General features: G+C 45.0%; 34 protein-coding genes. 24 read left to right on the top strand and 10 right to left on the bottom strand.

Features of this window, described 5'->3' with window-relative positions; translation table 11 throughout:
- The coding region (locus QUA27_RS19370; protein ID WP_333069805.1) for a cadherin-like domain-containing protein at positions 1 to 3,379 on the bottom strand (3,379 nt) is incomplete at its 3' end.
- Positions 3,380 to 4,793: 1,414 nt separating this feature from the next.
- Here QUA27_RS19370 and QUA27_RS19365 point away from each other — a divergent pair.
- The 5 genes from QUA27_RS19365 (at position 4,794) to QUA27_RS19345 (ending at position 9,343) form a co-directional block, all read left to right on the top strand.
- The gene (locus QUA27_RS19365; protein WP_333069804.1) at positions 4,794 to 5,048 is read left to right on the top strand and encodes a hypothetical protein; all 255 of its coding nucleotides are present in this window, start codon (positions 4,794 to 4,796) and stop codon (positions 5,046 to 5,048) included.
- 4 nt (positions 5,049 to 5,052) lie between these two features.
- Complete coding sequence (locus QUA27_RS19360) at positions 5,053 to 6,753, top strand: CHAT domain-containing protein (protein ID WP_333069803.1); 1,701 nt, start codon at positions 5,053 to 5,055, stop codon at positions 6,751 to 6,753.
- 37 nt (positions 6,754 to 6,790) lie between these two features.
- The gene (locus QUA27_RS19355) at positions 6,791 to 7,000 is read left to right on the top strand and encodes a hypothetical protein (protein WP_333069802.1); all 210 of its coding nucleotides are present in this window, start codon (positions 6,791 to 6,793) and stop codon (positions 6,998 to 7,000) included.
- Positions 7,001 to 8,374: 1,374 nt separating this feature from the next.
- Positions 8,375 to 8,785 carry an AbrB/MazE/SpoVT family DNA-binding domain-containing protein gene (locus QUA27_RS19350; protein ID WP_172184952.1) on the top strand — a complete coding sequence of 137 codons (411 nt, stop codon included), beginning with the start codon at positions 8,375 to 8,377 and terminating at the stop codon, positions 8,783 to 8,785.
- 90 nt (positions 8,786 to 8,875) lie between these two features.
- Entirely contained in the window at positions 8,876 to 9,343 is a 468-nt protein-coding gene (locus QUA27_RS19345; protein WP_006634375.1) for a regulatory protein RecX, read from the top strand.
- A 101-nt stretch (positions 9,344 to 9,444) separates the two neighbouring features.
- On the opposite strand, the gene QUA27_RS19340 is transcribed toward QUA27_RS19345, so the two are convergent.
- Positions 9,445 to 9,960: a DUF4385 domain-containing protein gene (locus QUA27_RS19340; protein ID WP_333069801.1), complete on the bottom strand. Its 516-nt coding sequence runs from the start codon at positions 9,958 to 9,960 to the stop codon at positions 9,445 to 9,447.
- Entirely contained in the window at positions 9,957 to 10,382 is a 426-nt protein-coding gene (locus tag QUA27_RS19335; protein WP_333069800.1) for a DoxX family protein, read from the bottom strand. The genes QUA27_RS19340 and QUA27_RS19335 overlap by 4 nt, the downstream gene beginning before the upstream one ends.
- A gap of 331 nt (positions 10,383 to 10,713) precedes the next feature.
- Between QUA27_RS19335 and QUA27_RS19330 the strand changes: the two genes are divergently transcribed.
- The 7 genes from QUA27_RS19330 to QUA27_RS19300 all read left to right on the top strand — a co-directional run bounded on the left by QUA27_RS19330 (position 10,714) and on the right by QUA27_RS19300 (position 15,094).
- Positions 10,714 to 10,989 (top strand): hypothetical protein, encoded by a 276-nt coding sequence (locus QUA27_RS19330; RefSeq protein WP_333069798.1) that lies wholly within the window; start codon positions 10,714 to 10,716, stop codon positions 10,987 to 10,989.
- A 282-nt stretch (positions 10,990 to 11,271) separates the two neighbouring features.
- Positions 11,272 to 11,763 (top strand): DUF4168 domain-containing protein, encoded by a 492-nt coding sequence (locus QUA27_RS19325; protein WP_333069797.1) that lies wholly within the window; start codon positions 11,272 to 11,274, stop codon positions 11,761 to 11,763.
- 444 nt (positions 11,764 to 12,207) lie between these two features.
- Complete coding sequence (gene ureE / locus QUA27_RS19320) at positions 12,208 to 12,645, top strand: urease accessory protein UreE (RefSeq protein WP_333069795.1); 438 nt, start codon at positions 12,208 to 12,210, stop codon at positions 12,643 to 12,645.
- 102 nt (positions 12,646 to 12,747) lie between these two features.
- The gene (locus QUA27_RS19315; protein ID WP_333069794.1) at positions 12,748 to 13,461 is read left to right on the top strand and encodes an urease accessory protein UreF; all 714 of its coding nucleotides are present in this window, start codon (positions 12,748 to 12,750) and stop codon (positions 13,459 to 13,461) included.
- A gap of 37 nt (positions 13,462 to 13,498) precedes the next feature.
- Positions 13,499 to 14,095, top strand: a complete 597-nt coding sequence (gene ureG / locus QUA27_RS19310) for an urease accessory protein UreG (RefSeq protein ID WP_333069793.1) — start codon at positions 13,499 to 13,501, stop codon at positions 14,093 to 14,095.
- Positions 14,096 to 14,244: 149 nt separating this feature from the next.
- Positions 14,245 to 14,697 (top strand): Panacea domain-containing protein, encoded by a 453-nt coding sequence (locus QUA27_RS19305; protein WP_333069792.1) that lies wholly within the window; start codon positions 14,245 to 14,247, stop codon positions 14,695 to 14,697.
- Entirely contained in the window at positions 14,681 to 15,094 is a 414-nt protein-coding gene (locus QUA27_RS19300; RefSeq protein WP_333069791.1) for a hypothetical protein, read from the top strand. The genes QUA27_RS19305 and QUA27_RS19300 overlap by 17 nt, the downstream gene beginning before the upstream one ends.
- 38 nt (positions 15,095 to 15,132) lie before the next feature.
- Here the strand turns inward: QUA27_RS19300 and murG are convergent, their stop codons facing one another.
- On the bottom strand, positions 15,133 to 16,197 hold the full coding sequence (gene murG, locus QUA27_RS19295; RefSeq protein ID WP_333069790.1) for an undecaprenyldiphospho-muramoylpentapeptide beta-N-acetylglucosaminyltransferase: 1,065 nt from the start codon (positions 16,195 to 16,197) through the stop codon (positions 15,133 to 15,135).
- 221 nt (positions 16,198 to 16,418) lie between these two features.
- On the opposite strand from murG, the gene QUA27_RS19290 reads away from it, so the two are divergent.
- The 8 genes from QUA27_RS19290 to QUA27_RS19255 all read left to right on the top strand — a co-directional run bounded on the left by QUA27_RS19290 (position 16,419) and on the right by QUA27_RS19255 (position 30,100).
- Positions 16,419 to 17,324 carry a nuclear transport factor 2 family protein gene (locus tag QUA27_RS19290; protein WP_333069789.1) on the top strand — a complete coding sequence of 302 codons (906 nt, stop codon included), beginning with the start codon at positions 16,419 to 16,421 and terminating at the stop codon, positions 17,322 to 17,324.
- A gap of 181 nt (positions 17,325 to 17,505) precedes the next feature.
- Positions 17,506 to 18,294 (top strand): SDR family oxidoreductase, encoded by a 789-nt coding sequence (locus tag QUA27_RS19285; RefSeq protein ID WP_333069788.1) that lies wholly within the window; start codon positions 17,506 to 17,508, stop codon positions 18,292 to 18,294.
- A gap of 581 nt (positions 18,295 to 18,875) precedes the next feature.
- Positions 18,876 to 20,003 (top strand): calcium-binding protein, encoded by a 1,128-nt coding sequence (locus tag QUA27_RS19280; RefSeq protein WP_333069787.1) that lies wholly within the window; start codon positions 18,876 to 18,878, stop codon positions 20,001 to 20,003.
- Between the two features lie 139 nt (positions 20,004 to 20,142).
- On the top strand, positions 20,143 to 25,545 hold the full coding sequence (locus QUA27_RS19275) for a tetratricopeptide repeat protein (protein WP_333069786.1): 5,403 nt from the start codon (positions 20,143 to 20,145) through the stop codon (positions 25,543 to 25,545).
- An 85-nt stretch (positions 25,546 to 25,630) separates the two neighbouring features.
- Positions 25,631 to 27,529 (top strand): tetratricopeptide repeat protein, encoded by a 1,899-nt coding sequence (locus QUA27_RS19270; RefSeq protein WP_333069785.1) that lies wholly within the window; start codon positions 25,631 to 25,633, stop codon positions 27,527 to 27,529.
- Between the two features lie 30 nt (positions 27,530 to 27,559).
- The gene (locus tag QUA27_RS19265) at positions 27,560 to 28,246 is read left to right on the top strand and encodes an FkbM family methyltransferase (protein WP_333069783.1); all 687 of its coding nucleotides are present in this window, start codon (positions 27,560 to 27,562) and stop codon (positions 28,244 to 28,246) included.
- Positions 28,247 to 28,369: 123 nt separating this feature from the next.
- Entirely contained in the window at positions 28,370 to 28,975 is a 606-nt protein-coding gene (locus tag QUA27_RS19260; protein ID WP_333069781.1) for a sulfotransferase family 2 domain-containing protein, read from the top strand.
- A gap of 282 nt (positions 28,976 to 29,257) precedes the next feature.
- A complete protein-coding gene (locus QUA27_RS19255) occupies positions 29,258 to 30,100 on the top strand; it encodes a WcbI family polysaccharide biosynthesis putative acetyltransferase (RefSeq protein WP_333069779.1) in 843 nt (280 codons plus the stop codon).
- A gap of 434 nt (positions 30,101 to 30,534) precedes the next feature.
- Here the strand turns inward: QUA27_RS19255 and QUA27_RS19250 are convergent, their stop codons facing one another.
- Positions 30,535 to 33,528: a glycosyltransferase gene (locus tag QUA27_RS19250; protein ID WP_333069778.1), complete on the bottom strand. Its 2,994-nt coding sequence runs from the start codon at positions 33,526 to 33,528 to the stop codon at positions 30,535 to 30,537.
- 282 nt (positions 33,529 to 33,810) lie between these two features.
- Here QUA27_RS19250 and cysC point away from each other — a divergent pair, with 282 nt between their 5' ends.
- Together cysC and QUA27_RS19240 are read left to right on the top strand one after the other, a co-directional pair.
- Entirely contained in the window at positions 33,811 to 34,419 is a 609-nt protein-coding gene (cysC, locus tag QUA27_RS19245; protein ID WP_333069857.1) for an adenylyl-sulfate kinase, read from the top strand.
- 138 nt (positions 34,420 to 34,557) lie between these two features.
- Positions 34,558 to 34,875, top strand: coding sequence for a hypothetical protein (locus QUA27_RS19240; protein WP_333069777.1), 318 nt, complete (start codon positions 34,558 to 34,560; stop codon positions 34,873 to 34,875).
- A gap of 275 nt (positions 34,876 to 35,150) precedes the next feature.
- Here the strand turns inward: QUA27_RS19240 and QUA27_RS19235 are convergent, their stop codons facing one another.
- From QUA27_RS19235 to QUA27_RS19225, 3 genes are all read right to left on the bottom strand, one after another.
- The gene (locus tag QUA27_RS19235) at positions 35,151 to 35,513 is read right to left on the bottom strand and encodes a hypothetical protein (protein ID WP_333069775.1); all 363 of its coding nucleotides are present in this window, start codon (positions 35,511 to 35,513) and stop codon (positions 35,151 to 35,153) included.
- A 789-nt stretch (positions 35,514 to 36,302) separates the two neighbouring features.
- Complete coding sequence (locus QUA27_RS19230) at positions 36,303 to 36,524, bottom strand: hypothetical protein (protein ID WP_006634386.1); 222 nt, start codon at positions 36,522 to 36,524, stop codon at positions 36,303 to 36,305.
- The gene (locus QUA27_RS19225; protein ID WP_333069774.1) at positions 36,521 to 38,290 is read right to left on the bottom strand and encodes a S8 family peptidase; all 1,770 of its coding nucleotides are present in this window, start codon (positions 38,288 to 38,290) and stop codon (positions 36,521 to 36,523) included. Before QUA27_RS19225 ends, QUA27_RS19230 begins: the two co-directional genes overlap by 4 nt.
- Before the next feature lie 255 nt (positions 38,291 to 38,545).
- Between QUA27_RS19225 and QUA27_RS19220 the strand changes: the two genes are divergently transcribed.
- Together QUA27_RS19220 and QUA27_RS19215 are read left to right on the top strand one after the other, a co-directional pair.
- The gene (locus tag QUA27_RS19220; protein ID WP_333069856.1) at positions 38,546 to 38,962 is read left to right on the top strand and encodes a hypothetical protein; all 417 of its coding nucleotides are present in this window, start codon (positions 38,546 to 38,548) and stop codon (positions 38,960 to 38,962) included.
- 427 nt (positions 38,963 to 39,389) lie between these two features.
- Positions 39,390 to 41,099 (top strand): pentapeptide repeat-containing protein, encoded by a 1,710-nt coding sequence (locus tag QUA27_RS19215; protein WP_333069772.1) that lies wholly within the window; start codon positions 39,390 to 39,392, stop codon positions 41,097 to 41,099.
- Positions 41,100 to 41,377: 278 nt separating this feature from the next.
- Here QUA27_RS19215 and QUA27_RS19210 read toward each other — a convergent pair whose 3' ends face one another.
- Both QUA27_RS19210 and QUA27_RS19205 read right to left on the bottom strand, forming a co-directional pair.
- Entirely contained in the window at positions 41,378 to 42,448 is a 1,071-nt protein-coding gene (locus QUA27_RS19210) for a patatin-like phospholipase family protein (RefSeq protein ID WP_333069770.1), read from the bottom strand.
- 233 nt (positions 42,449 to 42,681) lie between these two features.
- Entirely contained in the window at positions 42,682 to 43,212 is a 531-nt protein-coding gene (locus QUA27_RS19205; RefSeq protein WP_333069768.1) for a peptidoglycan-binding domain-containing protein, read from the bottom strand.
- Positions 43,213 to 43,624 lie beyond the last annotated feature (412 nt).

Here is a 43,624-nt window from a genome sequence, read left to right as displayed (position 1 = left end):
ACACTGTTTCGTTCGACGCATTCGTAAAGGCGAAGAAACCAGCAGTTGTAGAATTGCCTACGGCTTTAGCTTGTGCAGCTTCCAAAGAGGCATAACTGCCGCCTGTGAAAATCACTAACTCTTTGCCAGTAATATCAGGAGAAACCCCGCTAACACCGTCAAAGTTAGTCGTAGTCAAATTGCCGAAAGCGCTCGCGCTAAACTCGAATTTGTCTACCCCAACAGTAAAGTCGGAAATTTTATCGCCGCCTTCTTTAGTTGTCCTGTAAACAAACAGATCCGCACCACTGCCACCGCTTATGACATCCAAACCAAGGCCGCCGGTGATGGTATCGTTGCCGTCGCCGCCGAGGATGGTATCGTTAAAATTGCTGCCGACAATCTTGTCATCGCCTGCTAAACCATCGAACTTAACAGCAGCCGGATAAGTGCCGAAATCGAAATTGTCAGGGCCGGCAGTACCGACAGGAACATTTAGTGGCTCGCCGATGAAGACAAAGTTACTGATTTGTAGGCGAATGTTGACTGAGAAACTGGTCACAATTTCAAAGCGCGCCCCAACAGCAAATACCAGTACAGCACGGCCAGTCTCGGCATCTATAAACTGACAGAAAGTAGGCGCGTCGTTGCCACCCAAAGCTTTAAACCGCGCTTGCAAAGTCGCGATGCTGTTAACAGTGATATCCGCGGAGAAGTCGAGCAAATTAGCGCTGCCGATCGACCCAACAGCAGTAGTAGCAGTAATATCCAGTCGGGTCAAGCTAGAAACGCTGAGATTACCAAATGCTGCCGTAGAAAGCTGTAAAACATCGTCATCGACATTAAAGTCAGTAATAAAGTCAGCTTCTACAACTGTTTGAATCTCTTGGCGGGAAGTGAGGTAAATAAAGGTATCTTTCCCATTACCCCCACTCAGATTATTGGTTCCTAGACCGCCTTCGATCGAGTCATCGCCATCATTTCCGGTTAATGTGTCATTGCCACTACCGCCGATGATTTTGTCTATGCCGAGGCCACCGTCGATCGAGTCATCGTCATCGCCGCCATCGATATCATCATCATCATCGCCGCCTTTAACTTTGTCCTTGCCCAAGCCTCCTTTTAGTGTGTTTTTGCCTTTACCACCGTCGATATCGTCATCGTCATCGCCGCCGTCGATATCGTCATCATCATCGCCGGCTTTAACTTTGTCGTTGCCTTTGCCTGCTTTGATTTTGTTTTTGCCTTTACCGACTTCGATATCGTCATCGTCATCGCCGCTGTCGATATCGTTATCCCCATCGCCGGCTTTAATTTTGTCCTTGCCTTTGCCACCGATGATTTTGTCTTTGCCTTTGCCGGCTGTAATGTCATCGTCACCATCGCTGCCTTCGATGTCGTTATCGAGCGTCCCAGAACCGACAATAACTTGACCTTCTGTAGTGCCAGCAAACTTAAAGACATTTCGCTCGACGTTCAAGCTAAAACGCTGGCCGGTGAGAGATCTTTTGCCGTTGCTAACTTCAAAACCAAAACTAAGCGCACCGATAAAACCTACTGCCGCTTTGAAACTTAACGAGCCTGCGTTAATGTCTGCTTGAGTGAAGGTAAAACCGACTTGTGTTACGGCGACTCCCTTAAAGAATAGTTGGCCGGTTGTAGCATCGGGCAGCTCGGTTAGCTTGAAGACTGTGTTGCTAGGACCTTGCTCGTCATCGACAAACCGCAACAACTCAGAAGTAATAGTTTGCTCGCCGCCGCTGGAACCAGCAGTCAAGGGCTGATTAGCTTCCACTCGCGGAGGGTTAGAAATCGGGTTCGGAGTTGGAGTTGGAGTTGGAGTTTGAGTTTGAGTTTGAGGATTAACTCCCAAAAAGTCGCCAGCAGTGATGAGCGTTGCGTTGACATTCAACAATAGCGCCAGCGCGAAGTTATTGACCCGAATTTCGGTATTGCCACCGACTTGTATAAAGGTCAAGCTGCTAAAGTTCAAGTCGCCAAACAGCAGAAACTTGTCTATGCCATCTTCGTAGTCAGTGATGACTGCACTTGCCCCAGAGGTACTGTTACTCACGACATAAACGTCATTTCCAGCACCGCCGACACAGGTATGGTTGCCAGTACCGCCCATCAGCGTATCGTTGCCGTTGCCGCCCATCAGCGTATCGTTGCCGTTGCCGCCGCCGCTAACGCTGTCGTCGCCCTCGCCACCGTCTGCCATGTCATTGCCGTCGCCAGTCACGAGGGTATCGTCGCCGGCACCCCCCATAACGCTGTCGTCGCCAGCACCACCGCTAACGCTGTCGTCGCCGTCGTCGCCTGCACAGTTGTCGCTACCGTCGCCGCCGAGCACGGTATCGTCGCCGATGCCGCCGCTAACGCTGTCGTCGCCGTCGTCGCCTGCACAGTTGTCGCTGCCGGCACCGCCGAGCACGGTATCGTCGCCGATGCCGCCGCTAACGCTATCGTCGCCGTCGTCGCCTGCACAGTTGTCGCTGCCGGCACCGCCGAGCACGGTATCGTCGCCGATGCCACCGCTAACGCTGTCGTCGCCGTCGTCGCCTGCACAGTTGTCGCTGCCTACACCGCCGAGTACGGTATCGTTGTCTTTGCCGCCGTTAACGGTATCGTTGCCGTCGCCCCCGCTAACGTTGTCCTTGCCTGTGTCGCCCCTGACGGCATCGTTGCCTTCGCCGCCACCGCAATCGTCGTTGCCTTTGCCACCATAGACGGTATCGTTGCCGGCGCCGCCGTCAACCTTATCATCTCCTTCGTTGCCGTGGACCCAGTCATCGCCGTCATCGCCTTCGCAGGTGTCGTTGCCGGTACCGCCCATCACGGTATCGTTATCTTTACCGCCGTTAAGCTTGTCGTTGCCTTTGCCGCCCTTAACGTTGTCTTTATCCCGATCGCCTCTTATTTCATCGTCGTCATCGCCACCTTCGCAATCGTCGTCACCTTTACCACTGTAGATTTTATTTTTTTTGCCATTGTTTCCTTTGATTTTGTCCTTGCCTTTTTTGCCGTATATCTCCTCGTTAGCGCCCGTGGCGACAATTAGGTCATCGTCATCGGTACCGATGACGGTTCGGCGGCGATCGATGCCGCTGCCATCGTCTAAGTCATCTATGTCGCCCATACCTTCTTCTAGTACGCCGGTAGATTCCGCCATTTGGCTGTCATCAGCAGCACCTTCTTCCTGTACGCCGTTAGACAGATCTGGAAATTTGTCCTTAAGGCCGTCGGTGTCTTCGGTTATCGCTATCTGAATTAACTCGGCTAAATCCTGCTCGGAAATTGTAGAGCTATCGTCGCCTAAGTCCCCTACAGGATTTTGTGTTTCATTTTGAGCGGGAGAAAGTTTTTCCGGTGTTTCTTCTAACAATTGTTCGTCTGCCATCGTTGATATTTCCCAAAAAATGATAAGCTTCTTAGAATCAATTTATCACGAAACAGGAGGCAGCAGAAGATTTTTTTAAACTTCATGCTTTCGCCTGCTAGAGGAGCTGGTTTCCTCATCTTTACTATTATAGATGCCACTTAAACCGCAAGGTTTTTTTCGCTCTATTGCGAGTTTTATATTCTGCAATTACCTACCAAAATTAATTGATCCGCAACCTACACTGTAATTACTGCGCCGAAGCGCCGAGCATTTGAGTTGTTCTCCGTAATTTCTACAGTAAGCTGCGCCGAAGGGCCCCTTATTGTAGATTCTCTACGTAATTTCTACAGTGAATTAGCTGAATTTAAACTCGCAACTGACAACTCCTAAATAACTACCCAAAACCTGTATCCCCCAAATTTTTCCCTTGCATTTTTTCCGAGCTTGGCTGGGTGTATTGAAGTTTTGTAACACTCCCAGCTTTGACAAATCCTTCCCTGACTTAGGATTTGAATCTCTTGACTAAACGACTGCACGCTTCTAATTTTAGTTCCCGATGATTAATTAGAAATTTAGATAATTCGCCCGGGCAAATATTTGTTCTAATTTTTAGTTGCACAATTTTCTCTCGATTCTAGGAAACCTTCCAAACTGAGAATTTTTTTTTTCGGAGCAATACTAAGAGTTCTGCCAAAATATATCAATCTCAAGACAGATTGTAAAAAATGCCAAAAAGTAGTATAAGGGCAGAATTCGGTTTTGGTGACAGTTGCAAGCTCGATCGGCATTTTGAGCGGGAATGACCCACGGCGAGGCTGCGAAACCCTGTTGTTTTGTAGAGGGTTCGCTACCAAATCCAATAATTATAGGAGAAACCGGCCTGATGAGGCGTAATCCTCTAGATGCCAAAAATGATGGTTGCTTGAGAGTACCGGAATAATTTGATTGCCGTTGTATTGTTGAGAGTTCTTGGCTGCTTACGTTTATTTTTGCTGCTTAACTTTAACTAGATTAAGAGAGTTAAATAAAAACTTTTCTATATCATAAAAGCGGCAAATTAGCAATAAGTTATTAGCAATTATCGATGGTCAACTATCGATTACCGATCGCCACTGAGGTCTTAAGGATGAGGGCGGAGCGCTTACGGATGAGAACCCAGGGCTGACCAATTAATTAATTGACACAAAATCAAGATTACACATGGGGGTTCGTGGTAGAGGATAAGCGGTAAAGACCGATCGACCGATCGCCAAAAAAAATAAAATACTCAACTTTCCCTGCGATATTGCCCTGAAACCGGTTGGCGAGACCCGAAGTAATTTTAATAAGAACTAGAGATCCGCCTGGTAAAGTGCCTCCAATTTTACTTTACTCAGCAATGAGAAACTCAAGTTCACGACGAATCTAAAGGGGTCTGCGGTAGAGGTGCAAAATGTTAAAGATAGCAAGATTGGAGAAAATTCGGCTTTCACCGAGCCACAGGGCAATCAAAACTAATAAACTGTTATTAAAGTACAACTTTTATATCCTCAAAGTGTTTGAACAAATATATATCACCCCAGCGATCGCCCGATCGGGGGAAGCGCATTCAGAAACTTTGATTGGAAGAGTAAAAATTATTTTGCCGGTCGCTATTGCTAGCCACACAAACACAGGCAAATTCAGAATTAAGGCGGGAGGGCGCTAAATCGGTGAGCCAGGAATTTCAACTCTCAGTCACCCCTGTTGGGGACGACGAATATCTAGTGCGGACAGAAAGGGTTGCACCCGGTGTACCCTTAGCCGAACAACAAGTCCGCTGGCCGATCGACGAATGGCTTGCACTGTCTGCTCAACTGATGAACGACCCGCTGGTGGGCTTGCTCCAGGGAAAAGCAGTACAGGGAAGCAATTTTGCTGGTCGCGGCCTCTCCCGTTCGGGAAACAACTCAGCGCCGAATTTAGTAGCCCTGGGGCAACAATTATACAGCGGGCTGTTTCAAGGAAACTTGCGCGATAGCTGGACTTGCGCTCAAGGCATCGCCCAGCACCGCCGAGAAGTGCTGCAACTGCGACTCGGACTCAAAGGCCGGCGCTTGCCACGACTGCCGTGGGAAGTTCTGCACGCCGGCGATCGCCCTTTGGCAACCGGCACCGATGTCGTGTTTTCTCGCTACCAACCAGGTACAAGTTTGTTCAAACAAACCCGGATACTGCCTAGTAGCGGACCACTAAAAATTTTAATGGCGATCGCCTCTCCGAGCGATCGAGACAGCTTGCAGCTCAAGCGAGAAGTGCTACACCTGCAACAAGAACTCCAAAACCGCAGCGCTAATCCTCTCAAAAACAGCCCCCATTCCCCGGAAATTCAACTGACTATTCTCGAACAGCCCGATCGAGAACAACTTACCCAAGCCCTAGAACAAGGACACTACCAAGTCCTGCACTACGCAGGCCACAGCAACTTAGGTTCCAGAGGTGGCGAACTCTACCTAGTCAGCAGCCGCACCGGCTTAACCGAAACCCTCAGTGGCGACGACTTAGCTGGATTACTCGTTAACAACGGTATTCAGATGGCCGTGTTCAACTCCTGCCGCGGCGCCTACGGCGACCCTTCAGACCTCGCGGACGACAGCCCGGAACGGAACTTAACCGAAGCTCTAGTGAAGCGGGGCATTCCGGCAGTGCTAGCAATGGCAGAAAGCATCCCCGACGATGTAGCCCTAACTCTGACGCGGCTGTTTTACCGCAACCTCAATCAAGGCTATCCAGTCGATCTCAGCCTGAGCCGGGCCAGAGCTGGGTTAATTTCTGCCTACGGTTCTCACCAGCTATACTGGGCTTTACCGATTCTCTACCAGCACCCGGACTTTGACGGCTATTTGACCGGCGCCCCAGCCCACAGCGCGACATCCGGTTCTATGGTGCAAATAATCGCGTCGGGAACGCAACCGGCGCTCGTGGGTACAGAATGGAAGGCCCCGTCTTCGGTTTCGGCGATCGCCCAATATCCCCCAATCCCAGCCAATCGATCGCATGAGTCAGACAGTTCAAACAACGAAGTCTGGGAATATTTCCCTGACAAATTAAAAGAGCGCAGGGATTGGGTTCACCAGAACGATCGACCCGATGCTACTAATTCACCGAACTCACCGACGGCTTCGCCGTCCTCTATTCCTAATTCTGAGTGTTCGGCGATCCAAGCAACTCGCGCCGCTGCACCGACTCAGAAACCGTTAAAAAAACCGGGGTTGAAAAAATCTGTGGGCCTAATGCTTTGCTTGTTGCCCGTTGCTTTGAGTGCTGGCTTTTTTGGATGGCGCTACTCGCACCAGCGAGGCACGAAACCAGAAGAGTTACTGCCGACGGTACGAACTCCCCTGTCGCAAAATTACCTGCAACAACGCCACTAAAAGCGATCGCCCACTGCGATGCTGAATTTAGACCCTCTTGGCCTGGCTCCAAACTGGGTGGGGTTTTTGCTGGCAATTTGCGATCGGCCGTCGGTGGAAAAGCGATCGAAAGTATGTTGCTCGATCGAATCTCGGACTTACCTTCATCAAGTCGGTTTTTACCGAAAATAAGCAGCAGCGCAACCAAGCATCTAGGAAGAAACCGGGTTTCTCGTCGAGAGAGGAACTCCGGGACTGTTTGATATAGAATTCGTCAGTCGATTGTAGATTTTCGACTTCGGCTTGAGCCCGGAGTCGAAGGATTTGAGATTTTAGATTTACTCCACAGATGAATCTGCAAGCTTGAACAAGAGTCTAAAATTTAGATCTCTCCACGACAGGAGTCGTTGGCTTGTATGCGTTTTTGGGCGGGCTGATTCGGCAGCAGGAGCATTCGTCATTCGGCACAAGACAATAAAAGCCATAGTTGCAACAATTAAGAACGTCCTCACCGTCAGTGCGGTTGGTATATTTCACAATAATTAATTATGGAAGCGGCTGTGAGTTTGACGCGCCCCTCCAGTTGGTGGATAAATTTTGAGAGTCTGGCAGTTTACAGCCCACGAGTGGAAACCAATACATTCCCATCAAAAGTCCATGTCGGGAACCGCTGCTAATTTGTAGTGCATCAAACATTTAAGCAGTTGTGCATTTAACTCGGTTTTTTTCAATTCCCCTGTGGAAATAACCTCAAATTCTCTGGCTTGGGGCCGGAGGAGGAAGATTTTTCCGAGTTCCCCCTACATCTCTACCGATTCGTGGCGAAGTGTTAAGAGTCGCGAAGCAATCTCGCCCGATCAAAACTATTCCCCTCTTAGTGGCTGCCCGATGTTTCTGCCGCCGCGCCCATTGAGTCTGATTTTAGCTTAAACCCGTTCAACGAAGATGTGAAATTTCCTTCAAATTTTACCGGATTGCCTTCCCCAGACTGCGTTCTGTGGAAGTTATATGCCCAACACCTTAATAGAAGATTGCTCGTTGGTATTTGGGGTTTTGAGGGGATTTCCAGCCCAAAAAGTAGGGTTTATACCATTTTAGATTTTAGATTTTAGATTTTAGATTGAAGAATTGGGAATGACTTATTCCATAAGGGTTTGGAGCTTGCCTACAGTTGGATTCTTTTTGTAAACTGGTTTTGCAAGTAGCTGGCAGCGGCATCGAGAACAAGTGCTGCCTCCCCTTGTTGAGGTAAAAGTTAACCCCGGCAGGTAAATGCTTTCGCCAGATTTGCAGCGGACGCGATCTAGGTATTTCGATTCATGCCTGTCTTGTTTTTACCTTGACCACAGACTCGATCGGGGATTGGTGAATGCAGGGAACAGACTTTACTGTAAAAAAGTAAAGCATTTAATTTGCGACAATAATTCCCCGCGCGATCGCTCTGAGGCTTACGCAAGGATTTGCGCCGCAAGCAGCAAATTGATCGCCCTTCGAGCATCCTTACTTGCACCCCCGGTCTTGAGGCTGCAGAAATTTATCCAGAATCTTAAATATTGAGAATTCTTAGTATTGACAGTGAAACAAAGTTAATCTAATGTGTTGTAATTGATATAAGTAAAGTCCAATAAGCGAGGTACGGTCAATGGCAGAAACAGCTACAGCACCCTTAACAGGAAAAGGTCTGCTTCAAAAAATCAAAGGCAGTGATTTGCCACGAAGAGAACTTGCAAAGCTTTGCGGCTACTTCACTGTCAGCAAAAGTGGAGAAACCCGGATTAATCTGGCTGAGTTTTACGATGCAGTGTTAGCTGCTAAGGGCATTGAGCTAGAGAAGTCGAAAGCAGACGGACGCGGGCGAGAAGCGAGTTATCGAGCTAGCGTTCACAAGAATGGTTCGATCGTGATCGGGGCAAATTATACCCAAGAAATGGGATTAAAGCCGGGAGACGAGTTTGAAATTAAGCTCGGATACAAGCATATTCGCTTGATTCAGATCGATGTGGACAGACCGGATGTGGATGTGGATGATGAAGAGGAGGATACAGAAGAATAGAGGCGATCGTGATGCAGTCAGCCGATAGCAAGGCGACTGGATTTGGCATTCGCTACACGAGTATTTGCGCGCCACCCTTCGATTGAACTGATGAGCTGTCTTGACTATTTCTATTTTCTCTTGTCCCGCAAAGACTACAGTGCCTCTGAACTTCGCAAAAAGGGGCAAGAGAAAGGTTTTGGCAATGAGGAAATATTGGAGGCGATCGCGCAAATTCAAGACCGCGGCTATCAGTCCGACACTCGCTTGGTGGCAAACTCGATCGCCTCTGCAGCAGGCAAATACGGGAAGTCGGCCATCAAGCGCAAGTGCCTGCAAAAAGGAATTACCAACGATTTGTTCGAGCAAGTCTGGGAAGAAGAAATTGCCGAAAATCAGGACTCCGAAGCAGAAAAACTGGCCGAATTAAAAGCCAAAGTAATGCGGAAATACAAGATCGATACTTGGGGTAAAGCAGATCCGAAAACCAAGGGCAAAGTCTTGAATTACCTGCAATACAGGGGCTTTAATGCCTTTGAAATTTGGCGACAGTGGCAAACAGAAGAAGATGACGAGTAAATAGTAGGGCCACGCCAAGAGGTGCGGCCCAGATAGGCAAGCACAACTACACTGCTGCCGATGGGGCTAAAGTGTAAGTTCTGAGTTTTTGTAAATGTATGTCAATCCTCAGCGTTGAGTAAATAAGATTCGTACATCTGCCGGTGTCTGGCTAAAAGCTCGATATATTTCTCGTTGCTTTTGGCCAGCATCCATTTTTCTTGAAAAATGGCGGCGGATTCTGCTTTCACCGGATCTGCTTGTAGGGGCAAAATATCTTTTCGAGCTGCAGTTTGCTCTGCAACAGACTTCAAATTCTGAGGGTTTTGCTGGTATTTTCGACCGCTTTTGTGGTTGGCGTAGCGACGAGATCGAGTATACCCCATCTGTAAGAACTTGCGGGCCATGTCTGCTCCCACAAAATCCTCGCGAGCGAGATACTCTAAAAACAAGGAGTAAATTTTGCTGCTGGACTCCCTGGCAATTTCAGGAGTCTTAAATCTCCAGAAAGGCAGAATTTCTCCTTTGTAGGGTTCCACCAACAGCACTCCCTGTTCTCCTTTCCCTACACGATAAAGTTCCGGGTGCAGTCGAAAGTCGATGTTCTTAAAATCCAAAGAGTAGTCGAACTGCTTCATTGGACATTTTCTGTTCTATCTGGAACTATAGAAGCCCGGGGTTTACCTTCGTCTGGTTTGGTATAAACCCAGGCCCAAGCAATGAGGACAGCTTGAAAAGGCAGCCTGAACCAATACAGTAATTGGTTGTGGGGAATCCCTTCTATGGGAATGTTGTTGACGGCTTGATTGATATTAGCTGGAAACACGGCAATAAACAAGGCAATTAATCCCCATGCCGCTGCCCTGCTGACAGGAGGAACTAACAGCCCAATGCCACCCAAAATCTCGAAAAAACCGCTGATATAAACCAAGGCTTCTGGGTAAGGAAGCTGGGGTGGTACGATTCGGATAAAAGGTGCGGGTACTGCAAAGTGCAGCACGCCTACAATACTGATAGCTACTGCGAGAATAACTCGCCAAATTTCTTTTTGACTTTTCATGGGTAATCGGTAATTAATAATTGTTAAATTGCTGCGATAATGCTTGCCAAAATTGGCTATCTGCGATCTAGAGGGCCATAAAACTGAGAGCCAAAAATTCCAGCTTTCCGTATTTGTCTACTCTTGCTGGTGGCTGTAACGATTTTATTGGGTAGAAAAACCAGGTTTCTGGGTAAGTCTCAGACAAATTTTCACAGCCCCAAACTGGAGGAAGCCAGAAGTGGAATCGAAGGTATGCCCGTTGGCTGCCAAAAACAGATAGCGCGCATTTTGATAACAAGATTTTAATGTCTAGTTCCCTGCTGCAGTCTCTATCTTCGGGTAGTAAAACATGATTTTTGTTCCGCCTCTGGCTCCGTCAGCAGCCAAACCAGCCGGGGATTTTCTCGATCGACAAATGCACCACCGCTTAAGATTAAATAAATCTTCGCCCAAATTGATGAGTACGATTGCTGCTAAATTTGACCTAGCCTTCCAGGCGCTTCCCTACGCTACGGGAACCCCTACTGGGAACGGGAACCCCTGCGGGAAGATACCTTTGCTAGCGCGTACCTTGATGAGCCTAATTAAGGCGAGTAATTTGTCAATAACTTTTAGAATTATTTAATATTTGCGCTTTGAGAATTATTGGAAGAGGCAATTCAGGAACGCTCTGTAATTAAACTTACTATCTAAAGTTTGAATTTTGTCAACTTCCGACAGATGTTATAATGAATGAAATTATTGAATTTGCTAAAAAGTCGATCCTCGTAGCAACTCCCCAACCATCCTGGTGGAATTCAAAATAGTCACCAATGGCAGGAACTTTTTAGCAACCACATTATTCAAAAAGATTGAGCCTCCCAGCGCTGTGTCATTTTTATTTACACGCAATCAATCACCGACGACCATGAACACCTCAATAAACACCTCTAAATTTGGCATAAACCGGATGCTGCGACAATCGCTGTTGCTTGGCATCTTTTCTGCAGCAGCTTTAGCTAGCGGATGGGCGCCCGGTTTGTACCCACAATCCCCAAACCTCGTTTTCGGAGCTGCAGCCCAAGCTCAAGAGATTAGCAGCGAGGAAATTACTAGCTACGCTCGCGCTGTGTTGGCAATAGAACCCAGACGGGTGGAAGCTTTTAACGAAATTAAAGGAATGGCTGGGGGCTCGGTTCCCAGAGTAGTGTGCAACGAAACTCAGGAAATTAATAGGTTGTCTGGAAGTGTTCGCGGCATCGCGGTGAATTACTGCCAACAAGCTAAAAAAGTTATCGAAACCAATGGTTTGACAGTTAGTCGCTTCAACCAGCTCACTTTACTCCAGCAAGCGAATCCAGCAGTCAAACAGCGAATTCAAGCCGAGCTCCTGCGACTGCAACAAGCGGGCAATCAATAAGCTTGAGGGTTTTAGTCTTTCTTCCTCTCCCGTTCTATTAGACTTCTCCATAAAAGCTTGTTCAGGGCAGGCATGATGCCTAACCGCTACCTCCCCCCAACAATATAATATTGGAGATTTAAATTGTTCGAGTTCCTAGACGGTAGGCTAAATTTTTTGAAAAAAGAGCGATCGTCTGCGATCGAGTGCTTGACAAAATAACATAAATTTGGTAATAAAGCCAGAACGGGAGCGGGCAGAGAGATGAATATTTTTCAACTTGCTGTAAATTGGAATGAGATATTGCGATCGCCAACACGATTAAGACGTTTTTAATTTCTCAAACATGAGCTGAAGATAGGAACTTCACTCTTCCTTATACCTTCGGCTATAAAAAACATATTCCTCAAAAATTCCTCAAAAACTAGATGTCAAGTGAATTGCTCTGAGGAATAGAATATAAAAATGCTAACATTCACAAAACATTTGCCTGCAAATCCCGATGCTATTGTCAGCTTTACTGTACCAATGACAGCGGACGATCGCACTCGCAGCCGTCACCGATTCGAGACGGAAACGGGGGAAAGGCTGCACCTGAGTTTGCCCAGAGGTACGGTACTGCGCGATCGAGATTTATTGCAGTCGGAAGACGGTAGCTGTTTGGTACTGGTAAGTGCAAAACCCGAACCGGTGCTGACAGCGCGGGCATCAAGTCCGCTGCTACTGATGCGGGCCGCTTATCATTTAGGAAACCGTCACGTAGCTTTAGAAATTGCCGATAATTATTTAAGACTTTCTCCCGACTCTGTGTTGCAGGGAATGCTCGAAAAAATGGGTTTGGAAGTAACAGAGGAAATTGTGCCGTTTCAGCCGGAAATGGGCGCTTACGGGCACAGCCATTAGATTTTAGATTTTAGATTTTAGATTTTAGATTTACTCCCACCTTGGAATCCGAGGGCTTATAACCAAATTAGTTTCGGTCATTCAAGAAGGAAGAAGTCAACAGTGAACAATCAACTTTTATGTTTGTTACAGCTAGCTTTTGCACCTGTGGGAGCTTATAGTTATTCTGAGGGAATCGAAAGTCTGGTAGAAACTGGTGCGATCGACAGCGAGATTACTTTGAGGAATTGGTTAGAAAATTCGCTGCAATTCGGGGCTGTGCGAGTAGAAGCCGCTGTGGTGGTAAGGGCTTTGAGGGCGGCACAGATAGGGGATGTGACGGCTTTGAATTACTGGAATGCTTGGGCGACTGCTACTAAGGAAACAGAAGAGTTGCGCTTGCAAAGTTGGCAAATGGGGCGGACTTTGGTCAGGTTGCTGCTGGATTTGCGTGAAGCGAAGCTATCCAGCAGGGAATGGCCAGTTGCTTCTGGGTTAACAACAATTGTAAAAGAATTCGTGGAATCTGGCAGCAATCAGTGCAATTTTGCGATCGGCTTTGGCATTGCCGCCGCAAGTTGGCAGATTGAAGAGGAAGCGGCCGTGTTAGGATATTTGTACAGTTGGGCTGCCAATTTGGCGAGTGCGGGCGTGAAACTGATTCCCCTCGGTCAAACAGCCGGTCAACAGTTACTGTTAGATTTGCAGTCTCAAATTAGCTGCACGGCCCAAGAAGTTTTAAAATTAGAAGATGATGATATTGCTAGTTGCAGTTGGGGGTTAGCCCTAGCTAGTATGGCGCACGAAACTCAGTACACTCGGTTATTTCGGAGTTGAAAATCAGAAAATCTAACATCTAACATCTAACATCGCTATGGGTGCTTTTCGTGTAGGAATTGCTGGGCCAGTTGGTTCCGGGAAAACAGCTTTACTGGATGCTTTGTGCAAAGCGCTGCGGCAGCAATACCAGATTGCTGTAGTTACTAATGATATCTATACTCAGGAAGATGCCCAGTTTTTGGTTCGCAGTCAAGCTTTGGAGAGCGATCGAATTGTGGGCGTAGAAACAGGAGGCTGTCCCCACACAGCCATCCGCGAAGATGCTTCGATTAACTTAGTAGCGATAGAAGAGTTAGAATACAAATTCACTGATTTAGATTTAGTATTTGTCGAAAGCGGCGGCGATAATTTGGCCGCAACGTTTAGCCCGGAGTTAGTAGATTTAACAATTTACGTAATCGATGTGGCTGCAGGCGATAAAATTCCGCGCAAAGGCGGGCCGGGAATTACTAAGTCGGATTTATTGGTAATTAATAAAACAGACCTCGCCCCTTTTGTGGGTGCAGATTTGGGCGTGATGGAACGGGATGCTAAAAAAATGCGAGGCGATAAACCTTTTGTTTTTACTAACCTGAAGACAAAGGAAGGATTAGAATCGGTAGTTAATTTTGTTAAATTGAATATGGCATAGATTGAGAAAATATAGTATAATGTAAATAAAGTCCCACGGCTTGCAATTCCCCGTGAAAACGTCTCCAGACAAATATAGTCTGCTTGAGTCGCGGGAGTGTCAAAAAAATCTCGTTCTAGTTTTGCCGTTTAATGACTACCAAGTAAGTTATGCTGAGTTGTTATAATGCAGCCGAATACTTTTTGGCTCAGGCAAGTGAAGATGCTGGCGATCTGATATCTAATCTCAAGCTTCAGAAATTGGTTTACTATGCTCAAGGCTTTCATTTAGCTTTGTACGATAAACCGCTATTTCCTGAAGCCATAGAAGCATGGATTCACGGGCCCGTTGTTCCTGAGTTGTACCATCACTACTATAAAAAGTATGATACTGGTGCAATTCCACGTCCTGAATATATAGACTTTTCGATTTACGAAGAAAAAACTAAGAGCCTGCTTGATGAAGTTTACTCTGTGTTTGGGCAGTTTGCTGCATGGAAGTTAAGGAACATGACACAGGAAGAATATCCCTGGAAACTTGCTGCTCAAAATAGCGGAAAAATTACTCATCAATCCCTGAAAAAATACTTCAAGACTCAACTCAATTGTGAAGAAGCATCTTAAGGCAAATCAACGCCAAGAAAAAGGGAAAAGGATTTCACCTAGAGAAATTGTTGATTTACCGCCAGAGCAGGAGTCACCTCTATTTTCTTTGCGGTACATGAATAAAGATTACTCTCTTGCTCAATGTACAAAAGATGAAAAGGCAGCTTTTGCAGATAAGCTGTACAAATTAAGTCAGCTTACCTGGAGTCAGATTAATGCTTCTAGCCGTCACGGATTGGGCTACGAGAAGATAGCCCGAAGTGCCATTAGATCGCCTATTCCCAGCCATCTTAAGGATGATGTAAATTTTATTGCTTTTAGGTTTTGCGGGAAAGCTCCGATGGTTGGTTATCGGGATGCGGCTGTGTTTTATGTTATTTGGTTGGATAGGAATTATACGCTTTACCCTCATTAAAAAGAACTCGTTAAATTAGTGGCGGTGTCCCATTTTCGCTACTGGCTCAACAATTCCCTGACCAAATTAGCCAAACGTTCTGTACTGTCTCTCACTGCTAATTCAGAAGCAGCTTGAGACATTTTTTCCAAATATTCGGAATCTCTTAACAAATACAATACTTTGCTTTGCAATACCTCTGCGGTTAATTCACTTTGACGGAATACCACGGCGGCACCGGATGCGGCAAATACTTCCGCATTAAATCTTTGGTGGTCGTCAGCGGCGTGAGGAAAAGGAATTAAAATAGAAGGTACTCCTGTCACTGCTAATTCTGTCAGAGCACTCGCGCCCGATCGACTAATTGCTAAATTTGCTCGCTGCAACAAACTCGCCACATTGTCGTAAAATGGCATTGACAAATATTGCTCGTGTTTCAAACTTTCAGCATCCGGGTCATTATTTCCGGTGAGGTGAACCACCCAAGCACCGGCATCAAACCAAGCCGGAGCACACTCGCGCACTAACTTATTGACTGCGACAGCACCTTGAGAACCGCCCATGACTAAAATTACAGGTACACTGTCAGGAATTGGCAAATTTAGAGGTTGGCGGGCGAGGAATTGCGATCGCACCGGTGTACCAGCAACCACCGTTTTCGCGCGGGGTAAATGCTGGGCTGCTGCTTCAAATCCGATCGCCACAGCAGTGCACAAAGGACTAAACCACCGCGTCACCTTCCCGGGAATTGCATTAGATTCGTGGAGAATCACCGGCAAACCCAAAGAACGGGCAGCAAGAATTGCCGGTGCTGCGATGTAACCCCCGGTAGTAAACACTCCCTGGAAATTTCCCGCTTTGAGCAACTTCCGCACCTGAAGGATCGAGCCGGCGAGTCCGCCCAAAATTCGCAGTGTACCGAGCCCAAATCCCTGCTGAAAGCCTTCGACGGCGATCGTGTGGAGGGGGTAAAGGGATGAAACTAACTGGGTTTCCATGCGGTCTGGGACTCCCAGCCATTCGATCTGACAGTCGTTCAACTGCCCAGCGGTGGCGATCGCGGGAAATAAATGTCCACCAGTGCCGCTAGCTGCAACCAACAACCGGAGGGGGGCTTTTGTCAAGGTATTTGTTTCTTTTTTTACAAGTACAAGTTCCACAGGTCGATCAATTTTATATTTGAGGTTTTAGATTATTATGCTTATTATTCCGGCAGTTTCAGCCAATTTTGAATCAGCAATCTAAAATTAGATTGTGCCGTGTCCCTGCTTCCGTTGTCAGTTTTCGTTGCAGGCGAACAGTTGCCCAAGCTACGACCCCTGACAAATAACCAAATTATCATCTAATGCGTAATTTTTTGAATTTAGTGCCAAGTGCATCTCAGTATTTTTCCAGCCGTCGGGACAAAAAACCCGATCGCGCGATCGTTTTTGGCTTTAACTGCAGGCAGTCGATCGCTCCAATGTTGTTATGTTTAACAGTGGTAAGTGCTGGCGTGCTGCATCCTAGTGCGGCAAGAGCGATCGGTGCGATCGCGGCGACTCCCCGAACGATCGCCCAAACCCCTGCAAATGCGCCTGCCCCACTCACAAAAGTGCTAACAGAAATTGACGCAGCGGCCAACCGGCGCGATGTCAAAGCAGTCATGGCATTTTACAGCCCGAATTTCACTCATTCTGACGGCTTAAACCGCCAAAGCATGGAAAAAGCCCTCACCCAACTCTGGAATCGATATCCGAGTTTAAATTACCGCACCGAGATAAAATCTTGGAAAACCGAAGGTAGCGCGATTCTTGCAGAAACCATAACTACAATTGCCGGCACTCAAAAAAAGGAGGGCAGAGAATTAACTCTCAAATCTACCATCCGTTCCCAGCAGCGCTTTGAAGGTGAAAAAATAGTTAGTCAAGAGATCTTAGCGGAACAAACTCAGCTTAGTTCGGGGCAAAATCCTCCCACAATTCAAGTGAATTTTCCGGATCAAGTTAAGGTGGGCGAAGAGTACCATTTTGATGCCATTGTGCGAGAGCCGATCGGCGATGATATTTTAATAGGGACTGTTTTGGAGGAACCCATTAGCGAAAAAACCTTTTTTAATCCCTCAGAAGTCGAGCTGGAGTTGCTAAATTCCGGGGGAATTTTTAAAGTAGGTAAAGCTCCGGCTACGCCCGAAAATCGGTGGGTTTCAGCAGTTTTGATGCGACAAGGCGGAATTGCAACAGTTAGCGTGCGATTGCGGGTTGTCAAATAATAAAATAGGTGTTATGGGTTATTTGGGTAATTTCTGTAGTGGCGGTTTAAGTAAAATCTCTAACACCAATGAGAGAACAAGTTAAACCTGCCTCTACAATAATGATGGTTAATTGACCAAACTTAATCTTATACCAACTAAAAAATTTTTCCCTCTTCCCTCTTCCTTCTAATTATTAAAAATGATTTCTATCCAAAACCAAATTGTTTTCATTACAGGTGCGAGTAGCGGTATCGGAGCAGCCTGTGCCAAGATATTCGCCAAAGGAGGAGCCAAAGTAATTTTAGCAGCCCGCCGTCTTGAAAAGCTCGATCGACTGGCAAAGGAACTTGTAGAAACAAAATCTATCGCATCGGCGAACGAGATTTATTTGCTCGAATTGGACGTGCGCGATCGCCTGCAAGTGGAATCGGCGATAACTGCGCTTCCCGATGCCTGGAAAAGCATCGATATTCTGATTAACAGTGCGGGATTGAGCCGTGGTTTAGACAAACTGCACGAAGGCAACTTCCAAGATTGGGAAGAAATGATTGATACCAATGTTAAAGGCTTGCTTTACATGACTCGAGCGATCGTGCCGGGAATGGTAAGCCGAGGCCTCGGCCACGTAGTGAATATCGGCTCCATAGCAGGCCGCCAAGCTTATCCGAAAGGGAATGTTTATTGCGCTTCCAAAGCAGCAGTGAGAGCTATTTCCGAAGGGTTGAAACAAGACCTTTTGGGAACACCGGTGCGGGTGACGGAAATAGAGCCGGGTTTGGTGGAAACAGAATTTAGCAATGTCCGGTTTCACGGCGATTCAGAAAAAGCCAAAAATGTCTATCAAGGATTGACACCGCTGACTGCTGACGATGTAGCCGATGTCGTGTATTTTTGCGTGACACGAGCGCCCCACGTCAATATTAGTGAAGTCTTGCTAGTTCCGACAGACCAAGCTAGTGCAACTCTGGTTCACCGAAAAGAGTTTTGAGCCGTCTGTAGCGAAACCAAATCCGACTTAAATAACCCCTTTATTTGTTAGTCACTCAATGCTTAGACTTAGTTTGTGTAGAAAATGTTCCCAGCGCAGGTGTTATGAGGGATTTCTCAGCATGATTGGGTATTAAAGGTGAATTCAAAAGTTCTGGCTAGTTAAATATTTTCCGATAGACTATTTTTTTTAAATATATAAAAATAAAACAAATAATTTGCATTTTTTGACTAATTTCACATACAACTATTCCGGACATCAGGATTGTAGCTAGTAAATCTCACCAGAGAGATAAACCTCTGGATAGATATCCCCAATTTGAGATGACAGGCTATGTCCCAAGTAACAAATCCCACTCAACCCTTAAGCGTTGAACAGAACGCTGTATTAATAGTTGGGTCAACAGGACGAGCCAACAGACGGACAACAACTTGACCGCTCATTGATCGGCCTGTCAATCAGTTGCGATTTCTAGGTTTATTTGCTTAAAAGCTTCATTGATTGCTTTCTTTAGCTGGTTGGTCATCTCGCTAGGGTGCAGATACTGCACATAAATCACTATCCTCAACAAAGGATTTACCATGTCTCAAATCGTAATTCCTAGTCCACCACCCAGTACAGGCCCAGATGACTGTGATGGTTTGATTATCACAGGCTCCAATGGTCAACCCCGGCCCACCACTAGACCCGGTATCCCGCAACTAACCCTCACTCCTTTGGACGACATTGCCTATGGCAGTAACCAAGATGAAGAATTGGCTGCTCTAGAAGGTAACGATCTAGTTGGTGGAGGCGGTGGCAATGATGTCATCCAAGGCAACCAGGGAGAAGATACGCTCTCTGGGGGCGAAGGCAATGATACGGTCATGGGCGGTAAAGGCAATGACATCGTTGAGGGCAATGCTGGCAATGATGTCCTTTACGGCGATCGCGGCAACGACATCCTATTTGGCGGCGACGGCAACGACTATATCGAAGGGAACCAGGGGGAGGATTACGTTAGAGCTGGCGCTGGCAACGATACCGTGTTCGGCGGTAAATGCGATGACGTTCTTTATGGCGACGAGGGCGATGACATCCTCTTTGGCGATCGTGGCAATGACTTCCTCGACGGCGGTAAAGGCAACGATACCCTTTTTGGAGGCAAGGGCGATGATGTCGTCGTCGGTGGCGAGGGCAACGACTCTCTCTTCGGCGGTAAAGGTAATGACTGGCTATTTGGCGGCGCTGGCAACGACTTCGTAAGTGGCAACTTAGGAAATGATACTGTCAGAGGCGGCGATGGCAACGATATTTTGTACGGCGGAAAAGGCAATGACATCGTTATGGGTGATGCTGGTAACGATATTATTTCTGGCGACAGAGGAAATGACACCCTCACAGGTGGTGCGGGGGCGGATACATTCCGCTTCGAGTTCCTCGGCATAGATAATATGGATACTCTTACCGACTTTAATCCTACAGAAGATAAAATTCAGCTTGACAAAGCTGTGTTTAATGCTTTAATACCGGGCAATCTAACTGGCAACCAATTTATTACCGACCCCACTTTCAATCCCAACGCTCCTGGGGCACCGGGCGCAGCTAATGTCATCTACAACCCGATTGACGGTTCGCTGTACTACCGCAATCAAAACGGTCAAGTGTCGCTCATCGCCCAAGTCGATTCTAACCTGAATATTGGGTCAAACAACTTTGAAATTATCTAAATTTTAACCAGATCTACGGTATATCTACCATTCCTATAATTTAAAGATTACGGGTTGGTTATGAGCCCGCCCCCAAGAAAAATTTACCGCGCGGAACGGGTCAGAAAGACAGTTTCCGATCGAAATTAGTAATTTAACTATGATCAGCACCGAAGCTATCGCACAAAATGCCAATTTAAATGTTAAAAGTCTCTACAATACAGGCAGTATTTTTCAAGAGCAAGGAAAAATAGAAGTAGCGATTGACAGTTACCAGCAAGCGATATCCTGCTGGAAAAAAAGCTCTGAAAAAGCACTTTTGCCCTACGCGCTAAATGCCTATAGCAATTGGGGCTGCATTCTGGTACAGCAGGGCAAAGTTGACGCAGCAATTGTGGTTTTTCAAGCGGGAATAGCTGTGGCGCCCGATGATGCTGCTCTGTACAATAATTTAGCTATTTCTCTGTTGAAACTGGGGAAGCCAGAGGAAGCGATCGCCCTTTACCGCCGCGCGCTCGAGTTGCAGCCCGAGTTAGTTATTGCCCGTTACAATTTGGGGAAAGCATTCCAACAATTGGGGCTGCATACTTTTGCTGGAGAATGTTTTGAGCTGGTAATTAGCAAACAGCCCGATCGGGTTTCGGCATACGGCGATCGGGCCGTTTCCTTGATGGCACAAGGCAAATTAGCTGAGGCAATGCTATGTTTCCAAAATGCTATTGCTCTGCAAAGCGAGTTTGTTGAGGGTTTTTGCCGCCAAGTAGAGATGCGGTTGACTTCCGTACAACAACTGAATGAACTCGATCGTTCTCAAATAGCCTGTGTCCGATTTCTCAGGCAGCTTCAAGGAAACAACGGCTCTGGTTCTGACATTTCTAGCCTTGCTAAAAATCTGCTTCATCCTTCATCATTGCTCCTGAATTTAGCAGAGACTTACTTTCATCTGGGAAATGTCTTGGCTGAGTACGGCGGGTACGAACAGGCGGAACAATATTACCAAAAAGCTTTACAAATTCAACCTAAGAATGCCGAGATTTACTTGCGGCTGGCTTATTGTTTGAGTCAGCAGCAACGATTTTCGGCAGCGATTGTAATTTACCGCTTGGTACTGGTAATTGCGGGCGATCGCTCTGATGTTTCCGAGCCGTTGCAGGCTGTAGTGGAACAACAGCAGAAGTTGATTCATTCTCCCTCAGCCCGCCAGGGGTTGAAACCCCTGTCGGACTCCGACTCTGACTTGAAAAGCATAAAATACCCCTCCATTGTTAAGGGGAATGAACAGCCGAAATCGAAATGTCAGGGTTTAGATTGTCAGCGGTGTCTCAAGCGGATTTTCAGACAGTTTGAACCTCTGCATTTAGGTGATAGCTTATATTCTTGTACTCAGCAGGGAGAGACTGCTGTTGAGTCACCGGAAACCTCTGTGACTTCGCTCCCAAACGGGCGGGCTTGGATTGTACCGCAGAAAAATTCTTGGATGATTTGCAATGCTATTGCTATTATCGATTCTGGCAATCGGCTTTTACCCGAACTTTCCCGCGAATATCCGGGGGAGTTGCCGGGATGCGAAAATCCACACTCTACTCAACACAGGTTTTTGAAGTTACAACCGGAAGAATTGCCGCCTTTAGAAAAGATAGACGGTACGGTGGCAGTATTGACCGGACTTTCGGGAAATGTCTATTTTCACTGGATGGTGGATATCTTGCCCCGGATTGAAGTTCTGCAGCGTTGGGGGGTAAATCTGGAAGAGATAGATTGGTTTTTGGTTAATAGCTGCCAGCAGCCTTTTCAGCGAGAAACCCTGAAAGCATTGGGGATTCCTGAATATAAAATTCTAGAGAGCGATCGCCATCCTTACATTCAAGCCAAAAAATTAATTGTTCCCTCTTTTGCCGGATATTTGGGCTGGCTGTCGCCCCAGGGGCTTGAGTTTTTGAGGCGGGTTTTTTTAATGAAAACATCTCAGAAACTCCCAAAAAGCTTCCCCAGCGCTCGCCAAAATCCTTACCCAGAACGCATCTATATCAGCCGCAGCAAATGCAGCTATCGGCGAGTTATCAATGAAGATCAATTAATGGGGTTTTTAGGCGGATTAGGCTTTGTTCCAGTGCTACTAGAATCTATGAGTTTTCAGGAGCAGATAGCTTTATTTGCTCGTGCAAAAGTAATTGTTGCGCCGCACGGCAGTGGTCTAACAAATATTATCTTCTGTACTCCCGGAACAAAAGTAATTGAGCTGACATCTCCGAATTATCTCAGGCATTACTATTGGGCGATCGGTCAGCAGCTAAATCTAGAACATTATTACGTAACAGGAGAGAGCTTTGAGTGCCACCCAATCCGACAGTTAATGTATCAAAATCCCTTAACTGAGGATATTTTAGTAAATTTGAATTATCTCAAAAAAATGATGGGAAAAATTAATCTCCTTCCCTCAAAAAATGCACTAAATTTAATTTCGACCAAAAACCATAAAAAACCTACCGCCCTTATGAACCCAGAATCAGCAGATTATTTCCAAAAACGGGCAGAATTATATTTAGAACAAAGCAAGTTAGCTGATGCTGTAGCTGCTTGCGAGCAAGCCCTAAAACACAAACCTGATTTTGCACCAGCTTACAAAACTTTGGGCCAAGTCAGTCAAGTGCAAGGCAATTTAGCAAAGGCAAAGCATTGCTACACAAAAGCTCTGGAACTTCAGCCAAATCTGGCCGAAGTTTATACTAACCTTGCGACTCTGTACGCCGAAGAGAAAAATTGGGATATGGCTTTAGTTTGTTACCAAAAATCTACATCTGCGCCCCTGAAAAATACAGTAACTGATCGCAATAACATTCCCGGTGTTTTAGCTTTAAACCCTGAGGATATTGAAGTCTACATCCAAGGTGCAGAATCGTTTTATGCTCAAAGGAAATTTGAGCAGGCGGCGACTGCTTGCCAGCGAGTTATCCAAGTTAAACCCGATGCGAGGGCTTATAAAACTTGGGGTAATGCTAGGCAAGCTCAAGGCAAGGTAGAGGAGGCAAAAAATTGGTACGCTAAGGCTATTGAAATCGATCCTGATTTTGCTGAAGCTTATACTAATTTGGGGACGCTTTATGCTCAGGAACAGCAGTGGCAATCAGCGATCGCATTTTACCAAAAGGCGATCGCCCTTCAGCCGAACTTAGCATCAACTTACCGAAATTTAGCTCGGGTGTGGGCGCAAATGGGGCAGCTATCTGAGGCTGACGAGTGTTGGTTTAAAGCGTATTCTCTGGAACCTGCCAAAGCAACACCTGAAGAACACATCCAATTGGGCGATAATTTTTTGAGGCAGAATCAGGTAACGCAGGCTATACGCTGTTACTGCCACGCGATCGAGTTAAACCCCAATTTCAACCAGGCTTACCAACAGTTAGGAAAGGCTTTGAAAGCTCAAATAAAGTTGCAGGAAGAAGTTGATATTTATCGAAAAAATATTGAAACTCCTGCTAACATTTCTGGGGAATTGTTGAATACAGTAGTTGTGGGTTTGAAGCAAAAATCTGAGTGGCCTCAGAATCCCCAAACATCTACTTTGCCGCCAAATATTGCCGCTAATTCCTTGCAACTCGATTCCACAATCTCCGCTGAAAAACCTCGCGTACAGTTGCAGGAGTCCGCTGCTGTACCGCAACAGTTAAATACGAGCGCCCATCCGGAAAATTTTGCACCCGCTGCTCCAAACTCGGCTGATATTTTGCCACAGGTGACAGTTATTGACAGGAATTTTGTGGCCGATTTTGGCAGGGAGGAAACGGCGGATAACTGCATTCAGCGGGCAGAATCTTATTGCGCTCAAAAACAATTCGATCTGGCTATTGCTGAGTGCAAGCGAGCTATTGGAATTAAACCGGATGCCCTGGCTGCTTACAAACTGTGGGGCAAGATTTTGCAAGTGCAAGGGAATATAGAAGAGGCGATCGAGTGCTATAAAAAAGCCGTCCAAATTAATTCTAATGAGGCAGATATTTACGTAAATCTTGGCACTTTGTATGCTATGGTAAAACAGCTATCGCCGGCAATTGCTTGCTACCAAAGAGCGATTGCTATTCAACCGAATTTAGCACCAGCTTACCGGAATTTGGCTAGGGTGTGGAGGCTGCAGGGCAAACAGGAAGAGGCGAACGAGTGCTGGTACGAAGCTTATTCTTTGGAACCGGAAAAGGTATCGCCCGATCAGCATTTTAAATTGGGCAATCTTTTGTTTAAGCAAGGTCAAATTACTTATGCGATCGCGTGTTACCGCCGCGCGATCGAGTTAAATCCCAACTTAACTGCTGCTTACCAAAATCTGGCGATAGCGTTAAAAAAGCAAGGAAAATTACATGAAGCTGCTGTCTGTTTGGAGAAAGCCGCCGCACTTAACAACAGTGGTTTGGTAGCCGACCATCTAGCAAGTGATACTGTTGCCCCTGCGACGCGGGTAAAGGGCGATCGAAACACTCACAAACCTGCTGCCGCTGTGGAATTTGGGGATGCGATCGCTTCTGCGGCACCAGCAAACAATCTGAACAACGGTCATTCAAAATCTGGCGAAAGTCTAACATTATCTGCACTTGATAGCGGTAGTAGTAACAGTGGCAAACCTGTGGCGATCGTCAATTCTGTCAGTGCAGAAAGATACATCAAAAAAGCAGAATCTTATTATGCTCAGGGGAAATTTGAAGAGGCGATCGCGGAGTGCAAGCTAGCTATTGAAATCAAACCCGAGGTGGCACTTGCCTACAAGATTGTGGGGAATGCTACCCAAGCTATGGGCAAAGCAGAGGCGGCGAGGTATTGGTACGCTCAAGCCCTGGAAATCGAGCCAGATTTTGCTGAAGTTCATGCTAATTTAGGCAGTATTTATGCTCAGCACAAACAGTGGAAAAAGTCAATTGAGTGTTACCAACAAGCAATTAAAATTCAACCAAATTTAGCATCGCCTTACCGGAATTTAGCGAGGGTATTTTTGCAGTCCGGTCAGCCGCAAGCAGGGGCAGAATGTTGGTATGAAGCTCTTACTCTCGATATCAATTGGGCAAAGCCTGATGAACACTTTACTCTGGGCAACACTTTGTTAGAACTGGGTCAGTTGGAGCGAGCTATTTCATGTTACCGGCGGGCGATTCAGTTGCAGCCGAGTTATGCGGATGCTTATCACAATTTAGGGGAGGTTCTCAGCGTTATGGGACAGTGGGAAGAGGCGATCGCGGCTTACCGAAAAGCGATCGATCTGAACCCGAATTTCGATGCACCTCATTACGGCTTGGGGAAAGCTTGGGCAAGTCTCGATCGGCGCGAAGAAGCGATCGCCTGTTATCGGAGGGCGATCGAGTTAAATCCCAATTTGGCTCAAGCTTATCAAAGTTTGGGCGATGTTTTGGACAGTTGGGGTCAGTTGGATGAGGCGATCGGATGTTATGAAAAAACCATTGAATTGAAACCGGATATCTGGGAGGTTCACCAAAAGTTAGGGGATGCTTTGCAAGAAAAAGGCGAGATTGATGGGGCGATCGACGCTTACCACCGCGCAATTGAACTGGTAAAAAATTAGTTATCAACTTTCCGGTTACTGATTGAGCGAACAGAATAATAACTCACAAGGATTTGACTGTCTCAATTTTTAGCAGGTATAGGGTATGAACAGCGAAGCCAATAATATCATAGATTTTCCTCTTAACAACCATCCCGATTCATTGCTCACGCGCAAATCAATTGACAAGTTGTTCAGCTCGCAATCCTTGGCTTTAAAAAGAACCTATTCAGAAGTTAATGAAGAAGATAGGAAGAAAGATCAAGGTTCCTCCAGTCACAGCATAGTTAATGCTAGCTTCAATTATGCTAAACCGCACTACAGCTTAGGGAAAGCATTTGCCAAGAAAGGAGAGTGGGGTAAGGCTATTGCCTCCTATCGCCAAGCCTTAGATTTAGACTCTAATTCAGCAGCAATTTACCAAAGTTTGGGAGACGCTCTTGTTAAAAATGACGAGTTAGATGAAGCAGTAATAATTTATCAAAAAGCTATCGAAATTCAGCCGGATTTGTGGGGAGTCCATCATAATTTGGGGGATCTTTGGCAAGGACAAGGCAGGTTGGATGAGGCGGTTGCTGCGTATCGTCTGGCGATCGAATTTAACCCGGATTTTTCTTGGTCGCACAATAATTTAGGGGATGTGCTGATTAAGCAGGAGAAGTGGGAGGAGGCGGCGGTGGCGTATGGAAGGGCGATCGAGTTAAACCCAGGCTTCCATTGGTCTCACTATAATTTGGCGGATGCTTTGGTGAAGTTGGAGAAGTGGGAAGAGGCGATCGCTTGTTATTGTCGCGCCGCCGAATTGGAGCCTAACTTGCCCCTAGTTCACCTTCATTTAGGAGATGCTTTGCAACAACAAGGATTAGTAGAGGAAGCGATCGCGTGTTACCACCGCGTTCTGGAAATTCAACCGGATATGCTTGGAGTGGAAAACAAGTTAGGGCGTTTGTTAGCGCAAAAGGAAAGCCAAGACAGTTGGCATCAGTTGTGGGAATTAGCTGGAGTTGAGGAAAAAGACATTGCAGCTCAATCTAATCCTTGGGAGATTCCCCACAGATTAGCAGAGTTAGTGCAAGAAAAAGGCAATTTGGAACAAACAATTACTGCCTATCGCCATGCTGTTGCTATTAACCCAGATTGCTTTCAGTCTTATTACAATTTGGGCAATGCTCTTAAGCAAAAAGGCGAGCTTGCAGAAGCGGTTAATGCTTATAGACCAGGAATTAAGTTAATTCCAGACCATGTAGAATCTTACTGCACTCTAGGAGAAACTTTCACGGAAATGGAGACTTTAGAGGAAGCAATTGCCTGTTATCGGCGAGCGATAGCTGTCAACCCTGATTTGCCAGAGGTTTACGCTCATTTGGCCGACTTGCAGCAACAGTTAGGTCATCGTTACTTAAAGGAAGCTGTCAGTTCTTATTGTCAGGTGATCGAGCTTCAGCCCGACAACACCAAGATTTATCACAAAGCCTTGGCAATTAAGCCAGACGATCCGGAAATGTATTTACAGTTAGCGAATACTCTAATTAGACAAAATCAATTAAATCAAGCTCTGGTTTTGTACCAAGCTGCCCTCATGATTCAACCGAAAAACTCTGAAATCTCTTTTCGATTAGCCCAAGCTCTCGAAAAGCAGGCTGCATGGGAAGAAGCGATAGAGTGTTACTATCATGCAGTTAATAATAATCCTACAGAACCCAGGTATTATTATCATTTGGGAATTTTGATGGAAAAACAAGGAAAGCAAGCGGAAGCCAAGTATTACTATGAAGAGGCTATTAAGCTAGAGCCTAATTCAGACTTATATTACAGCGCATTGGGGGATATTTGCAGGAAGCAGGATTATTGGTGGAATGAAGCAATTGAGGCTTACCGTCGAGCTAGAGAACTCAATCCTAACTCTGCAACTATTTGCAAAAAACTAGGCGAAGTTCTGATCAAGCAAGGTAAGACAGAAGAAGCCATTGTTGTTTATGAGCGTGTCGCTCAACTCGGCTTGTAGTTTTTTACGGAATTTATGGAGAATCGACTCATGGCTACAAAGTATTACAATGAATGCAACAACGATCAATGGATAGTAGAGTGTGTATTCCCTGACAAGCAGAATGGTTATTTTTTAGAAGCCGGAGCTGCTAATGGGATCGGGGGTAGTAGTTGTTATGTGCTTGAGAAAGAACTTAACTGGACAGGCATCTGTGTAGAACCAAATGAAAAGTTTTATGAGCAGTTAGTCAAAAATCGACCCAACAGCATATGCGAACAAGTATGTTTGCATTATCAAACAGGTGAAGTGACTTATGTAGAGGGTGGCGATGATTCTATAAGTCCATATTTAGGTGGCATCAAAATTTCACTGGAAAGAATGGCTAGTAACCCTCAAGTTGGTCAGTCTGTAATCGAGAGAACCAAGGAAGTGTTGACTAAAGGGAAGTCAGTCACTCGTAACTCCATGACCCTTGAAGATTTGCTGGACAAGCACAATGCACCTCAAGTTATTGATTATGCAGCTTTCGACATAGAGGGTAGTGAACTGAATGCGTTATCTATCTTTCCTTTTGAAAAATATCGTTTTTTGGCTTTAACCTTGGAAACAAGTATAGCTAATCATCCCATTCTCAAAGAATTATTGACGGTCAATGGATATAGGGAGGTTCAAAATCCTTTTAATCCGAATAGGCCTTGGGAAAAATACTACTTGAATGAATTTTTAGTTGCTTAGGAGTTAGACTGCTTTGCCTAAAGCTTGATCAGGCAACTGCCTGATCAACATATAATTGTGCGGGATATTGTATTGATTGAAGTGAAGTAGATTGTACCTAGAGATTTTTGGAGACAAATTGCCATGCGAATTTCACACCACCATAAATTTATTTACATATCTAAGCCTAAGTCTGCTAGTGAGAGTATCCGCCAAGCCCTAGACGCTCACAGTGATATCTTCAGTGACGAAGATTTTTACTCCCCTTACTATCATCATACAACCTTGAGACAATTAAAAAAACATTTCAATGATATGGGGTGGGATTTTAACAGCTATTTCAAATTTACCAGCTTGAGAAATCCTTGGGACATGGCGGTTTCACTGTATTTTTATAATAAGGTAGATATTAATGGCCTCGCGTTTTGGCACAATTCACCCGACTATAAACCTCAACAACTTATGTCATTTAAAGAATGGGTGTTAAAGGAAAATATGGCTTGGTTCCATACACTACAAAACTTTATTTTAGACGAAAATGGTAATAATATGGTGGATTATGTAGTCCGCGTTGAAAATCTTAATTGTGATTTAGATTTAGTAGCTTCTCAGTTAGGAATTAAACTGAATTGCCCTCACCTAAATAAAACTTCTCACAAGAAATACTCAGAGTATTACGATGAACAAACAAAAGAGATGATTGCCAAAGTCTTTAAGTTTGATATAGAGTACGGCGGCTATGAATTCTAGATTGTCTCGTTGGAGATGAAGCTATACGCCAGAAATTGTCCAGGATTTTTCCAGTCTTCTAATTACAAGCTCGAAGAATAAGTAGATAGGCGCTGTAAAACGCAACTATGTAAACTATTGTAAAGTATCCTTAGCCCTCTAGTGGCTGACTTAGCCCTGTTTACATACTTTGACATGGTTCAGTTTAATCCCGCCTACCTACTTATCTGGACATAAGATTTAACTGTAAATATTGCTGAAAACTTAAGTGTACGCAACCAAAATTAGGAGGCTACGATACCTATGAACGATAAAACATCAAAAAAGACGTGTTTAATTTATAGTAATTGTCAATTTTATCTACTTGATGCTCACTTGAAGCTATCAGAAGATTTTTCCCAAGAATATGACATATCACCCCCTTTACTCAATTTTAATGCCATCAAGAACAAAATTAGTATTTCTGAGGAAATTATTGAAAAAACTTCACTATTTATCTATCAACCACTAGACAAAAGTTATGGCAATCAGAGTACCGATTACATATTGAATAAATTGCCATCGGATTGCATTAAAATTGCTTTTCCTTACATATACTTTAAGGGTTATTGGCCACAATTCTGCGAGAATCCAGTTAATAAACCGGATCAAAACTATCCCTATGGTAAATTTCCTTATGGTGATTATAATGTGATTAACACGATTAGCAATGACTCTATACAAAAAAATAAAATCATGCAAGAACTAAACAGAATCGACTTCTATGATGAAAAAAAATTGTTGGATAATATAGACCAGACAATAGAGAAGTTGAAGGAGCGTGAATTATTAACTGATATCAAAGTGTCGGAATTTATCACAAAAAATTATCAAAATTATTACTTATTTCATACTCCCAATCATCCATCTAACATGATCGCTACTTATGTAACTAATCAAATTTTAGAAATTCTCGGTATTGCACCACTATCAAAAGCACATCAGAGTGAGATATCAGGTAATTATCAACTGCCTATCTATCCTAGCGTAATCACAGCATTAAATCTAAAATTTATGACATTTGATAGTCTATATAAGTTGCATTTTTCTAAGGAAAAGCTTACTTTTAATGAGTATTTATCAGAGTATATGAAGCAATATACTTGATACAGTTACTGTAAGATTTTTTCCAAGTTCAAGAGCAATAAGTAGCTCCACCTAATTAAACCGAAAACGCAAGGACAGCATACGCTCCTCGTTCGGGGCTGGCATCGAGACCAGGGACGATCGCGATCCATCATACTCTGAAGTCAAAAACCAGACTGACCAGCTCATGTAGCATTAGATGCGACCACTTGCTGCCAAAGGCGTTTGGAACCGCATTCGGTGGTTTTGCTCGACTTTGGCAACCCACTTTGTTGCCAGGAGTTTGCGACCGTGAATTACCTCCTGCGTACTTTAGTTCTGTTGAGTCTTGATACTAGGCAATCCAGGACACACTCCAACCGTGAAGCGAGTCCTACAAAAGGGAACAACAGCCTTAATCAACCCCGCGATGAATCGCGAGGTTTCTCGATAGACCAAGGAAGGCTGCCTTCCACTTACAGTAAATTTCTATAAATTGCTGACTCAGCAAAGGACTGAAAAAAATATTCTGATGTTAATTTTTCCTTGATAGGATGAGACTTTAGGTAATTATGTGTTTCCTCAATTAACCCGATATTGTCAGCTTTCTTTGCAGCCTCTTCTAAGTCGTGGAAATAAAACGGGTAATCTTCTCCTAAATATTCCCTAACAGCAGGAAGAGGATTAACTAAAATCGGGGTGTTTCTGACTAAACACTCAATGATAATATTATTAGCACTTGTATCGTAAAATTCTACATACACAACGTTTTGGGAGAGGAAACGATCGTAATCAGTATTTGGTAAGTAACTAATTTGCTCGACATAACTTTCGTCTAGTTGCATATTTAATATCTTTTTCTCAGTAAAGAACATCTCTTCGATGTGAGGTTCACCTGATCGCAAAATAGCTTTTTTAAGTTTTTGGGTGGGCACATAATAGATGGAGTGTAACTTTCTCAACCACCAGCCAATTTGGACAAGCTTGCGATGAGGATTGGCTAGAAAAGCATCCATAGAAAATTTAATATCTGGAGTTTCTGTGGGATGCCACAAACAGGATATCGGCACATCAAGATGTTCTTCCAACCAAGCTTTATGATACTCGGACAAGCAAAAAATACCCCGGCAGTATTCTATACTTTCTTGCCACAACTTAGTAGAGAAAATCTTTTTAGGTGCCTGTTCTGATTGAAACCATCTTGGGACATAGGGTGGGACGTGAATAAATCCAATCCAGGGTTTTTTATAGGGTTTTGGGTTATTCGTACGATCGCCCAGGTCAGTTCCCCAAACAAACTTTTTCTCTACAAAACCATCGACCCCAATTCCCAGATCGTTGTGCAAAGGGCTTAAGCTGTGTAAAGCATAACCCCACCCTGACCTGTGATTCCCATAATTACATTTCAAGGCAGCACTCATATCGATCAGTTTGGGGTAAGATACCAAAGCCTGACTGCTCTGCGTACCATTTTCATCTGTCGTCTCTATCTTAATATAAACGAGATTATTTATAGCGAATTTTAGGTACTTATTAATAATTTTTTTTTCGCACTCTTCCTTGTTTTTGTAAGTTCTGTTGTGGGAATTAGGATCTTCTAAATACAGCCCTAAAGGTTCTTTTAGCAGTTTAAATTTGGCGCCATTGGCTGCACAGCGCAACCAAAATTCCCAATCAGCACTCGTACCGTATTCACACTCATCAAAATATCCATTTTTTTCATGTAAACTCTTCCGCCAAACAGGCATACAGTGAGGGAAATTATTAGATTCTACTCCACCTGTTTTGACCCCATTTTGGTCTAATTCTGACTGAAAAAACTCTTGGATGCCAGAATATTCATCTCCTCCATGAAAAAATTGTTTATGCCAGATATTATAAGCTGTATGACAGTCCCAGGTTTCATTAATTCCCTTAGTAACTAAAACAGGCGCAGCAACAACATCGCATTCGGGATGTTGTTCTAGCCATTCAAGATGTTTTTCAATATGTTGAGGAGCGTGGCGATCGTCTAAATTAGCATTGGTGATATATTTACCGCGAGCCATCCCGATCGCCATATTCCAAGTTTCATACAGCCCCGGATCGTACTCTAACTTTTTGTAAACAATGTTGGGATACTCTTTCAAGTATGTTATAATAATTGGTTCCTCGTTGCCAGGAGAATTTGGATTAATTAAAATTAGTTCACATTGAGGGAATACCGTTTGATTTACAATATCTTTAAGGAACTCTTCAATATATTTGTCACCTTTAAACACGGAAGTAATAATTGAAATTTTGGGAACTTCTGTGCAGGACAATTTTTGGAGAGATTCTAAATATCTTCCCAAATCTTCAAAATTTTGCTCTGAGAGTTGAAAAATTGTAAAATTTTCTTGATAATCAGTCAAATCTTCATATGTTTTGTAAATTAAATTTTGAGCATTTTTAACGATGGAGTTACTTGTGACTTGCGTCAGGTGAGGATAAAAAGGTTTTTTGGGGAAAATGATTAAATTAATTAAACTTTGCCATTCACGTAATTGAGTCAGATTTTTTAAAGTATTTTTTTTGCCATAAAAATCAGCATAACTTATCAATTTTTCAATCCAATCACACAGTATTTCAGTAGGATACAAGGAAGTATGTGCTAAAGATATTTGCAAATAATTAGCCATTTCCTTGAAATGACCTCTCTGATAGCAAAGTCCTGACATCCATACCAAATCTTCGTAACGAAATTGACTGGATAATGCGACTATTTTACTGGGTACATCTTGACGCATGGAAAACTTTTTGTATAAGCTGTTTAAGGCTTTTTCAACTTGATCGATATTGATATATTCTGAAATTTCACCGTCCTGACAACATACTGTGATTTGGCGCAACCAAGCTGCTTGGCAGCCCATTAAAGCGAGATGTAAAATTAAATCTAGATGTTCTATAGGCTCAAATTGATCATCAAATTTACCCATCTCCTCCAGCCATTCTCGGCGAAACATTATGGTACTGAGGTTCACGGGTTTATGAAGCAGCCATGTTTCTAAATTGAGTTCAGGAAATTGCTTCCATAATTCTATGTGTGAGAGGATATTACCTTGAGCATCCACCATCTGGAAACCGCTCCTGACCATACCTAATGACGGTTGCTCTTCAAAACAAGCAACCACATCTGCCAATGTCGTTGGCTGGAGAAAGTCATATGGATTTAAAAAAATGACAAAATCACCATTAGCGATTTGCACCCCGTACTCGCGCATCCATGACAGATTTTTGTTGTGTCTGTAAATATAATTGATACGTTCTGTAGCTATGTATGGATGTAAAAGCTCGCGACTGTTCTCTGTCGCTCCAGCATCAATTACAAGCACTTCATAGCCTGCGTAGGTCTGGCTTAGGACACTTTCTACAGCTTCAGCAAGAAAGCGATCGCCTTGATACACAGGAATAATTACGCTAACTATCGGTGTTTGGGTGTGTGTTGGCATAGGTGTTGGGATAATGGCGCTCCACCTGTGTGTTCCGGTGGCAGCGCACATGAAATTGCTAAGGATTAACTGTAAAGCTCATAACTTAATACCAAACTTGGGAATGTCGCACCGGAAATAAGCTGTTAATTTTTATATTAAGAAGTGCGATCGCGCCTCTTTCTCCTCTCCACAACAACTCCAAACCCGCATCCTTGCCCAATTTAACCCGGATCGGACAGTTAACCCCCGAAAGAATAACTATAAAGAACCGAGCCCCAGTTCCCCAGCCACAAATACACGATTTTATCGACAGTTAACTGGCACAGAACACATTACCTTTTAAGGGAGGAATTATATATGCAACAGGATGGCATTACCGTATGGTTCACTGGTTTAAGCGGATCTGGCAAAAGTATGATCGCTACTGAACTAGCCAAAATTTTACGGCGGCAGGGATACAAAGTAGAAGTTTTAGATGGCGATATCGTCCGCAAAAGTCTCACCAGAGATTTAGGTTACAGCAGAGCCGATCGCGATGAAAATATCCGCCGCATTGGCTTTGTCGCCGATCTTTTGACCAGGAACGGTGTAATTGTTTTGGTTTCAGTCATCTCACCCTACCGCGATGTCAGAGAGGAAGTCGGACACCAAATTGGTAACTTTATTGAAGTTTACGTGAAAGCTCCCCTCGAAGTTTGCGAACAGCGAGATGTGAAGGGACTGTACAAGAGAGCTCGTGCCGGTGAAATTCGAGGTTTTACTGGGATTGACGATCCTTACGAACCACCCTTGCACCCGCCAGTAGAATGCCTCACGGATCGGGAAACCGTAACAGAGAGTGTAGCTAAAGTGATGGATAAATTAGAAGTGTTTTGGGCCAGCACTGCCCTATCTTCTGCTCAACTTTAAACGTTCATCTGTTGATTTTTTGGCTTTTGGGTTGAAGTTAGATTATCTATCTGTTGGGGTGAGCGATCGCCCCAAAATCCGCAGGATTGACAGCAACTTAAATAAAAATACTCAGTCAGCCACCATCAAAAAAACAGTATGCCATCTCAAAAACCTTTTGTACCCCCTCCCGAACCCTTAAATAAATCTACAGACCCCTACAAATTTCAAGGAATATCATACAACCATCTTGAAATAGAAATTAATTTGAAATCCTTAAAAACAATAGTTATTGCTATTCTTTTGGGGGTTCCTTATCTGGGATTAATTCACATCTTGTTCTCGTCAGGATCGCAAATAATAGTTGCTATGATGATAGCAGTGGCTATCTTCATCGGGGGCGGTATCGGACTTTTATACTACTTAAACACAGAAGAGCCAGTCAAACCGCCTTCCCATCAAAACAAGCGTCGCTAATACCAAGCGATCGCCCCCCAACTCTGTACTTCAGATTTTGCGTATCCTCAAGGGATCGCCCTGTTGAAAAATTTGATCCGACTGTCCGGATTGCGCTCAAATTCTCAGGAAGGTTAATTGGTAGATGCACCCTGATTAATTAACTCCCGACCAATTTTGGTTCGGGTTTTTTTTTTGCGATCGCACGCCCTCGCCACAAATGCTCGCAAATTCTGCCAAAGTGTCCTGAAAGAGGTGCCCTTAGGCGGGAGATTAAATTAGTAGATGCACCCTGATTAATTAACTCCCGACCAATTTTGGCCGGTTTTTTTTTGCGATCGGACCCCAAACCGCCAATTCTCCAAAATTTTCGCAAACTGTCCGGAACAGGTACACCTCGAACCGGAGACTAAATTAGTAGATGCACCCTGATTAAATAACTCCCGACCAATTTTGGCCGGGTTTTTTTTTGCGATCGCACGCCCTCGCCACAAATTCTCCCAAATTCTGCCAAAGTGTCCTGAAAGAGGTGCTGTGAGACGGGAGACTAAATTAGTAGATGCACCCTGATTAAATAACTCCCGACCAATTTTGGTTTGGGTTTTTTTTTGCTGTATCGACGGTGATGCTGAAAAAGTTTGAGGTTGTCCGGATGGCACTCGAATTCTCAGGAAGCTTAATTGGTAGATGCACCCTGATTAATTAACTCCCGACCAATTTTGGTTTGGGTTTTTTTTTTTGCTGTATCGACGGTGATGCTGAAAAAGTTTGAGGTTGTCCGGATGGCACTCGAATTCTCAGGAAGCTTAATTGGTAGATGCACCCTGATTAATTAACTCCCGACCAATTTTGGTTTGGGGTTTTTTTTTTCGATCGCACCCTAAAGCAAGAATTTTAGCAAATTTTCCCAAACTGTCCGGAACAGGTGCACCTCGAACCGGAGACTAAATTAGTAGATGCACCCTGATTAATTAACTCCCGACCAATTTTGGCCGGGTTTTTTTTGCCGATCGCAAGCTGAGCCACAAATTTCCGCAAAGTCTACCAAAGTGTCCTGACAGAGGTGGTGTAAAGCCGGAGACTAAATTAGTAGATGCACCCTGATTAATTAACTCCCGACCAATTTTGGCCGGTTTTTTTTTGCCGATCGCAAGCTGAGCCACAAATTTCCGCAAAGTCTACCAAAGTGTCCTGACAGAGGTGGTGTAAAGCCGGAGACTAAATTAGTAGATGCACCCTGATTAATTAACTCCCGACCAATTTTGGTTTGGGGTTTTTTTTTGCCGATCTTACGCCCTCGCCGCCAATTTTCGCACATTCTGCCAAAGTATCCTGACAGAGGTGGTGTGAGGCGGGAGATTAAATTAGTAGATGCACCCTGATTAATAAACCCCAGCCAATTTTGGCCGGGGTTTTTTTTAGCTCAAAAGCTGCCTTAACCAATTAGGCTAATTCGCCTCAAAAGACTGCACCTCAAGAACCGGGCCGATCATAGCAAAAGTCATCACATCCTTACGCACTTCACCTTTAACACTGACTTTCAAGCCAGCTTTTTTCAAATCAGAAGGAGCATCCTTAAGTTCGTAAGTTTCCCCATCTTCGCCGACCAAAGCCCAAGTACCGGGACCCAATCCTTTGCGTTCAATTACACCTTTGACAGTAATACTCATGCCGATCGTACCTCTGTTTTAATTGCTAAACGTGCCAATCCAAAACACAGTAAAGCATTGACAATCAAGAATGTTTGTGCTATAAAACCAGTTCCCAATCCCCAGACTGCGGGAGAGACAAAAGCATTGACCGCTAAACTGCTGGCAAAACCGATCGAAATTGCGATCGCGATCCACTTCCACTGTTGATGTCCCAACAGCAAAGCAATCAAAATCCCAGGAATCAAAACGCTAGCAAAAAAGGGATTCAGCATACTGCTGCCATTAATTGCGCCGCCGAGTTCGGGAATAGAACTGCCCATCACCCGCAGCGGCCACTGCGGCAAGTCAAATACAAACAAGTTCCGCAGGAAAAAGAACCCAGAACTACCAGCAATTAAACCGCCGGAAAAGCCCCAAGTCCAGGCGAAGGGGAAATAATTCCGCAAAAAGAAAGCCAGCAGGTAAGAACCGAGCACCATTGCAATTTTAGGCAACAGGGCGACTGCACCGCCGTCAATCCAAAAGCGGGGGTTGAGATACCCGTTATCGCGCAGCCAGCGGAAGAAATCGCGGAAGTTGATTTGTCCGCGCTGGGCTAGCTGAACTGCTGCGGCTGCGTCTAGGTGTCCTGAACCAAAATGGTTTAACGGATCTTCAGTGACAGTTCGCGAGGACTGCAAGAGTACGCTGCGAATTTCGTCGGGTTCTGTGATGCCGGAAGCCTTGACAAGGGCTGCAACGGCGGCAACGTGGGGAGAAGCCATGCTAGTGCCTTGGTAGCCTTCAAAGACTTCGGCGCCGGTTTCCGGGTCGATCGTACTTTGCAGGATCTTGCCCATTTCTGAACCGCCGGGGGCTGCAATATCAACCCCTGCGCCGAAATTCGAGTAAGAGGCTTTTTCGTCGTCGGGGCCGAGGGCGGAAACGCCGATGACGTGGGGATAGCGGGCGGGATAGGAAGCGGAACTGTCGCCGGAGTTGCCGGCGGCTGCGATGATGACAACGCCTTTAGAGTGGGCGTAGTCGATCGCCTCTTCCATTAACTGACTTTCACCGCCGCCGCCGAGACTCATGTTAATCACGTCGGCGCCGTTGTCAGCAGCAAATTTAATCGCTTCGGCGATGTCGGAAACCGTGCCGCCACCGCTGCCGCCTAACACTTTTAGCGGCATTAAAGCTGCTTCGTAGGCGATGCCTGCGACGCCGTAATTGTTGTTAGTTGATTGGGCGACTGTACCTGCGACGTGAGTGCCGTGGCCGTTGTCATCGTAGGCCTCGGCGCGATCGTTTACAAAGTCATAGCCCGGTACAAATTTGGTTTCTTTTAAGTCAGCGACTGGAGTAATACCCGTGTCAATTATCGCTACTGTTGTGCCGCTGCCTTTGGTTTCGTTCCAGGCAGATTCTACGTTGATGCTGCGGAGATTCCACTGCTTGGTATACATGGGATCGTTGGGAATCTCAAAAGCGCTGTAGACAAAGTTCGGTTCAATGTATTCGGTATCCTTAGCCAAATTTGATTTTCTCAGGGCGTTTAGCAAAGTGCGATCGCCCTTAACTACATATACATTGTCGGCCGCTGAGAATTCGCTGTTGAGTTGCGGTGCGACTTGGTACTGTTGGGCGATCGCATTTACTTCTTTCGCAATCTCAGCAGCACCCAAATCTTCGCGGAAATCCAGCACAATCGAGTCGTAAGTGCCTTGAGTAGCAAGTCCTGGGAAATTAGAAATCGCCCAGCCGAGCCCGATTAAAAATAAGCACAGAAGGAAAAACTTTTTCATTGCCGATCGTCCGTTTAGGGAAGGCGTGTTCACCACAATAACCCAATTTTCACCGCCAGCGCCAGTTTTCCTTGCTGCGACTTGTGGATATCTCCCACGCGAGCGTTTGGTAGTTTTTGGCAGTGGCTGTTGCTAGAACCAAAATTGCTCTAATTTATAGTTTAAATTGCAGAGCAAGTTTGAGGAGTTCAATTAATTGTATCATTAGAGAAGATGACACACAGAACAAGCGAGTATTTTCAACAAGGGTATCGCATGGAAAGAGGTTTAATGTGGCTGCCGCTGCTGGCAATTTTTATTTCTCTGGCTTGGGCTGGATGGAACGAGTATCAAAAGCTAGAAGCGTATCGCGTCTGGGCCGAGCAATTTGCTAAAGCCAAGTACGATATTTATGCTGTACTCGGTCAAAAAGAAGACTGTTTAACTTGGGGAAAACCTACTCGCAGCGGACCTGTGAATTTGCAAACTTTTTCTTTAAAAGACGTTGAGTCGCTGCGGTTGTTAATCAACTCTCAGGCAGTTGATTTAGAGTCACCTCCAAATTCGGGAAGTCCAATCGCCCTCGAATTTTTGTTGAAAGATGCTCCTGCGGTGCAAGTTCCTTTTACAGAAATTACTCTAGCGACTAAATGGGGAAAACACTTGCAGCAAGAATTGCAGCGCTTTAGGTAAAAACACTCTCCGGCGGGGCAGGGTATAGGGAGCATCTCAATGAAAGCAACCAATCTATAAATTGGAGTCTTGAGGCAGGAGACAGGAGTTTTGAGGCAGGAGGAAAGACTCAGAAGGAAGGAGCCAAAAGAAGTGTTTTTACAAATATGAGATCCTCCCAGCGTATAAGATGTTAACTCTGCTGCTTTAAGTTACAAAAGTCTGTAAAACTGGTAGTAGAAATAGAACTTAGGCAGCAAATCCTTTGAACTGCTATCTATAGGGGTAAAGTACCCACGGATCACCCGGAGGACATGAGTTCTTGCAGTAAGTAGTAGGAGTAGTGTCCCCGTGCCTAGCCCGATCGTTTTCCGTACACACCTTAGAGTTAAAGTTATTGACCAGCGCGTCCTAAAACAGCTAAATTGCCAGCCCCCCAATCAGCGGAATGCAAACACAAGAATTTTTACAGCGCTATCAACAGGGAGAGCGCAACTTTGGTCACATTGACCTCAGCGGCGCTAGTTTAAGCGGTGTTAACCTGCGAGAAATAGACCTCACTGGTGCTAACTTGACCGGTGCTAATTTGAGCTGGTCTTTTTTGAGCAATGCCAAGTTGACAGGGGCTTGTTTGCGCCGTGCAGATCTCCGCAGTGCGGGGCTGGCTGGGGCGAATCTGAGCGGGGCAAATTTGAGCGGGGCAAATCTTGCTAAAGCGGATTTGCGCCTTGCTTGTTTGGCAGCAGCAGAACTCAATTGGGCCGCGTTCCCGGAAGCGGATTTGGGCGGTGCTAATCTTCAAGGAGTTAAATCTGACCAGATTAATTTTGCTGGGGCTAAACTCGACGGCGCGAAGTTGATGGCGGCGGAATTGATGGAGGCGAATTTCAACCGCGCCAGTCTTGTTGGTGCTAATTTAACGGGTGCTAATTTGCGGGAAGCGCATTTAGTGGAAGCGAATTTGCGATCGGCAATTTTAATCGGTGTAAATTTGATTGAATCTGACTTGAATGGCGCTCAAATGCGATCGGCAAATCTGACGGGCGCTGACTTGCACCGAGCTGTGCTGGCAGGGGCGGATTTGACTGAGGCGGTGCTGGATAACGCTGATTTGAGTCGAGCTAATCTGGCTGGTTCTTATTTATTGAAAGCGAGTTTTAAGAAGGCGCTTTTGCTGCGAGCTAACCTGCAAGGAGTGTATTTGTTGCGGGCAGATTTGAGCGAAGCTAATTTGCGAAGTGCTGATTTGCGGAAAGCTGATTTGAGTGGCGCTTATTTGATGGATGCGATGTTGGGTGAGGCGGATTTAAGAGAAGCTTGTTTGATTGAGTGCCGTTTGATTCGGACGAATTTGGAGGGGGCGCAGCTTACGGGTTGCTGCATTCAAAATTGGCAAGTTCAAGATGTCGATCTGTCGAGAGTTGACTGCAATTATGTTTTTACTCAGTTTGATTATACTGCGAAAGTGGCAGCAACTCGCTTTCCGGTCGATCGCGATTTTGAGTCTGGGGAATTGGGGCGGCAGCATCAAGAGGACAGTTCTATTGTGAAGGTGTGTTTTGATGAACCTCCTAATTGGGAGGCTTTGGTTTTTACGCTGCGTCGAGTGGAGTTGGAGAGCCGCGAACTTAAGTTGAACGTTCAATTTTTTGAGTCGGCGGGAGAACAAAGTTTACTGCGGCTGAGTGCGAACCGTTTGGTGAACGGCAAGATTTTGGGCGATCGCATTTTGGAGCTTTATCCAGATATGTTGGAAAAGGTTTTAGCCAAGGGCGCTGAAATTTTGAGTTTGCTCGACTTGGCTGTTCCTACTAACAGTGCAGAGGCGGGGGAGCCGAGCCACAAGGAGATGTTGCTCAGAAGACAGGAAATCTACCAGCGAATGGTGCGCCAAATTTCGTTTATTTTGATGTCTCAGACGCCGGATAAATTCTCCGAAAGCGTGCAGCGGCTGTTGGATTATTTGAAGCAGCAAGGTATCCCAACAGAGCAGATTCAAAAGAAAGTCATCAGTCAGGCGATCGTGCAGCGGGCGAAGCAAGACCCGGCTTTTCGGGAACAGTTGCTCGCGTGGGAGAAAACGGCGTCTGAGCGCGTTCGTTGTTCGATGATGGGGGAAGCGGTGCGGTATGCGATCGCTCTTTTGAGCGATTATTAACAGTTAATTGTTAACCCTTAAAGCCACAGAGTGGCTAATACCCGCAGTTGCTCTTCTGCGTCGGAAATTGCCAGCATTGTACAGTAAGCCAAGCAAGACCCGGTGTTTCGGGAACAGTTGCTCAGGCGGGAGAAAACGGCTAACGGCTTCGGATTGCGATCGATGTTCGGTAATGGGGAAAGCGGTGCGGTTTGGGATGCCCTTTTGTGGGAATGAATACACACAAAATCTTACCCCCATTAAAAATTCTCCAACCAGAGCTCGATTTAACGGTGCGGTTAATTAGAATATAGTTCAGTGTCTTCCTTCAAAAGCTTACACAACTCATCCAAATCTTTCTTACTGTGTTCAATCAGTTTTTCACCTCGGTTCTCTAGGTACTCAATATTACTGGGACTTGCGTTGTCGATTTGATCGTGACCATTATCGCTACTCAATTGAAGTTGAAAACGATAGTAGTTTCGGTTATTTTCTTTATCTCCTTTAGTCACCATTAGCTGATCGAGTTCATACGCAACCGATTCGCTTTGGCCATCTAGAACAACGTTAATTAAGGGAATAGCCCATTTTAGTTGACCCCAATTTTTTGCTTCTTTATACTTATATTTCTTAGTTAGTGAGCCCGTACCTAAAGAAACAACAAGGGTCTCAGTACGTTGTAGTTCTTCACCAGTCTTCTTCTTGTAAGAAATCATCGCCTCCATCATTGCAAGTGAGGAAGGATTATTTGCAATAATTCCGCCGTCTACCAAAGCGTAATATCCCTCATCGGTATGATGTCCCGTTTCGAGTTGGTAGGGTGGAAAGAATGTCGGTGCAGCAGACGTTGCCATTGCTGCTTCCCACATTTTGAATCCGGTACATACTTTCCGGCTCTCAAAACTCTTAATTTCCTCTGCGTCCCGATTGCTTGTAAAAAAAATTGGTGCTCTGAGTTCGATATCATAGCTCGGGATAAAAATTTCTCGTAATGCCTCTTCAACCTTAGCTTCACCTAAAAGATCCTTTAAAACTTGTTGCCTACCTTTTGGGTTGTGCTTGGGTTGTAACAAATCATCAAAATCCAGTGGAATATACTCATTAAAAATCTTTTGTCCATATTTTCGATAGAAATTTACAAGTTCGGCAGCGGTATACTCTGGCTCACGATTGATGCTAGAGTCTGAGTTCTTTCTAGTTAAACCAAGTGCTAAAATGCCTCCTGTTGAAGTGCCTGCAATAAAATCAAACATTGTTGCTATGCGTTTTCCTGTGCGCTCTTCAATGTAGTTGAGAAGGATCGCAGGAATAATACCCCGAATACCACCACCATCAATTGATAGAATTCTTCTCTTGAATTTAGTAGCCATCACGTTTACTCCTTTAGAGATTGCTTAAATTATCAAGTGAAATGAAACAAACTCATACAGCATCAAAATACCCACAACCAACGTCATCATATGGTTTTCGGTTGCATCGGAATAATAAAATCGAGTCAACAGTTAACAGTCAACAATTTATTTTTTAGAGCCGCCAGTCAACAGTCAACGGTCAACAATTATTTCGCTCTTGCAACCGGAATTTATATGAATCCAACCCGTAATTAGTGCGGTAACTTGCTGAGGGCGTGCCAAGTTCTGTAGCCGACAATTCCATCTTGCGGTAAAGCGTTGCTGAGTTGCAATTGTCGCACTGCTACATCTGTCATCGTCCCGAAGAATCCGTCAATGGAGCCGAAATAGTATCCATTAATTTTCAATACATTCTGAACAATTTTAACAGCATTGCCAGAACTGCCCTTCATAACTACTGGCATATTCACAGGTGCACCAGAGTATAGGGCTTCCCAAGTGATAGGGCCGACCATCCCATCTTCTTTTAAAAAGACGCGGTGTTGGTAGCCTTTGACCGCGTTTTGAACTTGGACGCCGAAAATACCGTCAATCGGCCCGAAATAATAAGCCCAATGATATAGAAGCTGTTGTAGTTCCTTGACAGCTTGACCTGTTGAACCCATTTGTAAAGTGGGTTTGTTTACTCCAGTGGTTTCAGCAAATGCCAGAGTTGATTGAGCAGTAGTATCGGCGACAAGAGCCATAGTTTCATTGTTCAAGCTTCTTTCTTCGGTATACATAATGTGGTTTCTCTCAAGATTTAAGTTTTAGTCTTTGATATTTCAGGTATAACTGGCGGGATTTGTGAATGCACAGTCACTTTTTGGAGTGTCACTCATTTGAGTGTCACTGGTTTGAGTTAGTCCCAGTGTTAACTGTTAATTTCTCTTCCGGCTGCGCCGGAATGATATTCTGAAAGAATCTTAAGAGTGCAACGAGGACAAGTTATGCCTAAACTTCTAAAGTTGGAGTCTCCTCAAACTTCAGAAAGAAGAGTTGTCTAAACTTTATCGTCAAGCATCGCCTCCTATTGAACGGGCGCACTACCAAATAATTTGACTATTGGCAACCGGACGAGTTATATCAGGTTCGGGTAATTACTTATAATATTAATTCGGGCGCTCGAACTTGAATTCGGGCGCTCGAACTTGA

Source organism: Microcoleus harperi Pol14_C6, from assembly GCF_036701295.1.
Classification (GTDB): domain Bacteria; phylum Cyanobacteriota; class Cyanobacteriia; order Cyanobacteriales; family Microcoleaceae; genus Microcoleus.
The sequence above is the reverse complement of the archived record's forward strand: the minus strand, read 5'-3'. Positions and strand labels throughout refer to the sequence as shown.

Excerpts from the sequence above, each read along its gene's own strand:
- QUA27_RS19325 (WP_333069797.1), top strand. The coding sequence starts at position 11,272 with ATGAACACCTCAATAAACACCTCTAAATTTGGCATAAACCGGATGCTG.
- QUA27_RS19210 (WP_333069770.1), bottom strand. The coding sequence starts at position 42,448 with ATGGCTACTAAATTCAAGAGAAGAATTCTATCAATTGATGGTGGTGGT.
- QUA27_RS19220 (WP_333069856.1), top strand. The coding sequence starts at position 38,546 with ATGGAAAGAGGTTTAATGTGGCTGCCGCTGCTGGCAATTTTTATTTCT.
- QUA27_RS19250 (WP_333069778.1), bottom strand. The coding sequence starts at position 33,528 with ATGCCAACACACACCCAAACACCGATAGTTAGCGTAATTATTCCTGTG.
- QUA27_RS19305 (WP_333069792.1), top strand. The coding sequence starts at position 14,245 with ATGCTGAGTTGTTATAATGCAGCCGAATACTTTTTGGCTCAGGCAAGT.
- QUA27_RS19335 (WP_333069800.1), bottom strand. The coding sequence starts at position 10,382 with ATGAAAAGTCAAAAAGAAATTTGGCGAGTTATTCTCGCAGTAGCTATC.
- QUA27_RS19205 (WP_333069768.1), bottom strand. The coding sequence starts at position 43,212 with ATGTATACCGAAGAAAGAAGCTTGAACAATGAAACTATGGCTCTTGTC.
- QUA27_RS19285 (WP_333069788.1), top strand. The coding sequence starts at position 17,506 with ATGATTTCTATCCAAAACCAAATTGTTTTCATTACAGGTGCGAGTAGC.
- QUA27_RS19330 (WP_333069798.1), top strand. The coding sequence starts at position 10,714 with ATGATTTTTGTTCCGCCTCTGGCTCCGTCAGCAGCCAAACCAGCCGGG.
- QUA27_RS19240 (WP_333069777.1), top strand. The coding sequence starts at position 34,558 with ATGCCATCTCAAAAACCTTTTGTACCCCCTCCCGAACCCTTAAATAAA.
- QUA27_RS19345 (WP_006634375.1), top strand. The coding sequence starts at position 8,876 with ATGAGCTGTCTTGACTATTTCTATTTTCTCTTGTCCCGCAAAGACTAC.
- QUA27_RS19230 (WP_006634386.1), bottom strand. The coding sequence starts at position 36,524 with ATGAGTATTACTGTCAAAGGTGTAATTGAACGCAAAGGATTGGGTCCC.
- QUA27_RS19215 (WP_333069772.1), top strand. The coding sequence starts at position 39,390 with ATGCAAACACAAGAATTTTTACAGCGCTATCAACAGGGAGAGCGCAAC.
- QUA27_RS19265 (WP_333069783.1), top strand. The coding sequence starts at position 27,560 with ATGGCTACAAAGTATTACAATGAATGCAACAACGATCAATGGATAGTA.
- QUA27_RS19270 (WP_333069785.1), top strand. The coding sequence starts at position 25,631 with ATGAACAGCGAAGCCAATAATATCATAGATTTTCCTCTTAACAACCAT.
- QUA27_RS19255 (WP_333069779.1), top strand. The coding sequence starts at position 29,258 with ATGAACGATAAAACATCAAAAAAGACGTGTTTAATTTATAGTAATTGT.
- QUA27_RS19340 (WP_333069801.1), bottom strand. The coding sequence starts at position 9,960 with ATGAAGCAGTTCGACTACTCTTTGGATTTTAAGAACATCGACTTTCGA.
- QUA27_RS19225 (WP_333069774.1), bottom strand. The coding sequence starts at position 38,290 with ATGAAAAAGTTTTTCCTTCTGTGCTTATTTTTAATCGGGCTCGGCTGG.
- QUA27_RS19290 (WP_333069789.1), top strand. The coding sequence starts at position 16,419 with ATGCGTAATTTTTTGAATTTAGTGCCAAGTGCATCTCAGTATTTTTCC.
- ureE (WP_333069795.1), top strand. The coding sequence starts at position 12,208 with ATGCTAACATTCACAAAACATTTGCCTGCAAATCCCGATGCTATTGTC.
- ureG (WP_333069793.1), top strand. The coding sequence starts at position 13,499 with ATGGGTGCTTTTCGTGTAGGAATTGCTGGGCCAGTTGGTTCCGGGAAA.
- QUA27_RS19350 (WP_172184952.1), top strand. The coding sequence starts at position 8,375 with ATGGCAGAAACAGCTACAGCACCCTTAACAGGAAAAGGTCTGCTTCAA.
- QUA27_RS19365 (WP_333069804.1), top strand. The coding sequence starts at position 4,794 with ATGTTAAAGATAGCAAGATTGGAGAAAATTCGGCTTTCACCGAGCCAC.
- QUA27_RS19275 (WP_333069786.1), top strand. The coding sequence starts at position 20,143 with ATGATCAGCACCGAAGCTATCGCACAAAATGCCAATTTAAATGTTAAA.
- QUA27_RS19280 (WP_333069787.1), top strand. The coding sequence starts at position 18,876 with ATGTCTCAAATCGTAATTCCTAGTCCACCACCCAGTACAGGCCCAGAT.
- QUA27_RS19260 (WP_333069781.1), top strand. The coding sequence starts at position 28,370 with ATGCGAATTTCACACCACCATAAATTTATTTACATATCTAAGCCTAAG.